General features: G+C 54.0%; 43 protein-coding genes (1 of these 43 only partly in view). 21 read left to right on the forward strand and 22 right to left on the reverse strand.

Going from position 1 to position 50804, the window contains the following annotated elements:
* From EV680_RS02465 to ychF, 4 genes are all read right to left on the reverse strand, one after another.
* Positions 1 to 545, reverse strand: partial view of a glycosyltransferase family protein gene (locus tag EV680_RS02465; protein WP_207894267.1) — the 5' portion only. The gene continues 277 nt to the left of window position 1, outside the view; 545 of the gene's 822 nt are visible here — the first part of the coding sequence; it begins with the start codon at positions 543 to 545; its stop codon lies beyond the left edge, outside the window.
* Positions 546 to 740: 195 nt separating this feature from the next.
* Complete coding sequence (locus tag EV680_RS02470) at positions 741 to 2645, reverse strand: acyltransferase family protein (protein WP_132952866.1); 1905 nt, start codon at positions 2643 to 2645, stop codon at positions 741 to 743.
* A gap of 632 nt (positions 2646 to 3277) precedes the next feature.
* A complete protein-coding gene (locus EV680_RS02475) occupies positions 3278 to 3757 on the reverse strand; it encodes a glycine zipper 2TM domain-containing protein (RefSeq protein WP_207894268.1) in 480 nt (159 codons plus the stop codon).
* A 395-nt stretch (positions 3758 to 4152) separates the two neighbouring features.
* Entirely contained in the window at positions 4153 to 5244 is a 1092-nt protein-coding gene (gene ychF, locus EV680_RS02480) for a redox-regulated ATPase YchF (protein ID WP_132952868.1), read from the reverse strand.
* Between the two features lie 246 nt (positions 5245 to 5490).
* Here ychF and EV680_RS02485 point away from each other — a divergent pair, with 246 nt between their 5' ends.
* On the forward strand, positions 5491 to 5904 hold the full coding sequence (locus EV680_RS02485; protein ID WP_132952870.1) for a DUF2147 domain-containing protein: 414 nt from the start codon (positions 5491 to 5493) through the stop codon (positions 5902 to 5904).
* 215 nt (positions 5905 to 6119) lie between these two features.
* Here the strand turns inward: EV680_RS02485 and ubiB are convergent, their stop codons facing one another.
* Complete coding sequence (gene ubiB / locus EV680_RS02490; RefSeq protein WP_132952872.1) at positions 6120 to 7631, reverse strand: ubiquinone biosynthesis regulatory protein kinase UbiB; 1512 nt, start codon at positions 7629 to 7631, stop codon at positions 6120 to 6122.
* Positions 7632 to 7978: 347 nt separating this feature from the next.
* Between ubiB and metF the strand changes: the two genes are divergently transcribed.
* From metF to EV680_RS02525, 7 genes are all read left to right on the forward strand, one after another.
* Positions 7979 to 8818 (forward strand): methylenetetrahydrofolate reductase [NAD(P)H], encoded by an 840-nt coding sequence (metF, locus tag EV680_RS02495; protein ID WP_132952874.1) that lies wholly within the window; start codon positions 7979 to 7981, stop codon positions 8816 to 8818.
* 246 nt (positions 8819 to 9064) lie between these two features.
* Positions 9065 to 10042: a PhoH family protein gene (locus EV680_RS02500; RefSeq protein WP_132952876.1), complete on the forward strand. Its 978-nt coding sequence runs from the start codon at positions 9065 to 9067 to the stop codon at positions 10040 to 10042.
* Positions 10039 to 10413, forward strand: coding sequence for a DUF1304 domain-containing protein (locus EV680_RS02505; RefSeq protein WP_132952878.1), 375 nt, complete (start codon positions 10039 to 10041; stop codon positions 10411 to 10413). The genes EV680_RS02500 and EV680_RS02505 overlap by 4 nt, the downstream gene beginning before the upstream one ends.
* A gap of 73 nt (positions 10414 to 10486) precedes the next feature.
* Positions 10487 to 10891 carry a hypothetical protein gene (locus EV680_RS02510; RefSeq protein WP_132952880.1) on the forward strand — a complete coding sequence of 135 codons (405 nt, stop codon included), beginning with the start codon at positions 10487 to 10489 and terminating at the stop codon, positions 10889 to 10891.
* Between the two features lie 421 nt (positions 10892 to 11312).
* On the forward strand, positions 11313 to 11930 hold the full coding sequence (locus EV680_RS02515) for a DUF4126 domain-containing protein (protein ID WP_243650322.1): 618 nt from the start codon (positions 11313 to 11315) through the stop codon (positions 11928 to 11930).
* A 15-nt stretch (positions 11931 to 11945) separates the two neighbouring features.
* Positions 11946 to 12464: an rRNA maturation RNase YbeY gene (gene ybeY, locus EV680_RS02520; protein WP_132952882.1), complete on the forward strand. Its 519-nt coding sequence runs from the start codon at positions 11946 to 11948 to the stop codon at positions 12462 to 12464.
* A gap of 1 nt (position 12465) precedes the next feature.
* Entirely contained in the window at positions 12466 to 13302 is an 837-nt protein-coding gene (locus EV680_RS02525; protein ID WP_132952884.1) for an HlyC/CorC family transporter, read from the forward strand.
* 347 nt (positions 13303 to 13649) lie between these two features.
* Here EV680_RS02525 and EV680_RS02530 read toward each other — a convergent pair whose 3' ends face one another.
* The 10 genes from EV680_RS02530 to EV680_RS02575 all read right to left on the reverse strand — a co-directional run bounded on the left by EV680_RS02530 (position 13650) and on the right by EV680_RS02575 (position 27404).
* Complete coding sequence (locus tag EV680_RS02530; RefSeq protein WP_132952886.1) at positions 13650 to 14669, reverse strand: FAD:protein FMN transferase; 1020 nt, start codon at positions 14667 to 14669, stop codon at positions 13650 to 13652.
* Positions 14670 to 14795: 126 nt separating this feature from the next.
* Positions 14796 to 15293 (reverse strand): nitrous oxide reductase accessory protein NosL, encoded by a 498-nt coding sequence (locus EV680_RS02535; protein ID WP_132952888.1) that lies wholly within the window; start codon positions 15291 to 15293, stop codon positions 14796 to 14798.
* Positions 15290 to 16120, reverse strand: coding sequence for an ABC transporter permease (locus EV680_RS02540; protein WP_132952890.1), 831 nt, complete (start codon positions 16118 to 16120; stop codon positions 15290 to 15292). The genes EV680_RS02535 and EV680_RS02540 overlap by 4 nt, the downstream gene beginning before the upstream one ends.
* On the reverse strand, positions 16117 to 17016 hold the full coding sequence (locus tag EV680_RS02545) for an ABC transporter ATP-binding protein (RefSeq protein WP_132952892.1): 900 nt from the start codon (positions 17014 to 17016) through the stop codon (positions 16117 to 16119). Before EV680_RS02545 ends, EV680_RS02540 begins: the two co-directional genes overlap by 4 nt.
* On the reverse strand, positions 17013 to 18302 hold the full coding sequence (locus tag EV680_RS02550) for a nitrous oxide reductase family maturation protein NosD (RefSeq protein ID WP_243650323.1): 1290 nt from the start codon (positions 18300 to 18302) through the stop codon (positions 17013 to 17015). The genes EV680_RS02545 and EV680_RS02550 overlap by 4 nt, the downstream gene beginning before the upstream one ends.
* Positions 18303 to 18483: 181 nt before the next feature.
* Complete coding sequence (gene nosZ, locus EV680_RS02555) at positions 18484 to 20424, reverse strand: TAT-dependent nitrous-oxide reductase (RefSeq protein WP_132952896.1); 1941 nt, start codon at positions 20422 to 20424, stop codon at positions 18484 to 18486.
* 207 nt (positions 20425 to 20631) lie between these two features.
* Positions 20632 to 22938 (reverse strand): 4Fe-4S binding protein, encoded by a 2307-nt coding sequence (locus EV680_RS02560; protein WP_424580107.1) that lies wholly within the window; start codon positions 22936 to 22938, stop codon positions 20632 to 20634.
* A 310-nt stretch (positions 22939 to 23248) separates the two neighbouring features.
* A complete protein-coding gene (trpB, locus tag EV680_RS02565; protein WP_132952898.1) occupies positions 23249 to 24457 on the reverse strand; it encodes a tryptophan synthase subunit beta in 1209 nt (402 codons plus the stop codon).
* A gap of 96 nt (positions 24458 to 24553) precedes the next feature.
* Positions 24554 to 25150: a class I SAM-dependent methyltransferase gene (locus tag EV680_RS02570; protein ID WP_132952900.1), complete on the reverse strand. Its 597-nt coding sequence runs from the start codon at positions 25148 to 25150 to the stop codon at positions 24554 to 24556.
* Between the two features lie 241 nt (positions 25151 to 25391).
* Entirely contained in the window at positions 25392 to 27404 is a 2013-nt protein-coding gene (locus EV680_RS02575; protein WP_132952902.1) for an NADPH-dependent 2,4-dienoyl-CoA reductase, read from the reverse strand.
* A 182-nt stretch (positions 27405 to 27586) separates the two neighbouring features.
* Here EV680_RS02575 and EV680_RS02580 point away from each other — a divergent pair, with 182 nt between their 5' ends.
* Positions 27587 to 28012: an acyl-CoA thioesterase gene (locus EV680_RS02580; RefSeq protein WP_132952904.1), complete on the forward strand. Its 426-nt coding sequence runs from the start codon at positions 27587 to 27589 to the stop codon at positions 28010 to 28012.
* A gap of 56 nt (positions 28013 to 28068) precedes the next feature.
* On the opposite strand, the gene EV680_RS02585 is transcribed toward EV680_RS02580, so the two are convergent.
* Positions 28069 to 28944, reverse strand: a complete 876-nt coding sequence (locus EV680_RS02585; RefSeq protein WP_243650324.1) for a YicC/YloC family endoribonuclease — start codon at positions 28942 to 28944, stop codon at positions 28069 to 28071.
* A gap of 100 nt (positions 28945 to 29044) precedes the next feature.
* On the opposite strand from EV680_RS02585, the gene rph reads away from it, so the two are divergent.
* The 10 genes from rph (at position 29045) to EV680_RS02635 (ending at position 41763) form a co-directional block, all read left to right on the forward strand.
* Positions 29045 to 29788: a ribonuclease PH gene (gene rph, locus EV680_RS02590; protein WP_132952906.1), complete on the forward strand. Its 744-nt coding sequence runs from the start codon at positions 29045 to 29047 to the stop codon at positions 29786 to 29788.
* A gap of 699 nt (positions 29789 to 30487) precedes the next feature.
* Complete coding sequence (locus EV680_RS02595; RefSeq protein WP_132952908.1) at positions 30488 to 31705, forward strand: aspartate kinase; 1218 nt, start codon at positions 30488 to 30490, stop codon at positions 31703 to 31705.
* Between the two features lie 482 nt (positions 31706 to 32187).
* On the forward strand, positions 32188 to 33588 hold the full coding sequence (uhpT, locus tag EV680_RS02600; protein WP_243650325.1) for a hexose-6-phosphate:phosphate antiporter: 1401 nt from the start codon (positions 32188 to 32190) through the stop codon (positions 33586 to 33588).
* A gap of 128 nt (positions 33589 to 33716) precedes the next feature.
* Complete coding sequence (locus EV680_RS02605; RefSeq protein WP_132952910.1) at positions 33717 to 34430, forward strand: phosphoglycolate phosphatase; 714 nt, start codon at positions 33717 to 33719, stop codon at positions 34428 to 34430.
* Between the two features lie 287 nt (positions 34431 to 34717).
* The gene (gene recX / locus EV680_RS02610) at positions 34718 to 35173 is read left to right on the forward strand and encodes a recombination regulator RecX (RefSeq protein ID WP_132952912.1); all 456 of its coding nucleotides are present in this window, start codon (positions 34718 to 34720) and stop codon (positions 35171 to 35173) included.
* A 540-nt stretch (positions 35174 to 35713) separates the two neighbouring features.
* The gene (gene prpB / locus EV680_RS02615; protein ID WP_132952914.1) at positions 35714 to 36595 is read left to right on the forward strand and encodes a methylisocitrate lyase; all 882 of its coding nucleotides are present in this window, start codon (positions 35714 to 35716) and stop codon (positions 36593 to 36595) included.
* A gap of 127 nt (positions 36596 to 36722) precedes the next feature.
* Complete coding sequence (gene prpC, locus EV680_RS02620) at positions 36723 to 37877, forward strand: bifunctional 2-methylcitrate synthase/citrate synthase (RefSeq protein ID WP_132952916.1); 1155 nt, start codon at positions 36723 to 36725, stop codon at positions 37875 to 37877.
* Positions 37878 to 38188: 311 nt separating this feature from the next.
* Positions 38189 to 40795 carry a Fe/S-dependent 2-methylisocitrate dehydratase AcnD gene (gene acnD, locus EV680_RS02625; RefSeq protein WP_132952918.1) on the forward strand — a complete coding sequence of 869 codons (2607 nt, stop codon included), beginning with the start codon at positions 38189 to 38191 and terminating at the stop codon, positions 40793 to 40795.
* A 348-nt stretch (positions 40796 to 41143) separates the two neighbouring features.
* The gene (locus EV680_RS02630; RefSeq protein WP_132952920.1) at positions 41144 to 41464 is read left to right on the forward strand and encodes a DUF4288 domain-containing protein; all 321 of its coding nucleotides are present in this window, start codon (positions 41144 to 41146) and stop codon (positions 41462 to 41464) included.
* Between the two features lie 11 nt (positions 41465 to 41475).
* Positions 41476 to 41763, forward strand: coding sequence for a hypothetical protein (locus EV680_RS02635; protein ID WP_132952922.1), 288 nt, complete (start codon positions 41476 to 41478; stop codon positions 41761 to 41763).
* Positions 41764 to 41856: 93 nt separating this feature from the next.
* Here EV680_RS02635 and EV680_RS02640 read toward each other — a convergent pair whose 3' ends face one another.
* Complete coding sequence (locus EV680_RS02640) at positions 41857 to 43500, reverse strand: vWA domain-containing protein (protein ID WP_132952924.1); 1644 nt, start codon at positions 43498 to 43500, stop codon at positions 41857 to 41859.
* Positions 43501 to 43647: 147 nt separating this feature from the next.
* On the opposite strand from EV680_RS02640, the gene EV680_RS02645 reads away from it, so the two are divergent.
* Both EV680_RS02645 and EV680_RS02650 read left to right on the forward strand, forming a co-directional pair.
* Positions 43648 to 44073, forward strand: coding sequence for a DUF4440 domain-containing protein (locus EV680_RS02645; protein ID WP_132952926.1), 426 nt, complete (start codon positions 43648 to 43650; stop codon positions 44071 to 44073).
* A gap of 101 nt (positions 44074 to 44174) precedes the next feature.
* Positions 44175 to 44750, forward strand: a complete 576-nt coding sequence (locus tag EV680_RS02650) for a YagU family protein (protein WP_207894269.1) — start codon at positions 44175 to 44177, stop codon at positions 44748 to 44750.
* A 59-nt stretch (positions 44751 to 44809) separates the two neighbouring features.
* Here EV680_RS02650 and EV680_RS02655 read toward each other — a convergent pair whose 3' ends face one another.
* The 5 genes from EV680_RS02655 to EV680_RS02675 are packed head-to-tail and all read right to left on the reverse strand — an operon-like array spanning position 44810 to position 50641.
* Entirely contained in the window at positions 44810 to 45406 is a 597-nt protein-coding gene (locus EV680_RS02655) for a uracil-DNA glycosylase family protein (RefSeq protein ID WP_132952928.1), read from the reverse strand.
* A 9-nt stretch (positions 45407 to 45415) separates the two neighbouring features.
* Entirely contained in the window at positions 45416 to 45889 is a 474-nt protein-coding gene (locus tag EV680_RS02660) for a hypothetical protein (RefSeq protein ID WP_132952929.1), read from the reverse strand.
* Positions 45886 to 47115, reverse strand: coding sequence for a hypothetical protein (locus tag EV680_RS02665; RefSeq protein WP_132952931.1), 1230 nt, complete (start codon positions 47113 to 47115; stop codon positions 45886 to 45888). The genes EV680_RS02660 and EV680_RS02665 overlap by 4 nt, the downstream gene beginning before the upstream one ends.
* Positions 47112 to 48317, reverse strand: a complete 1206-nt coding sequence (locus EV680_RS02670; protein ID WP_132952933.1) for a DNA cytosine methyltransferase — start codon at positions 48315 to 48317, stop codon at positions 47112 to 47114. The genes EV680_RS02665 and EV680_RS02670 overlap by 4 nt, the downstream gene beginning before the upstream one ends.
* A gap of 35 nt (positions 48318 to 48352) precedes the next feature.
* Positions 48353 to 50641: a Tex family protein gene (locus EV680_RS02675; protein ID WP_132952935.1), complete on the reverse strand. Its 2289-nt coding sequence runs from the start codon at positions 50639 to 50641 to the stop codon at positions 48353 to 48355.
* Between the last annotated feature and the right edge of the window lie 163 nt (positions 50642 to 50804).

Here is a 50804-nt window from a genome sequence, read left to right on the forward strand (position 1 = left end):
AAAATATGCGCCACTTTGGTTTTATCGAGCAACAAGCCCGAAGGCCGCACGAATCCGCCGAAATTTTCTGCATACACCCCTTTATCGGGGCCCACGCTTTCCAACAAATCCACGCACAAGCCCTGGCTTTTATTGCCGTCTGAATAAATACAGTGGGAAAAAGCCCAAGTTCGCCCTTGCAGCGCCTGCACAGTCAAGCGGCAATGCTCGGGCGCAAGCCAGTCGTCATCGTCCAAATACATCACCAAAGGCGAATCAGCCAAAAAAGACAACACCGTGCGCAATGAGCCGCCATAAAAACACCGATGAATACCGCCATGCCTTCTAGAAGTGGAATATCCCGGATCAAACCAGAGCAGTGAGCAATTGGGTGGACATGCTTTTTGCAGCTGCTTCTGCCATTGGCCGCTTTTCCCGCTTAAATCTTTATCCACCCCGATTAAAACTTGGATGCGCCCGGAAAAATCTTGTTGAAACACGGAATTCACTGCACGCAATAATGACTTTCTGCACACCGTTACAACCACCACGGCAAGATCATGCATATCAACCCTTATAACGAATGGCGGTTCTCTTCACCGCCATTTATTTTATCCGTCTGTCCGAAGCCGGTTTGGCATCATCATTATTTCCCCAGCCTTAGCCGCAACCGCATTCAACCGCCGGGAAAGCTTGATATTCTAACATATTTTCAGACGGCCGCCGTTATTGAGCCGCCTGCGTTTCATTTTCAGACGGCATTATCGGGCAGCCTGTGTCTGTTTGGTTTGCAGCCCCGATGGCAGCAAGCTAAACCGTGCACCATAACGCTTTGCCAATTCAGCACCGGCAAACGGATTTATATGATCCAAATCCGCATAAACCGGCTTGCCGTTGAATAAAAAATTGTCCGGCAAAAAAGCTTGGGCATCAACGATATGCACATTGCCGTGCTTTGCTGCTACCGCCCGCATAGCCGCATTGCCCGCATCCACATTGTCATCTTGTTTGTGTAATGTGCGCACAGGCGCCCACATCGGCAGGTTGTGCTGCAATTTATACGCACGCAAGGCCGAATATTGGATAGCCGGATTATCGGTAAACAGATACACCGTTTTATTTTCTGCCGCAAAATGTGTCAATGTGGCATCCAATTTATCGAAAAATTGCTCATCATAGCCCACCGACAGCTTATCGGCTTTGATTTGATTCCCCCAGCGCATGGCCAGCATCACGATAGGATATTCAGCCAAATGCTCATCCGCATATTGATGCACATTCCGGCAAGATGCATTGTTATGTAAAACACGCGCATCATATTTTCGCACAAAGGCGCAAGTATCCGCAGAAACCAATTTGGCCGACCAGCCTTCTTTTTTGCCCATTGCATCAATAAAGGTTTTGTATTGGTCGGCATGGGAATCGCCCAGCATCAACACCCAGGGCGGCTCGCCCTCAGCGCCCCACACACATTTTTTATGCAGCGTGTTGTGGCAGGAAGTGTCGGCGCGCGCCAAACCTTGTTGCCGGTATTCCTGAATCCATGCCGATTGCTGAAAGCCGGCCACCGCCACCGCCACCATTATTGCCGGCAAGGCATAAAAGCCGGCAAAGCTTCTGGCAAAGCCCGGCTTCCATGATTTTATCGGCTGCTCCACACCATAATAAGTAATCAGTGTGCAAATCAGCATCAAAATCGCCAAAGGCAGCAGCCAAGCATCAGGCAGATGCTCAGTGCCGCTGAGATAGCGTGCAAAAGCCAGCACCAAAAAATGCCACAAATAAAGGGAATAAGAAATCAAGCCCACCCACACGAGCGGACGCCATTGAAACAGCTTTTTAAAGCGGTGGTCAAACCCATTGTAATAAATCAATGCCGCCGTGGCCGCACACGGCACCAAACCGGCCCAGCCCGGAAAATACGGCATGCCCGGGTGATAAAACCACAAACAAGCCAGCAATGTCAGGCCGGCCAGCAGGCTGCCGCAAGCAGCTGTTTTTTCGCCCGGCTTTTTACCCGCCAGCGTTTGCTGCTGCACAAAAACCGCCAGCATCGAGCCGGTGAGCATTTCAAAAGCCCGCAAATGCGGCAGATAATATTTATCCAAACCGGTCGGAATATAGGCTGCCAGCAAGCTCATCAACATCAATAGCGCCATAAACAGCATCTGCTCACGGTAGCTGCGGCGGACCACCAACAACAGCAATATCGGAAACACAAAATAATATTGCTCTTCTACCGAAAGCGACCAGATATGCAAAAGCGGTTTTTCTTCCTGCGCCGGGTCGAAATAGCCCTGCCCTCGGGCAAAATAGAAGTTGGCGGCAAAAAGCACAGATGCCAAGGCCGAGCGGCTCAACATCGCAAAATCGTCCGGCGTAAACAGCATCGCGCCCAACACCAGCGCGGTGAGCACCACCACAAAAAACACCGGCAAAATCCGCTTCATCCGCCGCACATAGAAATTTTTAAATGAAAAAACACCGGCATTCATTTCCCGATGCAATATCAGCGTAATCAGAAAGCCGGAAATCACAAAAAAAACATCCACACCCAAAAAACCACCCGGCAACCATGTTTTGCTGAAATGGAAGCACACCACCGACAAAACGGCAACCGCGCGCAATGTATCGATATCTGCACGATAAGTTAAAGCTTTGCTCATTTTATTTATCTTCACCAATAGCCTGACGCAATGATTGATTTTAAAATGAGGCTGCCCGCCCGATGGTTTTATTCTCGCAAACGGTTTTATTTATGTGTTATCTGGTATAGATTAAATGGCTGAACAAAAATACTTTATTCCTTTGCCGGCACCGGCCCAGGCGGTCTGAAGTTTTCAGACGGCCTTTTGCGTGTTTCCTTTTGCGTGTTTATTGATAATGGCTGTTCAAAATATCGCCATACAAAATAAATAATAAGCACCTACCCGGCATTGCACCCAAGGGCGTCCTGACCATTCATCCGTACGTAAGATTTTGAGCGCAAAATCGTGCTTGCAAAGCGAAAAACGCGGCAGGCGCGTTTTGAGCCAAAAATTTGCTGTGTGCTGAAATGTGAACAGACCCTAGGGTCTGCTCACATTTCATCCGCGAGTAAGATTTTGAGCGCAAAAGCGTGGCTGCAAGGCGAAAAGCACAGCAAGGTTGAACACCTTGCGCGCATTTTCAACGCAGCAGGTGCGTTTTTGAGCCAAAATATTGCCGCGTGATGAAATGTGAACAGACCCTAAAGTGATGTCCACAAAAAAGAGCACATTTGCGTGCTCTTTTTTGTGGATACAAACCATTGACCCACTTAACGATGCCCGTGCCCGCGCGCCATGCCGGAGCGGCCGTGGCCGCGTCCGTTTTGCCATTGCTGGTGGCCGTAGCGGCTGTTGCCGCGTGCGTTTACATGTTGGTGGCGGTAGCTGTTGTAGGCTTGATAGCGGCGCGCTTCTTTATCGCGCAGCATATCGCGGCGCACGGCTTCGCGATATGCGTTGTAATCGCGGCGGCTTCTGAATTCGCGCCCGCCGTAGTAATAGCGGTTGTTGTAATAGCCTTCGCGGGTGTAGTTGCTGTTGTTTTTGCTGATTAAGTTGCCCAAAAGGCCGCCGGCAGCGGCGCCGAGCAAGGTGGATTGCATGTCGCCGCCGATCAGGCTGCCGGCCACGCCGCCCACAGCAGCGCCGACAATGGTGCTTTCGGTGCGACCCATTTCGGCCATGGCCAAAGGCGCGGCCGCCATGCTGGTGGCGGCGAATAATGAGATAAACAGTTTGCGCGCGTTCATAATGATTCCTGCGTTGTGTTGAAATGGTTTGCCGCATGCCGCTCTTTCAGACGGCCTTTGGGCATGTGCTCATTATGAACAGAAACCGCCCGGAAAGTGCCGCGCTTTAGCAAATTTTTAATCTCACTTTACCGAAAGCGGCCGCTGCGCCGTTGCGCTTTACCTGCATTAATGCATGTATTTATGCCATTGGTTTTCAGACGGCCTGATCCATAACTCATGCATCAAACAGGCGCAAGCCAATCTGCTCTTTTGCGATTCAATCCGGTTGGCTTCCAACCCAGCGCTTGTGTGCAAGAAAGCATCGAAGCGGGTTTTGCAAAAAGGCCGTCTGAACGATTTTTCAGACGGCCTTTTTGGCTTATTCAATAATGGTTTGTTTATTTAAATCGGTATTACACATTAAATAAGAAGTGCACCACATCGCCATCCTGCACCACATATTCTTTGCCCTCGGCGCGCATTTTGCCGGCTTCTTTGGCTTTGGCTTCGCCGCCCAAGGCCACGAAATCATCATAGGCAATCACTTGCGCGCGGATAAAGCCGCGCTCGAAATCGGTGTGGATTACGCCGGCGGCCTGCGGGGCGGTGTCGCCTTTGTGTATGGTCCAGGCACGCACTTCTTTCACGCCGGCGGTGAAATAGGTTTGCAGGCCGAGCAAATCGTAGCCGGCGCGGATCAGGCGGTTTAAGCCCGGCTCTTCCAAGCCCATTTCTTGCAGAAATTCGGTTTTTTCTTCGTCTTCCAGCTCGGCGATTTCGCTTTCCATCGCAGCGCACACAGCCACCACGGGCGCGTTTTCTTTGGCGGCCAATGCTTGCAGGCGCGCCAGATGCGGGTTGTTTTCAAAGCCGTCTTCGGCCACATTGCCCACATACATCGCGGGCTTGGCGGTGAGCAAAAACAGCGGCTTGAGCAGCGCCAGCTCGTCGGCATCGAGGCCGGCCGAGCGCGCGGGCAGGCCTTCGTTTAAATGCGGCAGCAGTTTTTCACACAGCGCCACCAGCTTTTGCGCTTCTTTGTCGCCCGATTTGGCGCGCTTGCCTTCGCGGACAATGGCTTTTTCCACGCTGGCCAAATCGGCCAGCGCCAACTCGGTGCCGATGGTTTCGATGTCGGCAATCGGGTCGACTTTGCCGGCCACATGCACGATGTTGTCGTCGTCAAAGCAGCGCACCACGTTTACAATCGCATCGGTTTCGCGGATGTTGGCGAGAAACTGGTTGCCCAAGCCCTCGCCCTTGCTCGCGCCTGCCACCAGGCCGGCAATGTCGACAAATTCCACAATCGCCGGCTGCATTTTTTGCGGGTTTACAATTTTCGCCAGCGCCGCCATGCGCGGGTCGGGCACTTCCACAATGCCCACATTGGGCTCGATGGTGCAGAAAGGATAATTGGCCGCTTCGATGCCCGATTGGGTCAAGGCGTTGAAAAGGGTGGATTTTCCGACGTTGGGCAAGCCGACGATGCCGCATTTTAAGCTCATGATGTTTCCTGAAATCTAAGGATAATTTTTAACGCGCGATTATAGCACAATTCGCCTCTTTGCCCGTGCCGCGCCTGCCCGCAGAGGCCATCTGAAAGCCTGCTTTGCGCTTTCAGACGGCCTTTATTTATTTATCTTTGATTTTTAAACAAATTTAAACCATTAGAGCGCTTTACCTAATCGCCTTTTTTGATTATGCTTTTCCAACCGCACAACACTCAAACAGCGGATAACACAGGAGAAATCATGAATAAATTAATTTTATCAGCCGCACTGCTGCTGGCTGCCCCGCTGGCTTTGGCGCAAGGCATTGAAGGCAAGTGGCGCACCATTGATGATGAAAGCGGCAAGCCCAAGGCTGTGGTGCAAATCAGCCAATCGGGCAACACGTTTAACGGCCGCATCGTGTCGTTGGCCGAAGGGGTGAAAAACGAATGCCCGGCCTGCCAGCCCGCCAAGCCCTTAATCGGCTTAAACGTGCTCACCGGCCTGCAGGAAAAAGACGGCAAATATGAGGGCGGCAAGATTTACGACCCGAAAAGCGGCAAAACCTACAGCGCCAAAGCCGAGCTGGCTAATGGCGGCAAATCATTGAAAGTGCGCGGCTTTATGGGCGTTTCGGTGCTGGGCCGCACGCAAACCTGGCAGCGGGTGGATTGATTTTTCCAAGTTGTATCATCTAAAAAAGGCCGTCTGAAACATTTTTTCAGACGGCCTTTTTGCTGCACACTTTATTTAAACAGTTTCAGCTTCAGACGGCTTGTGCATTTATTGGATTTACAACCCAACCCGCCGTATCACTTTTTTTATGCATTCCATTATTAAAGAAAAGGCCGTCTGAAAAATATTTTCAGACGGCCTTTTCACCACGCACTTTATTTAAACAGCAAAATCAGCACCAATGCCGCCGCAATCACCGCCAGCCACACATTTTGGCGCTGCTGCGTTTTCACCAGATGAATATAGGCATCGCGCATTTCCTGCTGGCGGGTTTCGTCCACCAGCATATTGAGCTTGCGCGGCAGGCTCGGCAAAATTGTTGCCCAATCGGGGGCTTCGTTTTTCACATTGTGCCACAGGGCTTTCACGCCCACTTGATCGTTCATCCAATTCACCAAAAAAGGCTTGGCCGTGGCCCACAAATCCAAATCAGGGTCGAGCTGGCGGCCCAAACCCTCGATATTCAGCAGCGTTTTTTGCAGCAACACGAGCTGCGGCTGGATTTCCACATTAAAGCGCCGGCTGGTTTCAAACAGGCGCATCAGCACCAAGCCAAACGAAATCTGCGACAAAGGCTTGTTGAAAATCGGCTCACACACGGCGCGCACCGCCGCTTCGAGCTCTTCGGCGCGGGTGTCGGGCGGCACCCAGCCCGACTCGATGTGCGCCGTGGCCACGCGGTGGTAATCGCGGTTGAAAAAGGCCAGAAAGTTAATCGCCAGATAGCGCTTGTCGTAATCGGTGAGGCTGCCGACGATGCCGAAATCGAGCGCAATATAGCGGTTGTCGTCGGCCACCAAAATATTACCCGGGTGCATATCGGCGTGGAAAAAACCGTTTTTAAACACTTGGGTGAAGAAAATTTCCACGCCATAGCGGGCCAGTTTCTTCAAATCGATGCCCTGCGCTTGCAGCGTGGCGATATCGGCAATCGGCGTGCCGTCCATCCATTCGATGGTGAGCACATCGCGGCTGCAATAATCGAAATACACTTTGGGCACAATCAGCATATCGCTGCCGGCAAACTGGCGGCCGAGCTGGCTGGCATTGGCCGCTTCTTTCATCAAATCGAGCTCGTCGTGCAGATATTTGTCGAATTCGGCCACCACTTCGCGCGGCTTCAGGCGCTTGCCGTCGGCAAACAAGCGCTCGATCCAGCCCGCGCCAAAGCGCATCAACGCCAAATCTTGCTCGATAACCGGCAAAATATTGGGGCGCAACACCTTCACCGCCACCGCTTCGCCGCTGTGCAATCGGGCGCGGTGCACTTGTGCCACCGAAGCGCTGGCCACCGGCTCGATATCGAATTCGGCATACAAATCGGCAATCGGCCGCCCTAATGATGCCTCGATTTGTGCGCGCGCCAAAGCCCCGTCAAACGGCGGCACTTTATCTTGCAGACGCGCTAATTCCTGCGCATAAGCCGGCGGCAGAATATCGGGGCGCGTGGAGAGCACTTGGCCGAGCTTCACGAAAATCGGCCCCAGCCCCTCGAGCGCCAAGCGCACCCGCACCGGCAGCGGTTCCTTATCGGCCAGCGGGCTGCGCGGCAGCTTGCGCAACAGCCGGCGAAGCCAGGCGGCGCGCGCATGGCCGGCGAAAATATCGCCCAAGCCGTAGCGGTAAACAGTTTGCATAATTGCGGTGGAGCGTTTGAGCCATTTCATTTGCAGGTCTTTTTTTAAGTAGAGGCCGTCTGAAAGCCGGCGGCGGAATTATGGATGCGGGGATTATAAAGCATGCAGCCGCTGCCGGTTTAAAAACCGGCTATTTGATGTGGAAATGTAAAACAATCGCCCGCTTGGCAAACGCGCAAATATTTCATGGCCGAATCAGAATGATATTCGGCACATCATGGCAAAGCCGCCCAGCGCATGAATCACACTAATGATTCAAAGAATTTTTTTCAGCCAAATCCCCTACAATTCGCTTGATTCGATGGCGGGAAAGCCCTAACCTAATTAAAGAAGAATCAGTTAATCATTAAAGAAACCGTTAAACACAGGCAATCATCATGACCGGCAGTCAAAAAAAGCTCAGCTTCGAATTTTTCCCCACCCGCACGCCCGAGGGGCGCGCCAAGCAAGTGATTACGCGCAAGCAGCTGAGCCAATACAACCCTGAATTTTTCTCCTGCACCTCAGGCGCCGGCGGCTCCACCAAAGAGGGCACGCTGCAAGCCATCACCGACATTCTGAGCGAGGGCGTGGCCGCTGCGCCGCATCTGCCCTGCGTGGGCATGCAGCCGGCTGAAATCATTGAATTATTGCAACAATATAAAGAAATGGGCGTGCGCCACATTGTGGCGCTGCGCGGCGATATTCCTTCCGGCATGGGCTCGGGCATGAGCGGCCTGCGCTATGCCAACGAGCTGGTGGAATTAATCAAAACCGAATTCGGCAGCGATTTTCATGTGGAAGTGGCCGCCTATCCCGAATACCACCCGCAAGCGCGCAGCGCCGAAGACGATTTGAATAATTTCGTGCGCAAAGCCCGCGCCGGCGCCGATTCGGCAATTACGCAATATTTTTACAACGCCGACGCCTATTTCCGTTTTGTGGACGATGCGCGCGGGCGCGGGGTGGAGATTCCGATTGTGCCGGGCATTATGCCGATTGCCAGCTTCAGCAAGCTGGCGCGCTTTTCCGACACTTGCGGCGCCGAAATTCCGCGCTGGCTGCGTCTGAAGCTGCAATCTTACGCCGACGACACCGCCGCCATCAAAGCGCTGGCGCTGGATGTGGTCACCGAAATGTGCGAGCGCCTGCTGCGCGAAGGCGCGCCCAGCCTGCATTTCTACACATTAAACCAGGCCGGCTTGGTCTCCACCATTTGTCAGCGTTTGGGCTATTGATTTTAATGAGCAGTTGCATACATGCCATTTAAATTATGCTAAAATATGTCCATATCATTGCTGCTGCCGATTGGCAGTTTCTGATTTCCTTCTTTTCTTGTTGCTAAACAGAAAAGCTTCGCGGGCGAAAGCCCGCTTTTTTATGCCCTTCATCTTAAAAAATCAAGGCCGTCTGAAACCTTTCAGACGGCCTTGATTTTTTAAGCGCTCACAACCATATATAAAGCATTCAACCCGGAAAATACCATGAGCCACACCACCCATCTGCAATTTGAAGACATCGACAACGCCGTGCTGCAACGCCTGTGCGGTGCGCTCGACAGCAACCTGGCCACGCTGGGCAAAGCGCTCGATATCCAAATCAGCCGCCGCTTCGGCAACTTTACCTTTATGGGCAGCCTCGCACATGCCGGGCGCAACGCCTTACTCTCCTTGGCCGCCGTGGCCGAAAAAGGCGATGTATCCGACAACGATATCCGCCTCGCCGCCGTGGAAGCCAAAACCGCCGATGAGGCCTTTGAAGCGCAAACGCGCGACCAGCAATATTATTTCCGCACCAAGCGCGGCAGCATAGGCGGGCGCACGCCGCGCCAAAACGGCTATATCCGCGCCCTGCTCAACCACGATGTGGTGTTCGGCTTGGGGCCTGCTGGCACCGGCAAAACCTATTTGGCCGTGGCCGCAGCGGTGGATGCGATGGAAAAACACCAAGTCGAACGCATCGTGTTGGTGCGCCCGGCGGTGGAAGCCGGCGAAAAGCTCGGCTTTCTGCCCGGCGACTTGGCGCAAAAAGTCGACCCCTATCTGCGCCCGCTCTATGATGCGCTTTACGATTTGATGGGCTTCGACCGCGTGACCAAACTGCTCGAAAAAGGCCTGATTGAAATCGCGCCCTTGGCCTATATGCGCGGGCGCACGCTCAACGGCGCTTATGTGATTCTCGATGAAGCGCAAAACACCACGCCCGAGCAGATGAAGATGTTTCTCACCCGCATCGGCTTCGGCGCCAAAGCCGTGATCACCGGCGACATCAGCCAAATCGATTTGCCGCGCCACATCAAATCCGGCCTGAAAGATGCCAAAGAAAAGCTCGCCGGCATCGAAGGCCTTTATTTCCACACTTTCACCAGCGAAGACGTGGTGCGCCATCCGCTGGTGCAGAAAATCGTGGAAGCCTATGACGCCGCCGACGAGCAGGCGCAACACACGAAAGAATCATCATGAGCCTTTTGCTTTCCATTTTGGTGCTGATTGTGGCGCTCGAGCACTTATTCATCATGTGGTTGGAAATCACCGTGCCCTCACCCAGAGCCGCGCGCGCGTTCAACATCAGCTTAGAAAAATTGCAGCAGCCCGAAATCCGCACCCTATTTGCCAACCAAGGCCTCTACAACGGCTTTCTCGCCGCCGGCCTGATTTGGAGCCTGATTTGGAGCCTGTTTGCCGCGCCCGATTTGGCGCGCCCTTTGCAAGCCTTTTTCCTTGGCTGCGTAATCAGCGCCGCGCTGTTTGGCGCCTACACATCGAGCAAAAAAATCCTGTGGGTGCAGGGCGCGCCCGCTTTGCTGGCCTTTTTAGTGTGGCTGGTTGTTTGAATAAATATAATGCAGGCCGTCGGAAAACTTTCAGACGGCCTGCAATGATGACGCTTAACGGAAACCATTGATTATGAACACCATTTTGCATATCGCCCCCGAGCACACCACTCTCACCCTGCCCGACGGCAGCCGCCACACACTTGCCATCGGCAGCGCCACCTTGCTGCGCCACAATCCGCCGAGCGAATACGAATGGGAGCGCGCCATCATGATGGTGGAAGACGCCATCTCACCGCTGCAAACGCTTATCAACCCCCAAAGCACGCTTTATCTCGCCCAGCCCGATCTGGCTGTGCTGGCCGATGCGCAAGGATTGCTCAGCCGCGAAACCGTGGAGCAAACGTTTCAACACATCAGCCGCTATCCCACGCCCGACACCCTGCCCGACACCGCACAATTCAAAGCCCTGCTGCTGATTGTGCGCGAATGGCAGCACCATATGGGCTTTACCCAAGCCTTATTGCTTACCGAGTAATGTCCATCCAAAAAATAACCTGACTGCGTTGTCTCGCCTTGCCGTACTATAGTGAAATGCATAATAAAGTGACACAAAAGGTAGGTTGGGCTGAAAACCCAACAAGCTCACAAGCCGTCTGAAACGTTGGGTTTGACAACCCAACCTACCCCTTATAATGCGCAGTTTTGTATCACTTTTTCTTGCATGCCACTATATCTGCACTGTCGCAGGCTTCTGCCTGGTTCGCTTACTTTTTTGAATGGGTATAACAGGCCGTCTGAAAACATCCGCCCCGCCGGCTGCCGCACCAAAACACCACACTTGCCCGAGGCCGTCTGAAAACATCCGCCCCGCCGGCTGCCGCACCAAAACACCACACTTGCCCGAGGCCGTCTGAAAAAACAGGCAAACGCCTTGTTCAGACGGCCTGCGATTCAGTATGATTCAAGCTTCTGCCGACATATTTTCCACACCCATGACATTCACCACCCTTCTGAGCATTGCGCTGGGCATCGGCCTAGCTGCCAGCGCGGGCTTTCGCGTGTTTCTGCCCTTATTTGCCCTGAGCCTTTCGGCCTATTTCGGCTTGTGGCCGGTCAATGAAAACTGGCAATGGCTCGCCTCCACCCCCGCGCTGATTATTCTCGGCGTGGCCACCTTGGCCGAAATCGGCGCTTATCTCGTGCCTTTTATCGACAACCTGCTCGACACCTTGGCCGTGCCTTTGGCCGGCATTGCCGGCACCGCCATCATGGCCTCGACCACCGCCGATTTAAGCCCCGCCATCACCTGGACGCTGGCCATTATCGCCGGCGGCGGCGCCGCAGCCGCGATTAAAGGCGCCACCGCCACCGGCCGCGCCGCCAGCACCGTGACCACCGGCGGGCTGGCCAACCCTGTGGTTTCCGTGGCCGAAACCGGCGCGGCTGTGTTCATGACGCTGCTGAGCCTGTTTATCCCCTTTGCCGCCGTGCTGCTTGCGCTGCTGCTGGCTTTTTGGGCCTGGCGCAAATACCGCGCCTATCAGCGCAACAAACACCCTGTTACCACCGTTTAAGGCCGTCTGAAAGCCATGAAATCCGCCAAACGCTACCCTTTTTTAGCCCTACAGCAACAGCGCTTCACCCTGCATTTCAGCAACCAAAGCAGCGCAGCAAACACACCGGCCGAGCGCGACTTTTACCGCTGGGCCTGGCAAGCCCTGAAAAACGAATACCGCCGCGCCCAAATCAGCATTATTCTGCTTGATGAAACTGAAGCCCGCGCCTACAACCGCGACTATCGCGGCAAAGATTACGCCACCAATGTGCTGAGCTTCGCGCTGAACGAAGGCGAAGATTTGCCCGCACCCCACCTTTCAGACGGCCTTTTCGGCGACCTGATTATCTGCCCGCAAGTGGTGCTGAAAGAAGCCGCCGAGCAAGGCAAAACACCCGCACAGCACTTTGCCCACCTCACCCTTCACGGCGTGTTGCACCTGATGGGCTACGACCACATCGAAGACGATGAAGCCGAAGCCATGGAAACGCTTGAAATCCGCCTGCTGAATCAGTTAGCATACCCCAACCCCTACGCACAGGACGAAATCTGACATGGACGATGCCCCGTCGAAACCGAATTTTTTTGAACGCCTCATCAACCGCCTCACCGGCGACGCCCCCGAAACCGCCGACGAGGTGGTGAATATCTTGCGCCAGGCGCACGAGCAGGAAGTGTTTGATGCCGACACGCTGGTGCGGCTGGAAAAAGTGCTCGATTTTGCCGAATTAGAGGTGCGCGACGCCATGATCACACGCAGCCAGATGGATGTGATCAAAGCCGGCGACAGCATCGAGCGCATCATCGCCTATGTGGTGGAAACCGCCCATTCGCGCTTCCCCGTGATCGGCGAAGACAAAGACGAAGTGTTGGGCATTCTGCACGCCAAAGACCTGCTCAAATACACGCTCAACCCCGAGCAATTCAACCTCAGCGCCGTATTGCGCAGCGCCGTGTTTGTGCCCGAGAGCAAGCCGCTCAACCTTTTGTTGAAAGAATTCCGCGAGCAGCGCAACCACATGGCCATCGTGGTCGACGAATACGGCGGCACCTCCGGCCTCGTAACCTTTGAAGACATCATCGAGCAAATCATCGGCGACATCGAAGACGAATTCGATGAAGACGAAAGCGCCGACAATATCTTTCCCGTATCCGCCGAGCGCTACCGCATCAACGCCACCACCGAAATCGAAGACATCAACCAATATTTCGGCACCGATTACAGCGACGAAGAAGCCGACACCATCGGCGGCTTGGTGATTCAGGAAATCGGCCACCTGCCCGTGCGCGGCGAAAAAGTGATCATCGGCCCCCTGCAATTCACCATCGCCCGCGCCGACAACCGCCGCCTGCACACCTTAATGGCCATGCGCGTGAAAGAAGACGAATAAAGCTTAAACAAAAGCGCAAATAAAACGAGGCCGTCTGAAAACCTTTCAGACGGCCTCAAACCTTTGCAAACTCCCTTTTGTCGCGCCTGCGCAAGCGGTAGATAGGCACGGCAAGAGCCCGTAGGTCGAATTCTCGAATCCGACACTTGTTCGCAGAACAAGGCACGCACATCACTTTGGCCGCCGGCCAAACGTCGGATTCAAGAATCCGACCTACGCAGATGATGCTGCCGAACTGCCTTTATAGTGGAATGCAAGAAAAAGTGACACAACCGGTAGGTTGGGTTGAAAACCCAACAAGCCCACAGGCCGTCTGAAACGTTTTCAGACGGCCTCGTTTTATTTGCTCAACCCAAGGTTTCCACCTGCCCGTCGGGCAGCACCAGCCAGGCTTTCAAGCCGGCCACTTGTGCGGCGGCGCGGTGGATAGCGGCGGGGCTGCTCACAGAAAAAGCGGTGGAGAGCGCATCAGCGGTGGCGGCGGCGGGCGCCATCACGCTCACGCTGCGGTAGCGCGGGCTGCTGCTGCCGTTTTTCGGGTTAAACAAATGGGTGAAGCGCCCCGCTTCGTCCATCACGGTGCCGTAGCCGCCGGAAGTGGCCAGCGCCCGGTTGTGCAGCGGCACCTTGAGCAACACGGTTTCTTCGTTATCCGGATTGCGTATGCCGGCCTGCCACACCGCATCATCTTGTGTGTTGAGGGCGCGGATTTCGCCCATGTCCACCAGCGCGCGCGTTAAGCCGGCTTCTCGCAGCATCTCGGTGATGCGGTCGGTGATGTAGCCTTGGGCGATGCCGTTAAACGATAAGGCCATGCCCGGGCGCGCAAAAGCCACGGCGGCTTGGTCGAAATGCACTTGATTGAAATCCACCAGCCCCAAGGCGCGTTGCAACACAGCATCCGGCGGTGCGCTTTCGCTGTGCGGCTGCTGCGTGAAATGGTTGGCATAAGCCTGCCACAAAGGTTGGATGCTGGGGTCGAACGCGCCTTGCGTGAGCGCGTGGATTTCGCGGCTTTGGCTCAGCAGCGCCAGCAAATCGGCGCTCGGGCGGCTCAAGCGGCCGCTGCGGTTGAGCCGCACAAGCTGGCTGTCGTCGCGATAAAGGCTGAATATTTTTTCCAACCGCGCCACTTCGGCCACGGCGCTTTCAATCAGGCGCAAGGCAAAGCGGCGATCGGGGTGGTAAAGGCGCATTTGGGCATCGGCACCCAGCGCAATGCCGCGCCACGTCACCGGCGCGATGCCCTCGGCGGCGGCATTCAGACGGCCTATGCTGCGTGCCGCCCAAGGCACGGCGGCCACGGCAGCCACGGCGGCGGTGATGCCGATAAAGCGGCGGCGGGTAAAGGGGTTGGCAGCATTCATGATGTGCTCCGTGTTGATGCGGTTATCGTTCAGACGGCCATTGATAAGGTCTGTTCACATTTCATCATATGGCAATCTTTTGGCTCAAAATCTTACGCACGGATGAATTGTGAGCAGACCCTAGAATCAACGGAAAATATATTCTTCCGGCATTTCATTAAAAGCCACCACTTTGCCGCCGTTTTTCGCGGCAAAAGCTTCGGCCTGCGCTTTATCGGCAAAGGGCAGCGCATCTTCCGCGCCCATGCCGCCGATAAAGCGGCTCTCGATCACATAATAAGCCTGATAGGCATCCACCCAGGCCTGATCGGCGTTGGGCGTGTTCCAGTCGGTCACTTTGCCCATATCGGTTACATAAATCGCGGCGATGCCTTTGGGCTCTTCGGGCAATTTGGTGTAGCCGAACATTTGGTTGATGGTGGAAAACCACACCGGTTTATCGGGCTTTCCGTTGATGAAAAGCTGCGCTTTGGGGCCGGTGTGCTCGGAAAGGTTCATGGTGCAATAATGGCCCACGGCCGCATCGGTGATCGGTTGCGGCGCGGGCGGCGGCGCGGTTTCGCTGTTGCCGCCGCAAGCGGCCAGCCACAGGGCGGCGGCCAGCGTGATGCAGATATTTTTCATATTTGTCGCTTTCGGAAAATCCAGGCGGCCAGCGCAAAAGGCAGGGCAATCCACAATAATTGCGCCGCCACCAACACGGGCATGCCGAGGGTGAGCTGCCCGCTCAGCCCGGCCATGCCGGCATACATGGCGGTATTTTCATAGCCGGTGAGGTTGAGCAGGCGGTAAACATCGGCGGGGTTAAACAATAAAATGGTTTCCAGCATCGGCGCGGTGATGGCCTGCTTGCTGTCGGCCACCAAAATGCCCAACAGCGCCATATCGAAAATCACCACGAAAAACAACCACACGCCGATGGCGATGCCCGCTGCCGTGCCGCGCTCTTTCACTTTGGCGCTGATTAAATAGCCCATCGCCAAAAAAGCCGCGCCCAGCAGCACGCTGGCCACGATCAGCAGCGCAAACGGCTTCCAGGCGGCAAAATCCAGCCCGCCGTGCGCCAGCTGCAAAGCAATACCTGCCAAGCCGTAGCCCGCTGTGGTGGCCAGCGTGAGAATAATCAGATGGCCGATAAATTTGCCCACCAGCACCTGCCAGCGCGACACCGGATAACTCAAAAGCAGCGCCATGGTGCCGCGCTCGATTTCACCGATCACGGCATCGTAAGCGAGCAGCATGGCAATCAGCGGAATCAGAAAAATCGACAGGCTCGATAGGCTCACCACGGTGATGGTGAGCGGGTCTGCTTTCACCGATCCTGTGGGCGAGCTGCCCAAAAAGCCCAGCGACAAAGCCAGCGCGGCCAGCAGCAAAGTGGCCGCCAGCACCCAGCGGTTGCGCAGGCTGTCGCGCACTTCTTTGCCGGTGATAATCCAAATGGGGCTCATACATCCTCCCGCTTTAAAAATTGTGCATACATTTCATCCAGCGTGGGCGTGTGGATATCGAGCTGGGCGATATTGTCCATGCCGCCCAATTCGCGCAACCGCGCCATTTTGTCTTCGGCGCTGCATTGCGTGGCAAACATGAGGCCGTCTGAAAGCTGCCAATGGGCGGGCAAATCGGCGGCCTGCTTCAATTGCGCGCGGATATGCACCGGCAAGCCGCTTTGCGCCTGCAATTGGCCAAGGCTGCCATCGGCCACTTTGCTGCCGTTTTTCATCACCACAATGCGGTCGGCGTGGCCGTCGAGCTCGGCCAGCGCGTGTGTGCTCAGCAACACGGTGGCGCCTTCGCGGCTCAATTCTTTCACAATGCCGTAAAACATCTGCCGCGAAGCCGGATCCAGCCCGGTGGTGGGCTCGTCAAACAGCAACACTTTGGGCGTGCCCAAGAGCGCCTGCGCCAAGGCCAGCCGCTGGCGCATGCCTTTTGAATAAGTAGCCACGCGCTGGCCGGCCGCCTGCGCAATGCCCACGCGGGCGAGCAAATCGGCATTTTTAGCGGTGGGCTGCTTTTTCAGCTTGGCATAAAAATCAAGCGTTTCTTTGCCGGTGAGCGAGGGGTGCAGCGCGGCGGTTTCGGGCAGATAGCCGATTTGGCTGCGCAATTCGGCGCCTGAGCCTGCGGCAATATTTTTGCCCAACAAATCCACTTCGCCCTCGCTGGGCGTAATCAGGCCGAGCATCAGCTTGATGATGGTGGATTTGCCCGCGCCGTTGTGGCCGGCCAAGCCCACGCATTCACCGGCGCTCAGGCTCAAATCAATGTTTTTCACGGCATAGCGGCTGCCGTAGCGCTTGCTCACGCCGCGCAAAACAACATGGGGTGTGGGCGCGTTCATGGGTGTTCCTTATGTTGATTTTGGTAGTAGCGGTTGAGGGTGGGGTTGGCCGGCGGCTTCATCAGCGGCTTGCTGTCGGCCACGCCGCCGGGCAAAATGGCGGGAAATTGCGATTGCGCCCATTTCACAATGCTCACAGCCGGGCTGTTGAGCAGCAGCCGCGCCACCGGCGCGCGCCACACGATTTGGTCGATGATGCCGTTGGGGCGGTAGGCGGTGTCGGCGATGCCGTCGCCATTGAGGTCGAAAGCGCTGTTGTCGCTCCAATAATTGCCGCGCTGCCCGTCGCTCCATTCAATATAGCGCGTGCCCACATATTTCACTTGGCTTTGGTTATTGATAAAAGCATTGTTGAAAATGCGGTTGCCCTCGGCCGCGGCGGTGAAATGAATGCCCATTTCGCAGTTTTCAAAATGGTTGCCGCTGATGGTGTTGTGGTTGGCATTATAGATAAACACGCATTTTTCGGCTTTGTCGATCACATTGCCGGTGATGCTCGAATGGTTGGCATAATTGAGCATCAGGCCTTGATCGCGGCTATTGAGGGCGATATTGTCGGCCACTTTCAAGCGCTCGGAAAACATAATCGCATAGCCGATGTTGTTGCCGTCTGAAACATTGCCGCTCACTTCGCTGTCGTTGGTATACATATAGTGCACGGCATAGCGCAGGCGGGTGAAGCGGTTGTTTCGATAAAGATTGCGGGTGCTGGTGTTGGAAAAAATGCCGTCGCGGCCTTCGGAAATGTCGTTATCCGTCACTTGCGCACCGGGCGCGTTCCACACGGTTACGCCGTTGCCGCGCTCATTCACGCGCAGCTTGGCATCGCCCACGATGCGGTTGCCGCTCACGCGCGAGTCGGCCGCGCCGTGGATATACACGCCCACGGAATTTTCCAGAATCTGATTGTTTGCCACTTGCGCGCGCAGGGCGGTTTGGGCGAGAAACACGCCCGCATCCATGGCCGGCAGGCTCAAGCCCGAGCGGGTGATGGTGAGGCGGCGCAAAACCACATCGGGCGCGCTCACTTCAATGGTGCGCCCCGTGCGCGTGCCCTCGATTTTGGCAACACCGCCTTCGGGGCCTTCGATGGTGAGCGGCTTATCGACGATGATTTGCCCCCGATACTGCCCCGCCGCCAAGCGCAAAGTGTCGCCCGCGTTTGCGCGTGCAATTGCTTGCTGCAAATCGCTGCCTGCGGCCACATCAATCGCGGCGGCATAAGCGCTTTGCATGCCGGCAAAGCAGCCGGCCAAACACAAGGCTTTTTTCAGGTGCGTAAACATATTTAAGTGTGGTGTTTCTGTGTGGATCATCCCGATTCAAAAAAATAGGCTTACTGCATTTTTCTGCCCGTCAAACTTACTTTTTTGAATGGGGATAAATCATTAATCAATTTTTATTATTTATTGGATATAAAGGCCGTCTGAAAGCTTTGCAGCGCTTTCAGACGGCCTATTCACTACTTTAGGCCTTCACAATCATTTGGCCGCCCATTTCCATGTGCAGCGCGTGGCAGAACCATTGGCAATAAAACCAATGCACACCCGGGCGGCTGGCGGTGAACGTTACCGAAGCCGTGGCCTGCGGGCCCACTTCCAGCGCGATGCCGTAGTTGTCGAGCGTGAAGCCGTGGGTGAGGTCTTCGATGGTTTCCATATTGGTCACATACACGGTTACCTCGTCGCCCTGATTCACTTCAAACTGCGGCACGCTGAACACGGGCGCCACGGCCGTCATGTAAACGCGCACTTTTTTGCCGTCGCGAATCACATTGGCGGCACGCTCGAGAATCACGCCGTCTTTTTTGGCCTGATCTACCGCAGCTTGCCACATCCACGGGTCGTTGCGATCCCACGTTTGCTTCGGATGCACTTTCGATGCAGCCACCAGCAGCATATCGTGCGGCTCGGCAAAGCTCGGGCCGTCGTGCACCAAGCGCATTTCATCGCCCGAAATATCGATGAGCTGATCGTTTTCCGGCTTCAAAGGGCCCACGTTCAAGAAGCGGTCTTTCGAGAATTTATTCAGCGACACCAGCCATTTGCCGTCGGCTTCTTTGGTTTCGCCCATGGTGGTGTGGTTGTGGCCGGGCTGGTAATGCACATCGAGCTTCTGAATAATCGGGTCGACTTTCTCGCCTTTGTAGGCTTGAATCGCTTTGTCGATATTCCATTTCACCATTTGGCTGTCGATAAACAGCGTGGTGTAGGCATTGCCGCGGCCGTCGAATGCGGTGTGCAAAGGCCCCAAGCCCAATTGCGGCTCGGCCACCACCACATCGCGCGGTTGGATTTTGCCGGCAAACAAATCATCCAGCTTGTGCACATCGAGCACGGTAACGGTGGGCGACAATTTGCCGTTGAGCATGATGTAGTTGCCGTCGGGCGAGGCGTTGCAGCCGTGCGGTGAGTTGGGCACGGGAATATAGCGGGTGTAGTTCGATTGTGCAGCGGCGCGGCCGTCTACCACTTTCACGCCGTTGATTTCTTTGAAATCGCCTTTTTTGATGCCCTCTTCAATCGCGGCGATGTTAAACACCACCACCCAGTCTTGCTCGTTGCCGGAAGCGCCCTGCACATCGAGCGCGCGCTCTGAGTTGTAGCAGGTAGAGAAAGAATATTTGCCCTGATAATCGGCGTCGCCGTTATCGAGGTTGCCGTCCACCTGCACCTGCCAGGCGATTTCCATGGTTTCGCCGTCAACAGCGGTGTAGATCGCCCACCAGTCTTTCGGGTCGGTTTGGCTGTCGGTTTTGGTGATGGGGATAATGTGCTCGCCATTGGCAAACACATAGCCGGTTTTCGGATAGCGCTGCGGGCGCAGGCCGTGCACGCCCGACACATTGGGAATTTCCACCACTTTGTCGGTTTTCATCACATCGCAGCGGATGCGCGCCACGCGGTTATTCGCTTTATCCTGCACATACACATAGCGGCCGTCGTAAGTTTGGTCGGTAAACGACATATGCGGGTGGTGCAAATCGCCGTTGGGCATGCAGCGCATATGGTTATCCTGCAAAAATTTGCGCGTTTCGGGGGTGATGTTGCCGTTGAGGATATTCAGGCTCTCGTTGCTGCGGCCCCAGCCGGTGGCGCTGTCCATATTAAACACGGGAATGCGCATCAGCTCGCGCATCGAGGGCACGCCCAACACGCGCACTTCGCCCGATTGGCCGCCCGAGTTAAACGCATAATATTGGTCTAATTCGCCCGGGCCCACATAATCGCTGTGATCGGCAGCAGCGCTTGAGCCGGCTGTGCCGCTGGCGGCGCCACCTTCACTTTTGTTTGAACAACCGGCCAAGCCCAAAAGGCCGGCACCGGCAATGCCCGCGCCCGAAACGGCAGCCGTGCCCAAAAACGAGCGGCGGCTCAAACCGGTTTGGTTTAATTTATCGTCTGACATACAACTCTCCTTGATTAAAGCGGTGTCACGTCTGCCTTTCAGACGGCCTTCCGTAACGGGTTAAACAATATCGGTTTCATTTCAATCTGCGTTATTTCATTTAACAGCATCGCGCCGGCTTTCATACCAATTCAAAAAAGTAAGCTAACAAGGCGGCGAGCCGCAGACAGTACAACTAGTACGGCAAGGCGAGACAACGAAGTTAGGTTATTTTTTTGGATTGGTATCAGACGGCCTTTCCACAAAATGCACCACCTGCCCCTGCGCGGCGCGCTGCGCATCCAGCTCGGCTTTGGCCGCAGCCTGCTTTTGCTTTTTGCGGTTGACCTGCACCACATGCGGGCAGTCGGTTTGGTGGTGGTAGAGCATTTGGCAGTTGAGGCACTGAATGCATTCGTTCGGGTCGATATCGCCCTCGGGGTGAATCGCCTGCACCGGGCAATCGTGGGCGCAACGCTGGCAGGGGTTGCCGCACATCGGATAGCGGCGCAGCCAGTCAAACACCCGCAAGCGCGCCGGAATGGCCAAGGCCGCGCCCAGCGGGCACAAATAGCGGCAATAAAAGCGCTCGACAAACAAACCGGCCAAAAGCAGCACCAGCGCAAACGCCACAAACCACCATTCACGCATAAATTTCAAAATCATCGCGGTTTTAAACGGCTCCACTTCCGCCAATTTTTCCGCCAAGCCCAATTCATAAAGCGACACACCGAAAAGCAGCATAAAAATCACATATTTCAACGCTGCCAACCGCGTGTGCATGCCGTGCGGCACATTAATCTGGCGCACACCCAGCTTTTTGGCGATGCGGTTGAGCAATTCCTGCAAAGCGCCAAACGGGCACAGCCAGCCGCAAAATGCGCCGCGGTTCCAAAACAAAATCGAAATCGCCGTGGCGCACCACAAAATAAACACCAAAGGATCCATCAGGAAATATTCCCATGAAAATCCGGTGCGCAAAGCCGTGGTGAAGGTGAGCACATTCACCACCGACAATTGCGCCTGTGCATACCAGCCGATGTAAAACAGGCTGAAGGTAAGGAAAACCAAGCGGAAGCGGTCGTAAAATTTCGGGTGTTTTGTGAGCGTGTCTTGAAAGAAAAACACCGCCACCAAAATCAGCAAAGAGAGCGACACCACGCCGATTTGCCAGCGTTTGCCCTGCCAAATCTGCTTCCACAGCGCCGAATCGGCTTCTTCAACAACACCCGCAGCCGCATCAATCGCCGCCGGCGCGGCGGCTTCCAGTGGCACCGGTGTGCCTTCGGGGTCGTCCACCGTGTAGGCTTGCGGCAATTGGTAATTCAAATCAGCTGTGGCAAAGGCTTTATCGTTCACGCTCAACACACGCTGAATCATCAATTGCAGCCGCCACGGCTCGGCGGCATCAAAATGCGCATCTTCCGGCACGGTAAACAGCGCGATTTCTTTGAAATGCGGCGCGCCCTCGGCAGCAAAAGCAGGCAGGCGCTGATGGTTGAGGTCGGTAAAGCGGAAGCTCTCATCGCCCTGAATCACCTCGATGCGGTCGAAAATGCCGCCGCGCACATAGCCCGAGCCTTTAAACGAATAACGCCCTTCGCCCGCCACCACGATTGCCTGCTGCCCGCTTTTCAGACGGCCTTGCAAATCATTCCAGTCCGCTTCACCGAGCAGGCTTTTGCCGATGGCAGGCTGGCTTACCAAAGCGGTGTAAAGGTTCACAAAAGTATCGTCGCCCGGGCCTTTTTCAGGGTGCTCGGCCGCGGCGGCTTTGTCACCGGTTTCAAACGCTTTGTTCACCTCATCCACCGTCATGTGCAGGCGCGCAATCGCGCCTTGATCGAGCAGCGCCTGCCACGATTGCACATCGGCTTTTTGCATATTCACCAAGCGGTGCGGGCGGGTTTGCACCGGTGCAGCCACAGGCGCCGTGCCGCCGGCCGGTGCGGTAGGCGCGGCCGCAGCCGCTGTGCCGATGCCGTATTGGTGCGCCAGCGCGCGCACCGAGCGCTGGATGCTGTCGTTAATCACCATCAGCGTCACCGTGGCGCCGCTGATGATGTCGGAAGGCGCTTTATTGCCGGGGGTGGGCGATTTAATCAGATTGAGGCCGATATAATCGTTGATGAATTTATCGACCTTGGATTGCGGAATGCCGATCAACACAATCGGCTCGTGGTGCTCCACCAGCTTGGCGCCCACAATGGTGCCGTCGTTGGCGATGCCCACCAAAATATCAATCGGCTTGCTCGAATAGCCGCGCGTGTTCACCACATCGGTGGTGAGATACACATAGCCCAGCGGCTCGCCGCCTTTGAGCGCACGCGCCACCACAGGCTTACCCTCGGGCGCACCATAAGCATCAGCGCCCGGAAAAATTTCCGCCACCGGCGTTTTGGCCAAAAATTCAGGCAAACGCTCGGCCCACGCCTGCGGCACCACCGCCACCAGCACGGCCAACCACACCAGCATGGCCGCCAGCCAAGGCCGGCCGCACAGCGCGAGAAACTTTTGGGCGCGCAACATCGCCATTCCCTTACACAAGCATTTTAATATTCCTATTATATGAACTTAAAATTCACTCACCTTGACTTAAATCAAATTCACATCCACTAACACTACAAAACACTACACGGCATCACCATAAAAATCCTATTTTATTTTAAACAAATAAGTCAGCCCTAAAATCAAGAGTGTTTCCGCCTTTTCGATATCGGGCAAAAATTCCACTCATATAATAAATAATTTAAATGAATCTTTTATAAACGCTAGCCACCCATCGGCGCATACAAAAAGGCCGCCTGAAACGTTTCAGACGGCCTTTGCCAAGCTTGCCCGGCTTTTATTCAAGCCCGATTTTCTCCAACACATAATCGATGTCTTTATCGCCCCTGCCCGACAAATTCACCAGCAGGCGTTTGTCGGCCGGCAAGCGCTCGGCGCGGCGCAGCGCATAGGCGAGCGCGTGGGCGGATTCGAGCGCAGGAATAATGCCTTCTTCGCGCGACAAAGCCAGAAAAGCGGCCAGGCATTCTTCATCGGTGGCGCTTTCATAGCGGGCGCGGCCGATGTCTTTCAAATGGCAGTGCTGCGGCCCCACACCGGGATAATCCAAGCCCGAAGCAATCGAATGCACGGCGGCGGGATTGCCCGCTTCGTCTTGCAGAAAATAGCAGTGAAAGCCCTGAATCACGCCGGGTTTGCCCAAGGTCATGGTGGCGGCATGGCGGCCGGGCTTGTCGAGCCCTTCGCCGGCCGGCTCCACGCCCACCAAGGCCACGGCTTCATCATCGAGAAACGCGTTAAACAAGCCTAAGGCATTAGAGCCGCCGCCGATACAGGCCACCACTTCATCGGGCAGGCCGCCATAAGCCGCTTGAAACTGCGCCCGTGCTTCGTGGCCGACGATGCTTTGAAAATAAGCCACCATTTCGGGATAAGGCGCGGGCCCCACCACCGAGCCGATGGCAAACATGGTGTTTTTAAAATCGGCCATATAGGCGCGAAAAGCGCTGTCTACCGCCTCTTTGAGCGTGCCCGCCCCTTCCGACACCGGCACGAGCTTGGCACCGAGAATTTTCATGCGCGACACATTCGGATGCTCTTTGGCCATGTCCACCACGCCCATGTGGATTTCGCATTCCAACCCCAACAGCGCAGCCGCCGTGGCCAACGCCACGCCATGCTGGCCGGCGCCGGTTTCAGCCACCACTTTTTTCTTGCCGAGTTTTTTCGCCAGCAGCACTTCGCCGATGCAGTGGTTGATTTTGTGCGCACCGGTGTGGTTGAGGTCTTCGCGCTTGAGGTAAATCTGCGCGCCGCGCTGCGACAGCGTGCGGGCATGGTAAATCGGGCTGGGGCGGCCGACATAAGTGGCCTGAAGCCGCTTCATTTCAGCGATAAATGCCGCATCGCCGATAATGCTGCGAAAGCCTGCTTCGATTTCGGCCAGCGCCACCGCCAAATCGGGATGGCCGATTTTGCCGCCGTGCATGCCGAAAAAGCCTTGTGCATCGGGCAGCACCAAAGCGTTTAATTGCTCTTGAGCCATGGAGTTTTCCTTGTATTATCTGTTCTTTTATTTATCCGCCGAGGCCGTCTGAAACGTTTCAGACGGCCTCGTATCATTATATCGCAATATGATGTTTTACGGCTTGCGCCCGAGCAAATGCAACACCGAGCTTTCACCCTGATGGCGGCTGCCCTCGCCCAAGGTGATCACTTCGTGTTCCGCAATCAGCCATTCCAGCCCCGCCAAAGCCTGCTGCATTTCATTTAAAGTGCCGAGCATGGCCGCATCTTTGGGGCCGCCCGTGCCCAACGCGATTTGGTCGGGGTGGTAAAACACGCCGGCAAACATACCGCCCGGCTGCAAAGCATCTATCATGCGCTGCAACACCTGTGTGCGCACCGGCTCGGCAAAATGGCAAAACACGCTGGCAATCAGCGCATAATGTTCGGGCGGCAACACCATTTCGGCGATGTTTTCCTGCCGTGTGGCAAAGCGCACACCTTTTTCAGCCGCCAGTTTTTGCGCTTTCTCCAGCCCCACCGCCGACATATCCACCCCTTCGGCCTCGAAACCGTGTTCGGCCAAAAAAATGCCGTTGCGCCCCTCGCCCGTGGCCAAATCCAGCGCCCGCCCGCCTTTGGGCAGCAAGGGCAGAATACGGGCGATAAATTGATTCGGCTCGGTGCCGAACACATAATCATCGGTGAGGTAGCGCTCATCCCATTTGCTCATGGTTTTCCTTTGCGGTAAATGTTTTCAGACGGCCTTTAATATAGCATTGAAAAAAGAAAAAAGGCCGTCTGAATGCTCGGTTTGCTTTCAGACGGCCTTTTATCACAGCTCAAATATGGTGCACAAAATGTTGCCTATATTGCCAACCAAGCACCCTGATAACCCGTGTTTGAGCGGCGGCATAAATTATTGGGCACGCAAACATGGCGCAACCGCAAGCCGGCTTTGCGGCTCTCAACACTCACACCGCCAGCCCCAATTCCGTGCCGGCTTTGATGGCGCGTTTGGCATCCAATTCCGCCGCCACATCGGCGCCGCCGATAATGTGCACCGGTTTGCCCAGCGCTTCGCATTCGGCCTGTAAGGCGCGGTTGGGCTCTTGCCCCGCGCAAATCACCACATTGTCCACAGGCAGGATTTCTTCTGCGCCGTTGCGGCGGATGTGCAGGCCGTCTGAATCGATTTTGAGGTATTCCACGCCGCCGAGCATGTTCACGCCTTTGTATTTCAACACGGTGCGGTGTATCCAGCCGGTGGTTTTGCCCAAATTGCGCCCCACCATGCCTTCTTTGCGCTGCAACAGCCAAATTTCGCGCTCAGAGGGCGGCAGCTGCGGCTCGTTCGACAACAAAGCGCCACGCCGTGCCATGCTCGCATCGATTTGCCATTCTTCGCGAAACAAATCGGGCGACAAGGCGCTGTCTTCGCCGTGTTGGCTGAGGTATTCGGCGGTGTCGAAGCCGATGCCGCCCGCGCCGATAATCGCCACGCGCCTGCCCACGGGCTTTTTGTCGCGCAACACATCCAAATAGCTCAGCACTTCGGCCCGCTCGCTGCCGGGCAGGCCGATTTGGCGCGGCACAATGCCGCTGGCGAGCACGATTTCATCAAAGCCCTGCAAATCAGCCGCGGCCGCTTTTTTGCCCAAAACTCGCACCACGCCCACATCTTCCAACACTTGGTCGAAATAGCGCAGCGTTTCCGCAAATTCGGGCTTGCCGGGGATTTGTTTGGCGATATTAAGCTGGCCGCCGATTTGGTTTTGCGCGTCAAACAGCGTCACCTTGTGGCCGCGCGATGCGGCGGTGTGGGCAAACGCCATGCCCGCAGGGCCCGCGCCCACCACGGCAATGTTTTTGGCTTTTTCAGCCGCGTGCACCGGCATTTGCAATTCGTGGCAGGCAAACGGGTTCACCAGGCAAGAGGTGAGCCTGCCGGCGAAAATATGGTCGAGGCAGGCTTGGTTGCAGGCGATGCAGGTGTTGATGCGCGCATCGTCGCCTTTTTCCGCTTTAATCACCCATGCGGCATCGGCCAAAAAGGGGCGCGCCATGCAAACAGCATCAGCCAAGCCTTGCTGCAAAATATTTTCGGCGGTTTGCGGCATATTGATGCGGTTGGTGGCCACCACGGGAATGCGGCTGATTTGCTTGAGCTTACCGGTGAATTCGGCAAAAGCCGCGCGCGGCACGGAAGTGGCGATGGTGGGAATGCGCGCTTCGTGCCAGCCGATGCCGGTGTTGAACATATCTGCGCCTGCCGCTTCGATTTCGGCGGCCAAGGCCACGTTTTCATCCCAAGTGGAGCCGTTTTCCACCAAGTCGAGCAAAGAGATGCGGTAAATCATCAGAAAATCATCACCGCAGGCGGCGCGGATGCCGGCCACGATTTCGCGGGCGAAGCGGCGGCGGTTTTCGGCGCTGCCGCCGTATTCGTCGTCGCGCGTGTTGGTGCAGGGCGCGAGAAACTGGTTAATCAGATAGCCTTCGCTGCCCATCACTTCCACGCCGTCGTAGCCCGCTTCTTTGGCCAGGCGGGCGCAGGCGATATAGTCGGCCACGGTTTGGCGCACTTCTTCGGTGGAAAGCGCGCGCGGCTTGGCCGGATTGATCGGCGCTTGAATGGCGCTGGGTGCCACCGGCTCGCGGCTCATGGCATAGCGGCCGGTGTGCAGAATCTGCATGCAGATTTTCGCGCCGTGTGTGTGCACGGCTTCGGTAACAATGCGGTGCCACGCCACTTCTTCAGCATTGGTGAGCTTGGCGCCGCCATCGGTCACCGCGCCCGCCTCATTGGGGCCGATGCCGCCGGTGATAATCAGCGCCACGCCGTTTTTGGCACGCTCGGCGTAAAAAGCCGCCAAATGTTCCGCACCCTCGGGGTGCTCTTCAAAGCCGGTGTGCATCGAGCCCATAATCACGCGGTTGCGCAAAGTGTGGTGCGGCAGCACCAGCTCGCTGGCAAGTGTTCTCATTTATTGCTCCTGATTTATTATTTTGTGCGGGCTAAATGTAGCATGCCGTCTTAAAAAAAACACCTGTTTGAATGATTTTAAATAAAGCAAATGCTCGAAAGGCCGTCTGAAAACATTGGGTTTTCAGACGGCCTTTCTTTATGCTAACGTGGCCGCACACAATCCCCATCAGGAGCCGGCACATGAATAAACGCACCCCCGGGCATTATCCCGTGCTCACCACCGACACCATCCGCTATGGCGACACCGATTGCCAAGGCCATGTCAACAATGCCGTGTTTTCCACTTTTATCGAAACAGGCCGCTCGGAAATACTCTACCGCCAACAGCCGCCCGTTTATCCCGAGGGCACGCAATTTGTGATTGCGCGGCTGGAAATCGATTATCTGCGCGAAATTTTGTGGCCGGGCGAAGTGGTGTGCGGCACGGCGGTGGCCAAAGTGGGCAACAGCAGCGTGCGGCTGGTGCAAAGCCTGTTTTGCCAAAATATCGAAGTGGCCTATGCCCAAAGCGTGATTGTGCTCACCGATAAAACCAGCCGCCAATCCTGCCCGATTGATGCGCCATCGCGGGCTAGGCTTTTAGCATTCGGTTTGCGCGAAGCATGATCAACAAAGGCCGTCTGAAAACATTTTCAGACGGCCTTTAATAACATCACCGCGCTTTATTCGATATTCTGCACTTGCTCGCGCATCTGCTCGATCAGCACTTTCAATTCCACCGAAGCCTGCGTGCATTCTGCGGCAATGGCTTTGCTGCCCAGCGTGTTGGCTTCGCGGTTGAGCTCCTGCATCAAAAAGTCGAGTCGCTTGCCCACGCTGCCTTTGCTCTCGGTTACGATGCGGCGCACTTCGGCAATATGCGTGCGCAGGCGGCTGAATTCTTCATCCACATCGGCTTTTTGCATAAAGAGCGCAAATTCCTGCTGCAAACGGCCATCGTCAATATTGCCCACCGCCTCTTGCAGGCGCGTGCGCACTTTTTCCAGATGCGCGCTGAGCAAATGCGGGAAAAGTTGGCTGAGCGAATCCACAATTTCTTCCATCGCCGCCAAGCGCTCGAGCAGGTGTTGCTGCAATTTTTCACCTTCGCGCGCGCGCGCGGCGGCAAAGTCTTTCAGCGCTTTATCGAGCAGCTTTTGCACCGCTTTGGCAAACGCTTCTTCATCTTCGCTCTGGCTCGTGAGCACGCCGGGAAATTTCAAAATATCGGCCACGCCGAGCTTGGCCAAATCTTCATGCTGCTTGCGCCATTTGCGGTTGAACCAAGCCAATTGGTGCACCAATTCCTGATTCACCGCCAGCTTGCCGCCCGCGCCCGCTTCCAGCGACTGCACTTGGATGCGGCATTCGATTTTGCCGCGCGCGGCCTTGCCGGCCACAGCTTCGCGCAAAGCGCTTTCCAAATGGCGCAAATCATCGGGCATTTTGAATTGCACGTCCAAATAGCGGTGGTTGACCGCGCGGATATCCAGATTGATGCGGCGGCCGCCGCTCTCGCCTGCCGCATTGGCAAAGCCGGTCATGCTGTGGATGCTCATGGTGTTTGACTCCGTTTGTAGAATAATGAGTGAAAGCCCGCTCAATATACCATAAGGCCGCATGTTATAATCCGCGTCATCAATATTTAAAGGAAGCCACATGAGCCACTATACCCGCAGTGGTCGCGCCGCCGATGCGCTGCGCGAAATCCGCATCACGCCTGATTTTCTGCCCCACACCGACGGCTCCTGCCTGATTGAAGCGGGCAACACCAAGGTGATTTGCACCGCCAGCATTGATGAAAACGTGCCGCCGTTTCTGCGCGGCAAAGGGCAAGGCTGGGTAACGGCGGAATACGGCATGCTGCCCGCTTCCACCGCCTCGCGCATGCGCCGCGAAGCCGCCGCCGGCAAACAAAGCGGCCGCACGCAGGAAATCCAGCGCCTGATCGGCCGCTCGCTGCGCGCAGTGGTGGATTTGGCGCAATTGGGCGAGCGCCAGATTTTAATCGATTGCGATGTAATCCAAGCCGACGGCGGCACGCGCACCGCGGCCATCACCGGCGCTTTTGTGGCGCTGCAAATGGCGGTAAACAAGCTCGTGGCCGCCGGCATGCTGCTACACAACCCCATCCGCGAAGCCGTGGCCGCCGTGTCTGCCGGCGTGGTGGGTGGCGTGCCGCTGTTGGATTTGGATTATCCCGAAGATTCGGGCTGCGACAGCGATGTGAATATGGTGCTCACGGCTTCGGGCAACATCATCGAAATTCAGGGCACCGCCGAGGGCGCGCCCTTCAGCCCGCAAGAATTGAATGCCTTGATGCTGCTGGGCCAAAAAGGCGTGGCTGAATTGGTGCAACACCAGCAGCAGGCTTTGCAGCAAGTGCAGCCACAAAACCGCTGATTGCGCGGGAAATTGGCGTGAATCGGCATGCCAATGCGAGGCCGTCTGAAACCTTTCAGACGGCCTCAGGTTTGAATATCACCCAGCTACGCATTTTCGCCACAAGCTGTAGGTCGGATACTTGTATCCGACATTTGGCCGTTCAGAGCAAAGTACACACCTTATTTATTCTTCAAAAATCCGGCCTACACATCCACTCAAACCGAATATTTGCAGCAGCCCGTAGGTCGGATTCTTGAATCCGACACTTGTTCGTAGAACAAGGTGTTCACATCGCTTTGGCCGCCGGCCAAACGCCGGATTCAAGAATCCGACCTGCGCAGATGGTGCAGTCGAACGGCTTTTATTTTGTTAGGTTATCTTTTTGGAGTGGTATGAAACATTCAGGCGGCCTCAGTTTATCCACCACGCATTTGCGCCACAGTTTCAGACGGCCTGCCGCCATCCTGCCATCTTCTACTTCAATTGCGGCGGTTTGTCTTATTTGTTGACAATCCATCTGCACACCAAAGCAGAAAATGGCAAATCATTTTAAGCATTGGCACAGCATTGCGCCGCACCCGCCGCCAAATTCAATTTAAAACCAAACGAGCCTTGTCATCACCATCAAAAATAGTAATAATGTTTCAAATTTTCGCAGATAACAGCGATTTGGTTTAACTTTCCCATTTTTCAGTTCAGCAAGAAAGCATAAGCAACATGGCGTTAATCGTACAAAAATACGGCGGCACCTCAGTGGGCTCGGCCGAGCGCATCAAAAACGTCGCCAAACGCATTGCCCAAGCCCGCGAAGCCGGCCACGATGTGGTGGTGGTGGTGTCGGCCATGAGCGGCGAAACCAACCGCTTGGTGGCATTGGCGCACGAAATGCAGGATTTTCCCGACCCGCGCGAAATGGATGTGGTGCTCTCCACCGGCGAGCAAGTCACCATCGGCTTGCTGGCCATGGCGCTCAAAAGCATAGGCGTGCCGGCCAAGAGCTACACCGGCTGGCAAGTGGCGGTGAAAACCGACACCGCCCACACCAAAGCACGCATCGAAGAAATCGACGACGCCAATATGCGCGCCGATTTGCAGGCCGGCACCGTGGTGATTGTGGCAGGCTTCCAGGGCGTATCGCCCAACGGCGACATCGCCACCCTCGGCCGCGGCGGCTCCGACACCTCAGCCGTGGCGCTGGCCGCCGCGCTCAAAGCGGATGAATGCCAGATCTACACCGACGTCGACGGCGTGTACACCACCGACCCGCGCGTAGTGCCCGAAGCGCGCCGCCTCGACACCATCACGTTTGAAGAAATGCTCGAGCTCGCCAGCTTGGGCTCGAAAGTTTTGCAAATCCGCTCGGTGGAATTCGCCGGCAAATACAAAGTGCGCCTGCGCGTGTTGAGCAGCCTGCAAGATGGCGGCGAAGGCACTTTAATCACCTTTGAAGAGGACAACAACATGGAACGAGCTGCCGTATCCGGTATCGCATTCGACAAAAACCAGGCGCGCGTGAATGTGCGCGGCGTGCCCGACAAACCGGGTGTGGCCTATCAGATTCTCGGCACCGTGGCCGATGCCAATATCGAAGTGGACATGATTATCCAAAATGTGGGCGAAAACGGCACCACCGATTTTTCATTCACCGTGCCGCGCGCCGATTACAAGCCCACGCTCGAATTGATGGAAAAGCTCAAAGACAGCCTGGATGCCGCCGATATCGACGGCGACGATGCCGTGTGCAAAGTGTCTATCGTCGGCCTGGGCATGCGCTCGCATGTGGGCGTGGCCTCGAAAATGTTCCGCACGCTGGCCGAAGAAGGCATCAACATCGAAATGATTTCCACCTCTGAAATCAAAGTGTCGGTGCTGATTGACGAAAAATACATGGAATTGGCCACCCGCGTGCTGCATAAGGCATTCGAGCTGGCTTAACCCTGCGCTTGATAGAAAGGCCGTCTGAACGCTTTCAGACGGCCTGTTTCTTTTTCCTGTTTCTTTTTATAGTGCAGCTGCACAGGCCATTACCACAAGCATACGGAAAGGTCGTCTGAAAACTTCATGCCCGGATTTGCTGCCACTTGGCCGAAGGCGGCTGATTATGGACCATCTTGATGTGTTTATGCTTGATGTATTTATGTGTGCCGCCAAGGTTCTTCATACCTATGGCATTTCCTACGCTGTGTATTTATTAAATCATCACCGCCTACTGTCTCTATTTTTTATTATCTTACTATTGAATTTTATAACGCCTTTTTGAAAAACTTATTAAAATTAATATATTATTCAGACATTTAAAATTATTAACAATACAATATTTTGATTGTTTGACACAGCTCAAGCACCCAGCCTGCTCATCTCCATCATAAAGGCGTAATATCCGCGTCACACAATATTCCGTATTGCAGGAGACGATTATGATGTCCAACTTTCTCGCCATCAAAAAAATTCCCAATAAAGGCATTCCCATTGCCGAGCAACGGCGCATGTGGCTGCGCCAGTTTTTAAAAGCCTTTATGGTGGTATTTCTCACCTATATGTGCATGTATTTGATTCGCAACAACTTCAAAGCCGCCCAGCCGATGATGAAAGAGCAGCTCGGCCTCAGCACACTGGAATTGGGCTATATCGGATTGGCTTTCAGCGTAACCTACGGGCTCGGAAAAACGGCTGTCGGCTATTACATCAGCGACAAAAACACCAAGAAATCTATTTCAGTGATGCTGATCGGTTCCGCGCTTACTGTGCTGGCAATGGGCTTGCTCTTGAGCGCTTATGGTTCGGTTATCGGTATTTTCGTGGTGTTGTGGGGCTTAAACGGCGTATTTCAGGCCGCAGGCGGCCCGGCATCTTATTCCACCATTTCCCGTTGGGCACCGCGCACCGAGCGCGGCCGCTATTTGGGCTTTTGGAATATGTCGCACAATATTGGCGGTGCGCTCGCGGGCATGCTGGCTTTATGGGGTGCAAACACGTTTTTCGGCGGCAATGTGCTGGGCATGTTTATTTTCCCTGCGTTGATTGCGCTGGTTATCGGGGTGGCCGGCCTTTTTATCGGCAAAGATGACCCGGAAGAGCTCGGCTGGAACCGCTGCGAAGAAATTTTCGGCGAACCGGTGGAAGCAGAAAATGCCGAAGCCGATGAAATGCCGATGTGGCAGGCATTCAAGCAGTTTGTGCTGCGCAATCCGTGGATTTGGATTTTGTGTATTGCCAACGTGTTTGTGTATATCGTGCGCATCGGCATCGACAACTGGGCACCGCTTTATGTTACCGAAGCGCTCGGTTTCGACAAGCTTGATGCGGTGAATACCATTTTTTATTTTGAAGTGGGCGCCATTCTCGCCAGCATGAGCTGGGGCTATATTTCCGACAAGCTCAACGGCCGCCGCGCGGCTGTGGCCGTGGCCTGTATGGTGGCGATTATTTTCGTGGTGATGCTTTACCGCAATGCCACCAGCGTGATGATGGTGAACATATCCTTATTTTTGCTCGGCGCACTGATTTTCGGCCCGCAATTGCTGATCGGCATTTCTTTGGTGGGCTTTGTGCCTAAAAAAGGCATCAGCGTGGCCAACGGCATGACCGGCACATTCGGTTATCTTTTCGGCGACTCCGTTGCCAAAGTGGGGCTCGCCGCCATTGCCGACCCCGAACGCAACGGCCTTACCGTGTTCGGCCACACGCTGCACGGCTGGTCGGATGTGTTTATCGTGTTTTACGTTGCGCTGTTTATCGGCATCGCACTGCTCACGCTGGTGGCTTTCGGCGAAGAGCGGCGCATCCGCCAAGTGAGCAAACAGCTTAGCCAATCTTAAAACAATCGAGCAAATAATCCAGGCCGTCTGAAAACCTGCATGCAGCAGCGTTTCAGACGGCCTGCTGCCGAATCATCAGCAAAAAAATGCTACAATCGGGCATTGCCAACCTTTTATGCCCACTCATCATGACTGCTCCCGCTATCGAACATGTACAAGCCGTTGCCTTTGATCTGGACGGCACGCTCTGCGATTCTGTGCCCGACCTGGCCGCCGCCGCCAACGCCACCCGTGCCCATATGGGCTTGCCGCCCCTGCCGGCGCACATTGTGGAAAGCTATGTGGGCGACGGGCTGGCCAATCTCGTGCACCGAGTGCTCACCGACAAGCGCGATGAAGCAGCCCCGCAAAACGAATGGGAGCAAGGCTTCAGCTTTTTTATCCGCTATTACCGCGACCACCTGAGCGACTTCACTCGCCCCTACCCCGAAACCGAAGCCGGCCTGATTCTGCTCAAAACCTTGGGCATTCCACTGGTGGTCATCACCAATAAAAACGAAATGCTGGCCGTCGAATTATTAAAGCAATTGGGCTTGGCCGATTATTTCAGCCTGATTCTCGGCGGCGACAGCCTGGCTGAGAAAAAGCCCAGCCCGCTGCCGCTCTTGCACGCGGCCGAAGTGCTCAATATCAACCCGGCCGACATGCTGATGGTGGGCGATTCGGCCAACGATATTCTCGCCGCCAAAGCCGCCGGCTGCCTTTCCGTGGGCGTAACCTTCGGCTACGGCGATATGCAGGAACTGGTGCACAACCCCGCCACCAAGCCCGACTGGCTGATCGGCAGCCTGCCGGAAATCTACGAAAACCTGCGCCCGCAAAAAACGCCGGACAACGAATAAACCCAAGGCCGTCTGAAACCTATCGTGAAATCAAAGAAAAACGGATACAAAAATAAGAAATCCCCAATCGTGTGCAGGGTGTATGGCGCAGCCACACACGCGGTTTAAACGGCTTCTGCGTATATGGCTTGCTGTACACCTGTATTAGTTTTTCATTCATTCCACTATATTTTCTGTTTCAGACGGCCTGATTTGTATCGGCATTTCCTGATTTTTATTGCCATTTAAAGCTTACCCAGCGCATTGCGCCGCAAGCCCGCTGCTTCCAAGCCTCAATCCACGCTCATATGAAACCCGAAAAATCCCTGCGCACACGCGCCATGGAAATTTTATCCCGCCGCGAAATCAGCCGCGCCGAGCTCAAACGCAAGCTCGCCCCTCATGCCGATAGCGAAGAAGAAATCGAAAAAGTGCTGGCCGAATTTGCCGAGCGCCAATGGCAATCGGATGCACGCTATGCCGAAGCCTATGTGCACAGCAAAAGCCGCCAACACGGCGCACTCAGGCTCAAGCAGGCGCTCTTAGCCAAAGGCGTGTCCGGCGAGCTTATCCAGCCACTGCTGCCTGCGCCCGATGCCGAACGGCAAGCCGCCATTGCCGTGCTGCGCAAAAAATTCAAACAACCGGCCGCCGATTTGGCCGGCAAGCAAAAGCAGATGCGTTTTCTCGCTTATCGCGGCTTCGACATGGAAATTATCCATGCCGCCATCAAAAGCGATTGGGCAGAAGCGCCGGAAGAATGATGTCGAACCTAAAACACGGACAACCAAACGGCAAAACGAGTCCTCGCTTTTGGTTATTTTTCAGGCTTGGCATGATGCCCCCAAAACCCCCGCAACCCCACCACAAAACCGGCCGTCTGAAACCCATTTCCACCACCCACCGCCACCTTTCATTACCACCCCGCCCAAGCCGTTGCAAACACCGCCTCCTCATCTTGATAACATATAAACTAACAGCCAGCCGCCGCACGCTTTCCACCAAGCGCGCACGCATTTCACCTGCCCGTTATTTTCCCATTCAGCATTATAATCATTACTATTGAAATTAAATTTTCACCTTATGATTCAATAAAATCATTCAAAAAAATTTGTTTCAAACATATATTATTAATATTTCAGACGGCCACTTCAGCCTGCAAAAAAGCAAAGTCCTTAATCCATAAACCTTGCGGCCTTCATCATCATGTTTTCTGATGGCATCCATAAAAAATTAGAGCTTTACAGCAACAGCAAAAATTACTACATTCGGCTACACAAGAAAAACACCAACGGAGCCCCAATATGACCATCCAATCTGCCGGCGCCAAATTCCGCCAAGCAGTCAAAGAAGAAACCCCGCTGGCCGTTGTCGGTTGCGTGAATGCCTATTTTGCGCGCTTGGCCACACAAAGCGGTTTCAAAGCCATTTATCTCTCCGGCGGCGGCGTGGCCGCTTGCTCACGCGGCATTCCCGATTTGGGCATCACCAGCCTGGAAGACGTATTAATCGACGCGCAACGCATCACCGATAATGTAGACACCCCGCTTTTGGTCGATATCGACACCGGCTGGGGCGGCGCATTCAATATCGCCCGCACCATCAAAGCCATGGAAAAAGCCGGCGTGGCTGCTGTGCATCTCGAAGACCAAGTGGCACAAAAACGCTGCGGCCACCGCCCGAATAAAGCCATTGTTTCTCTTGAAGAAATGGTCGACCGCGTGAAAGCCGCCGTCGATGCCCGCGTGAATCCCGATTTCGTGATTATGGCCCGCACCGATGCGCTGGCGGTTGAAGGCCTGCAATCGGCCATCGAGCGTGCCCAAGCCTGCGTGGAAGCCGGCGCCGACATGATTTTCCCTGAAGCCATCACCGAATTGGGCATGTACCGCCAATTTGCCGATGCCGTAAACGTGCCGATTCTGGCCAACATCACCGAATTCGGCGCCACCCCGCTTTATTCGCAGCAAGAATTGGGCGAAGCCGGCGTGTCGCTGGTGCTCTATCCGCTCTCATCATTCCGCGCCGCCAGCAAAGCCGCTTTGGGCGTGTATGAAGCCATCCGCCACGACGGCCATCAGCAAAACGTGGTCGACACCATGCAAACCCGTATGGAATTGTATGATTTCCTCGGCTACCACGATTACGAGCAAAAGCTCGATCAATTGTTCAACCAAAACAAATAAGCCCGTTTTGCCGCCTGCCGTTTTCTTTTCCGACAACGGCAGGTCGGTTGCAGCCTTTCAAACGGCCGGGCATTTGCATCAGGCCGTCTGAAAAAATAAAAAAAGCAAGTCTACTTAGGAGAAACCCATGACCGAAGCAAACACCCCTGTTACCCCCAAGCCGAAAAAATCCGTGGCCTTGTCGGGCATCGCCGCCGGCAACACCGCCCTGTGCACCGTGGGCAAACACGGCAACGACTTGAGCTACCGCGGCTACGACATTCTCGATTTGGCCAAACATTGCGAATTTGAAGAAGTGGCGCACTTGCTGGTGCACGGCCACCTGCCCAACAAATTCGAGCTGGCCGCCTACAAGAAAAAGCTGCAATCGCTGCGCAACCTGCCCGCCAACGTGCTCACCGTGCTCGAAAGCCTGCCGGCCAACGCCCACCCGATGGACGTGATGCGTACCGGCGTGTCTGCCTTGGGCTGCACCACGCCCGAGCGCGAAACCCACCCCGTGAGCGAAGCGCGCGACATCGCCGACAAATTGATGGCTTCTTTGGGCAGCATGCTGCTTTACTGGTATCAATATTCGCACAACGGCAAAGTGATTTCCCTCGACAGCGAAGAAGACAGCATCGGCGGCCATTTCCTGCACCTTTTGCACGGCAAACGCCCGAGCGCCGAACATGTAAAAGCCATGCACATTTCACTGATTCTTTATGCAGAGCATGAGTTCAACGCCTCCACCTTCACCTCGCGCGTGATTGCCGGCACCGGCTCCGATATGTATGCCGCCATCACCGGCGCCATCGGCGCACTCAAAGGCCCCAAACACGGCGGCGCCAACGAAGTGGCTTACGACATTCAAAAACGTTATCGCAACGCCGACGAAGCCGAGGCCGACATCCGCGAACGCATCGGCCGCAAAGAAATCGTGATCGGCTTCGGCCACCCGGTGTACACCGTGTCCGACCCGCGCAACGTGGTGATTAAAGAAGTGGCACGTGAATTGAGCGCCGAAACCGGCGACATGCTGCTCTTTGATGTGGCCGAGCGCTTGGAAACGCTGATGTGGAACGAGAAAAAAATGTTCCCCAACTTGGATTGGTTCAGCGCCGTGAGCTATCAAAAGCTGGGCGTGCCCACCGCCATGTTTACCCCGCTCTTCGTGATTTCGCGCACCTCAGGCTGGGCCGCGCATGTGATTGAGCAGCGCCAAGACGGCAAAATCATCCGCCCGAGCGCGAATTACACCGGCCCCGATGATTTGGCTTTTGTGCCGATTGACGAGCGATAAGCAAAAAGTTTTCAGACGGCCTCTTAATTACCAAGGCCGTCTGAAAGCCGAAAACCCAACACGGCAGCATGATGTGCCGGACAACAAGCGCATCATGTGTGAAGCAGATGCGCTTTTTTTATTGCAGGCCGTCTGAAAAAGCGGCCGCAACAAACCGTAGGTCGGATTCTCGAATCCGACACTTGGCCGCAAGGCCAAGATAAAGCATTCATCCTGATAAACAGTTTATCAACCAATCTTTCAGACGGCCTCAAACACCAACAGGCCGTCTGAAACCCCGCCCACAAGAAAAACACGAAACGGAAACCACCATGAGCACCAACGCCCAATACCTCAAACCGCTGCCCGGCACCGACCTCAAATACTACGACGCCCGCGCCGCTTGCGAAGCCATCGCCCCCGGCAGCTACGACACCCTGCCCTACACCAGCCGCATTCTGGCGGAAAACCTGGTCAACCGCGCCGACAATGTCGACCAAGCCACGCTCGATTCTTGGCTCACGCAATTGATTGAGCGCAAGCAGGAAATCGACTTTCCGTGGTTTCCCGCTCGCGTGGTGTGCCACGATATTCTCGGCCAAACCGCGCTGGTGGACTTGGCCGGCTTGCGCGATGCGATTGCCGACAAAGGCGGCGACCCGTCTAAAGTAAACCCCGTGGTGCAAACCCAGCTCATCGTCGACCACTCGTTGGCCGTAGAATGTGGCGGCTTCGACCCCGATGCCTTCCAAAAAAACCGCGATATTGAAGACCGCCGCAACGAAGACCGTTTCCACTTTATCAACTGGACCAAAACCGCATTTGAAAATGTGGACGTGATTCCGGCGGGCAACGGCATCATGCACCAAATCAACTTGGAAAAAATGTCGCCCGTTATCCAAGTGAAAAACGGCGTCGCCTTCCCCGATACCTGCGTGGGCACGGATTCGCACACCCCGCACGTTGATGCGCTGGGCGTGATTTCCGTGGGCGTGGGCGGCTTGGAAGCCGAAACCGTGATGCTCGGCCGCGCTTCAATGATGCGTCTGCCCGACATTGTGGGCGTAGAACTCACCGGCAAACGCCAAAGCGGCATCACCGCCACCGACATCGTGCTCGCGTTAACCGAATTTTTGCGCAAAGAGCGCGTGGTGGGCGCATTTGTGGAATTCTACGGCGAAGGCGCAGAAAGCCTGTCTGTGGGCGACCGCGCCACCATCTCCAACATGACACCCGAATACGGCGCCACCGCCGGCATGTTCTACATCGACCAGCAAACCATCGATTATCTGAAACTCACCGGCCGCGATGATGCACAAGTGAAACTGGTGGAAACCTACGCCAAAACCGCCGGCCTGTGGGCGAGTGAATTGAAAAACGCCGAATATCCGCGCGTATTGACATTCGACCTTTCCACCGTAGGCCGCAATATGGCCGGCCCTTCCAACCCGCACGCCCGCTTTGCCACCGCCGATTTGGCCGCCAAAGGCTTGGCCGCGCCTTATGAAACCCCTGCCGACGGCAAAATGCCCGATGGCGCGGTGATTATCGCCGCCATCACCTCGTGCACCAACACCAGCAACCCGCGCAACGTGGTGGCCGCCGCCCTGCTGGCGCGCAATGCCAACAAATTGGGCTTAATCCGCAAGCCGTGGGTGAAATCTTCATTCGCACCCGGCTCCAAAGTGGCCGAAATCTACCTGCAAGAAGCAGGCTTGTTGAGCGAATTGGAGCAGCTCGGCTTCGGCATCGTCGCCTTTGCCTGCACCACCTGCAACGGCATGAGCGGCGCACTCGACCCGCAGATCCAGCAAGAAATCATCGACCGCGATTTGTATGCCACCGCCGTATTGAGCGGCAACCGCAACTTCGACGGCCGCATCCACCCCTATGCCAAACAGGCTTTCTTGGCTTCGCCGCCTTTGGTGGTGGCCTACGCCATTGCCGGCAGCATCCGCTTCGATATTGAAAACGATGTTTTGGGCGTGGCCGATGGCAAAGAAATCCGCCTGAAAGACATCTGGCCGACCGATGAAGAAATCGACGCCATCGTGGCCGAACATGTGAAACCGCAGCAATTCCGCGATATTTATATCCCCATGTTCGACACCGGCGCCGCCGAAAAAGCCCCCAGCCCGCTCTACGACTGGCGCCCCATGTCCACCTATATCCGCCGCCCGCCCTATTGGGAAGGCGCATTGGCGGGCAAGCGCACCCTCAAAGGCATGCGCCCGCTGGCGATTTTGCCCGACAACATCACCACCGACCACCTGTCGCCTTCCAACGCCATTTTGATGAACAGCGCCGCCGGCGAATACCTGCACAAAATGGGGCTACCTGAAGAAGACTTTAACTCCTACGCCACCCACCGCGGCGACCACCTCACCGCCCAACGCGCCACCTTCGCTAACCCCAAATTGTTTAACGAAATGGTGAAAAACGAAGACGGCACCGTGAAACAAGGTTCACTCGCCCGCGTGGAGCCCGAAGGCCAAACCATGCGCATGTGGGAAGCCATCGAAACCTATATGAACCGCAAACAGCCGCTGATTATCGTGGCCGGCGCCGACTACGGCCAAGGCTCCAGCCGCGACTGGGCCGCCAAAGGCGTGCGCCTAGCCGGTGTGGAAGCCATTGTGGCCGAAGGCTTCGAGCGTATCCACCGCACCAACCTCATCGGCATGGGCGTGTTGCCGCTGCAATTTTTGCCCGGCACCAACCGCAAAACGCTTGAATTGGACGGCACCGAAACCTACGACGTGATCGGCGAACGCATCCCGCGCGGCGAGCTCACTTTGGTGATTCACCGCAAAAACGGCGAAACCGTAGAAGTGCCCGTCACCAGCCGTTTGGACACCGCCGAAGAAGTGCTGATCTACGAAGCCGGCGGCGTGCTGCAACGCTTTGCGCAGGATTTCTTGGAAGGCAACGCCGCTTGAGTTGATGGTTGTTGATTTGAAGTAACGATAATGCCGTCTGAAAAATCCTTTTCAGACGGCATTTTAGTAACCGTCAGTTGGGTTAGCCGCAGATGCAACCCAACAAAATCCTGAATTTTCCATACGTAACCAACCTAACCCTACATCGCCCCCGCCAAGAAGGCCATAATAAAATTAGCACAAGTTAAGTGTAGCCTAATATCATAACGTACCGGATCGATGTGCATACGATAACTATCTATCGTTAAATTTTATTACAACCATGAAGCAATATAGATTAACTCAAACATTTGTTCGTTATTTCGTTATTATGAGCAATAAGTTCATTAACTAAATTTGGAGTTGACCATGAGCACAGAATACTACGTAGCCATCATCGTGTATAAATCAGCATCCGACTCTGCTGGCTACACCCCACTTTATGAAGAATGTATCACCTTAGTAAAAGCAAATACCATGGATGAGGCCAGATCAAAGGTTGAAGATCTAACCAAGCATCGAAACACGACATACAAGAATGCAGAAGGGCAGGAAATATCTTGGTCTCTTTACAGTATCGTTGATATCAATCCAATGCTAGAGAATTCTTTTGATGAGGTCACCGAAATCTATGCACGCCACTTCAGAGATATTGAAGCATATAGAAAATTTGAAACTTTTTCAAAATAAGGGGGTTTCATATGAAAATATTAAAACTTGCGCTTATTTTATGCTTTGTTGGCGGTATCGACTATAAAGTGGGCAATGATTCATTATTCTTGTCTAACGCATACGCTGCAGATTGCGTGGCTACCAACAATCTTTCGGAGACGGCTCAAAGCTATATCAGTCGTTGCAGGAAAGGAAGTATAAATAGTGAATTTCCCGGAGAAATGTACTCAAAAACGCTGAAAGAAATCAAAAGCGGCATCAGTGCGGTTTATAAAAAAGCGTGGAAACTTCTTAATGACGGTAGATTTGCCAAATAATTTAACAACGCCATAATTAAAAAGATGCCGTCTGAAAGGTTTCAGACGGCATCTGCATGCTGCACAATAATGGCTTATTCATTCAAGTCGATATTATTCGCCGCTTGCTGCGCCTGCGCTCAAGCTTTGGGCGATTTTGGCCAGCTCGATAAATTCGCTACGCAAGCCGTAGGGGTCGGGCTTATCGGCTTGCCGGGCGAGGCGGATGATGTCGCCCCAGCCCATTTTGCCGTTGTATTGGCCGCCGCGCAATTGCTGGCCGTAGGCGGCTACGGCGATGGCAAAGCGGGTGTCGGCATTGGCTTGTGCCAAGGGTTTGCTGCTGGCGGCCACGGGCTGGCTGATGAGGATGCTGGCGCTTTTGCCGGGCAATTTGTAGCGCAAGTTCACATGGGCGTATTCACCGGCTTTGCTGTCGGCGGCAGGTGCGGCGGGCCGGTAGCGTGATTCGCCCAGCCAGCCGGGCTGCCCAGCAGGGATGATTTCATACAGGGCGGTGACGCTGTGGCCGGCACCGATATCGCCGGCGTCTACATTATCGTTGTTGAAATCTTCTTGCTTGAGCAGGCGGTTTTCATAGCCGACCAAACGATACTCTTTTACGGTGGCGGGATTGAATTCCACTTGGATTTTCACGTCTTGTGCCACGGTGGCCAGGGTGGACGACAATTGGCGTTGCAGCACTTTTTTGGCTTCGTTTGGGTTGTCGATATAGCTGTAGTTGCCATCGCCCGCATCGGCCAGCTGCTCCATCAGGCGCTCATTGTAGTTGCCGGTGCCAAAGCCCAAGGTGGTGAGGGAAATGCCCGCTTTGCGCTTTTCGGCCACCATGCCTTTGAGGGTGTCGAAATCGGTGATGCCCACGTTGAAATCGCCATCGGTGGCCAGCAAAATGCGGTTGATGCCGTTTTTAATGTGGGCTTTTTCGGCTTCTTGATAGGCCAGCTGAATGGCTTGCTCGCCGGCCGTGGCGCCGCCGGCCTGCAAGCCGTTAATCGCGCGCAAAATGCTTTGCTTTTGGCTGCCGGAAGTGGGCGGCAGCACCAGCTTTTCTCCGCTGGCATAGGTGATTAGCGTTACCTTATCTTGCGCACGCAATTGCTCGGTGAGCAGGCGCAGGGTTTGTTTTACCAGCGGCAGCTTGTCGGGCGCGTTCATGCTGCCGGACACATCCACCAAAAACACCAAATTGGCCGGCGGCAATTCTTTGAGCGCCAAATCTTGCGCTTTAATGCCGATTTTGATGATCTTGGCGTGTGGCTGCCACGGCGAATCGACAGTATCGGTGTGCACCGCAAAAGGCGCGCGGCCTTGCGGCAGCGGATAGCTGTAGTCGAAATAATTGATTAATTCTTCCACCCGCACCGCATTCACCGGCGGCAGGCGGCCATTATTGAGGAAGCGGCGGCTGTTGGCATAGCTGCCGGTGTCTACATCAATGCTGAAGGTAGACACCGGCTGCTGCGCCACGGCATGCACGGGGTTGGTGCTGATTTGGCCGTATTGCTCGGTGTTTTGCAGCGGCAGCGCGATTTCAGCGCTGACGGGCGGCGAGGGCATCACCGCCATGCGCACACGAGCTGTGCCGGCATAAGCAGCGTCCATGGCTTGGCTTTTGGAGGCTTGGGCGGTTTCTTGTGCGGGCGCGGTATAGCTGGGTGTGGCCGGCCGGCTGCAAGCCGCCAGCACAGCAGCGGCGATAACGGTAACAGCAATAGCGGAGCGGATGGCAGCCATAATTTTCTCCTTGTGGTGATGGGCGGCTTGCGGCATAGTGTCGGTGAATTATCTTGATTTGACAAGCCTTTATCTTCTGGGAAATGCACACGGGCGCAAAAGAAACACCGCCTGCATTTTTTGGATCGCATTCAAAAGGAGCGCAAAATGAGCAGCCACACCGAGATTATGAAATTAGAGGCCGAATTCTGGCAGGCAATGGCCGACCAACGCCCCGAGCAAGCGGCTGCGCTGCTGGCTGCCGAAGCGGTGAGCGTGGCCATGTTCGGCATTCATCATTTCAGCCCGGGCGAATATCTATCCATGGCCCAAACCGGCCCGGCAAAACTCACGTTTTTTGAATTTTCAAATGAAAAAGTGATTTTTCCGATTGCCGATGTGGCGGTGGCCACTGATGAGGTGAAGCAAATTTTTGAAATGGATGGCCAAAGCCACGAAATGATCTGCTTCGACACCACCACATGGGTGAGAAACAACGGCCGCTGGCTGGCAGCGGCGCACACCGAAACGCAAAAGCCAAACCAGGCCGTCAGAAAGCATGAAAAGCAAGCTTTCAGACGGCCTGGTTTGTAATTAAATTACAAATTTAGCCCATAGTTGATTTGTCTCAATATCATCTTATTCAAAATTCATAATAATCATCATATTGAATTTACTACACCCACAAGGCATTTATGATGAGTATGCTTAATTCCACCCCCGCCGCTTGGCAAATCAACAAAAAAATCATCCTCTGGACCACGCTGATTGGCGGCTTTTTCAGCTCATTGGTCAAATGGGGCTCCGAAGTGAATATGCCGCCGCGCATGCCGGGCGAAATTTCACCGCCAGGCGCCAATATTGATGCTTGGCTCGGCTGGCTCGGCTTCAATTCGCATTCGCTCGATTACGTTTATCAAGGCGTTACCGTGCCCGGCGCTGTTACTTTATATCACTGGCTGTTTAGCTTCGTATTCGCTTTCGTTTATGTTGTGGGCTCTGCTTATTGGCCGAAAATCCGCTTGTGGTATGGCGCTTTCTACGGCTTGCTGATCACCATTGTGATGCACGGCTTTTTGATTCCCCTCTTCGGCTTTCGCAATCCCGTCTATGCCGATGGCGCCACCGGCTGGCTGTGGAACCTGAATGCCGCCGAATTGTGGAGTGAAATTTTAGGCCATGTTTATTGGTCGGTGTCGATTGAAGTGTGCATGATTGCCGTCCTCGCTTATTTTGTCCGCCCGATAAAAGGCAACTGGGTAGCCAAATAGCACATTACCCTGCCAAAACAAAAGCGCACCATGGAGTGCGCTTTTTTGTTGCCGTTTAATTAAAAAGCCTCAAGCAAACCGATTTCTCTAAAAAACCGCGCATACGCTGCCGCCTTTTGCGCCAGCGGCAAGGGATAAGCCCGCGACGACGACGGCAGCCGATAAAGCCGCAAGCGCCGCCCCGCAAATTCCGCCTCGCTATAAGCGCCGATGGCAGGCTTGGCTGTTTCAGACGGCATCAAGGATACCAAAGTATCCGTGGCCAGCTCACCCGTGGTCATCACCACATCGCAATGCGGCATTTGCGCGAGCAGCGCCGCCAAATCCAGCGGCGTTACAATCTGCAAAAACTTATCCGACGCATTGCCCTGCAAACGCACCACTTGATGCGCCGTATCGCTGATGGCAATGCCTTTTTCCTGCAGAAAATCCCGAATCAAGCCTTCCTTAAACGCCTTGCCGCCCGCCTCAACGAAATAATCTTTATCTGCAAAAAACACCAGCCCGAAAATCCGCCACATATCGTTTTGAAAATTCGGATAATAAAAATCCATCTTCCACCGCGCCCGCGGCGGCGGAAAGCTGCCCAACATCAGCAATTTGGCGTTGGGCGGGGCGAAAGGCGGTAAGGGGTGGGTTTCGATGGGAGTGTGCATAGAGATTATTTAGACATGCATCTGTTGGAAAACAAAATGTTTGTCATATTCAACACATATCACACCATCTTCTGAGGTGCTGATAATAAAATCAACTTTATCCAAATGGTTCATACTTTTTCCAACATACTTATCAGCTTGTGGTATTCCTATCCCATAAAAAATATTGAAATCATCTGGGGAGTTAATTAATTTTCCCAAACTAACTGAATATTTATTTAATGATTTAATTTCCCATATTTTTTCAAAATCGGATAAAACAAATCTATTCTTATTTTCAAAAAAAACAACTTTTCTATTTTTTACAGCAATAATATCAGGGATGATACCGTCTTGATTTTTACTTTTCGAACTATCCCGATTATTTGGGTGCAACATAACTCCTGTTCCACTCTGAGGAAAATCGTAGCAAATAATCTCCCAGCCCTCTTTTTCTAACCAGTTAAGGATATTGACTGTAACTTTGGCCTCTTCCAGCATCAAGCATCTCTCCATAATGAGCCATCAGGAAACAATATCGCATCCGCAAAATATGAAAAGACTCGAATATGTTTCGCTTTTGAATAAGTGGAACCATAACGCACTTGCATATAATAACGAGGTATTTCTCCTTTTCGCTTCAATTCATTATAATCTTTATTTAAGATATTTTTGTTCTCGCTATTTTGTACTGCGTGAATAAAATCATCAATTTTTCCCTTTGTACCAATTAACTTAATCGTCTCAGCATTATCATCTATTTCAACATCAGACCAAACCAAGACTAAGTTGTACTTACGTTCTTCAAAGGATACTCCTTCTCTGCAACACAAATAATCAATGGCTGCCAATGCGCCAGGATAAGGGTCTCCACGAAATTTAGCATTCACTTTATATAAAATAGTCTCTTCCCTACTACGTAATAACTCTCCAATTGAATAACTCTTACATTCAAGATAGTTTAGTAAATAAACTGTAGGTATTTTTATAGTAGCAGAGAGTGGAGACATATCCTGATGCCCATCTTTTTTATAATATTCTTCACTCATCCAGTTTTTATGTTCTTTGATATTATATTTTCCTAATAATTTTTTGCGACCCTCAATAATCCCTGTTTTCTCGAACACCTCAATCACTTCATTTATAGCGCAAAACATTTTCCGCATTTCCGTATCCACCGACAATGGCGAACCTGCATATTTTCTATTAGGCTCATATAGCAATCCTCCTGTATTCTGATTTCCAGACAAAATTGCATTATCGGGACATGATTTGAAATCACTAGGAAAATAATAAAATAGCGCTGGAATATGATAAATTGACATCACATTCTCTAATGCTTTAAATATCAATGGATTGATTTTATCCCACTTTGTACTCCCGCGTTCTCGACTGATAATGACTGCTTCAGGATAAATATAGAATGCGGGAACATTGTTTTCTACGGATGCTGCCAATCGGGCAAATCTTTGAAAAACATTATGTCCAGTACCTGCTTCGGTAGAGACTTCCACAGAAAAAATTGGTTCTTGATCAATCTCTACAATCAAATCAGGTGCATCTAAATACAATATTTTTTTAATATGGTCAGGCATTGCATGAAAGTTTTTCGCATTATTTGCATCACTTTCATACATCTTTTTCTTTACGCATTCTTTATCTTTTAGATCAGTATGATCAATAATGAAATCTGCAAACTCTTCCGTGCTATACCAAATTCTATATTTCATAAATATTCCTTGATTGCTAACGCAACGGCCTTTGCTAACAATGGTGGAACAGCATTTCCTGTCTGCACTCTACCCTGAACAATCCCACCATGCACAAAAAAATTATCAGGAAAACTCTGAATTCTGCATCTTTCCCGAATGGTTAATCCCCGATTATCTTCAGGATGTCCAAATTGAAATTGTGGACGAATCCCTCCCGATACTTGCGTAGGGCTTTGAATATCCCAAGCCAACCGAATTCTTTGTTTAAATTTCGGATACATTGGCTCTCCTGGTAGTGTATTTTTAATTTTCTCAATTGTACTAACTGGATGATTAGGCGCAACATGGCAAGTTAATACATTGCCATTATCACTTCTCATTAATTTTTGGTATTCTGAAGTAGGCGGGCTTGCATAGTTATTTTTAGATTCTTTAGGATTGAGTGGCGGTAAATCTCCAATTGCATCACGAACAGTCACATATGACTTACCTGTCTCTTCTCCATGCGTTTTACGAATCTTATTAAAGTCAAAACTAGTTCCTTGAACACCGACAAATAACAAGCGGTTCCGTTTTTGAGGAACACCATAATCAGCTGCAGATAACAATCTACTTTTGACTATCATTTTTCCAGCTCGAGATAAGTCTTGTTCAATATCCTTAACAAATGTTCCCGTACTTCTCATCCCTGAAACATTTTCCAGCACAATTGACTTCGGCTCCAATACCTCTACAAATTTCACAAATTCTTTATAGAGCAAATTACGATCGTCATCCTCATGACGTTTACGATTATTTAAAGAAAAACCCTGGCAAGGCACACCCGCAATCAATACATCCACTTGCCTGCCATGTAAAATTCTTTTCACTTCCAAAGGGTCTACTTTTTTTACGTCTCCTAAGATAGTCCATGCCCTTGGATGATTATGTTTAAAAGTTTTTATAGCAAAGGCATGGATATCACAACCTAGAGCAATTTCGTATCCAGCCATTTCAAACCCCAAAGATGTCCCCCCGCACCCACAAAAAAGTTCGATAACGATAGGGTTAGTAGAAAATTCATTTACGCCACGCGTAACAATGGGATCCTTTTTCCAATAATATCCATTCTCCTCAGCTTTAACAGATTTGTCCCAGATATTTTTTTCAGAAACATCTGGTTCGTACTCTCCATAAATATTCATTTGTGGTTCTTGCAATGTATTAATGCTTTTTTTCATAATTTAGTGTCAATCTTTTTAAGTTGAGCAACATTTTACCGTTTCAACTTCGCAAACGCATCCGCCATCGCCGAATTGCCCTGTGCTTGTTCGCGGGGTGCGCTGCGTTGGGGGCGGGTGTCTTTGCGGGTGTTGTTTTCAGACGGCCTATCGCGTTTGACGGTGCTGCCGGGTTCGTCGTCTAGGCGCATGGTGAGGGCGATGCGTTTGCGCGCTGCGTCGATTTCCATCACTTTGACTTTCACCACATCGCCCGCCTTCACCACTTCGCGCGGGTCTTGTACGAATTTATTGGCCAGCGCGGAGATGTGTACCAGGCCGTCTTGGTGTACGCCGATGTCGACAAAGGCGCCGAAGTTGGCCACGTTGCTCACCACGCCTTCCAGAATCATGCCCAGTTGCAAATCTTTGATTTCGTTCACGCCTTCGGTGAAGGTGGCGGTTTGAAACTCACCGCGCGGGTCGCGGCCGGGTTTTTCCAGTTCGGCGAGGATGTCTAAAATCGTGGGCAGGCCGAATTGTTCGTTGGTGTATTGGGTGGGCTTGATTTGTTTGATTTTGTCGCGGTTGCCGATTAAGTCGGCAGCTTTGATGTGGTTGTCGGCCAGCATTTGCGCCACGATGGGGTAGGCTTCGGGGTGCACGGCGCTGGCGTCGAGCGGCTCTTTGCCGCCCTGAATGCGCAAGAATCCGGCGGCTTGTTCGTAGGTTTTGTCGCCCAGGCGCGGCACTTTGAGCAGGGCTTTGCGGCTGAGGAAGGCGCCGTTGTCGTTGCGGTATTGCACGATGTTGTGCGCCAGCGTTTGGTTGAGGCCGGAGATGCGCGCCAGCAGCGGCGCGGAGGCGGTGTTTACGTCTACGCCCACGGCATTCACGCAATCTTCCACCACGGCATCGAGCGATTTGGCGAGCTGGCTTTGGTTCACATCGTGCTGATATTGGCCGACGCCGATGGATTTGGGGTCGATTTTCACCAATTCGGCCAGCGGGTCTTGCAGGCGGCGGGCGATGGAAACCGCGCCGCGCAGGGATACATCGAGCTCGGGAAACTCTTTGGCCGCCAATTCGGAAGCGGAATAAATCGAGGCACCGGCTTCGCTTACCACAATTTTGTGCAGCTTCATTTCAGGTAGCCCTTTCACCAATTCACCGGCGAGTTTGTCGGTTTCTCGGCTGCCGGTGCCGTTGCCGATGGCAATCAGTTTAACGCTGTGTTTTTTGATGATGCCGGCCAAAGCGGCCAACATATTGTTTTCTTGATGCAAATACACAATCACGGTGTCGAGCAGTTTGCCGGTGTCGTCCACCACGGCGCATTTCACGCCGTTGCGGTAGCCGGGGTCGAGGCCCAGCGTGGTGAGGCGGCCGGCGGGCGCGGCGAGCAATAAGTCTTTGAGGTTGCGGGCGAACACGGTAATCGCGTCGGTGTCGGCGGCTTCTTTCAGGCGGTTGAAGGCGTCTAATTCCAGCGACAAGAAGATTTTGGCGCGCCAGGTAAGGCGCACGGTGTCGCGCAGCCATTTATCGGCGGCGCGGCCTTGGTCGGCAATGTTGAATTGTTTGGCAATGGCTTGTTCGTATTCGCTTTGCTCGGTAATCGGGGTGTCGTCGGGCTGGTATTTTAAGGCTGCCTGAAGAATGTTTTCGTTGCGCCCGCGCAAAACGGCCAAGGCGCGGTGGCTGGGCATAGTGCGCACGGGCTCGCGGTGGTCGAAATAATCTTTGAATTTTTCGCCCGCGGCTTCCTGCCCGGCAATCACTTGGGCGTGAATTTCGGCTTCGCGCCACAGTTTTTCACGCAGGCGGCCGATGAGCTCGGCATCTTCGGCGAATTGCTCCATCAAAATTGCGCGTGCGCCGTCGAGCGCGGCTTTTGTGTCGGCCACGTTTTCGTTCAGGTAGCCTTGCGCGGCGGTGTCGGGGTTTTCAGACGGCGTGCTCAGCAATAATTCGGCCAAGGGCTGCAAGCCGTTTTCGCGCGCAATTTGCGCTTTGGTGCGGCGTTTGGGTTTGTAGGGCAGGTATAAATCTTCGAGTGTGGTTTTGTTGTCGGCGGCGTCGATTTGCGCTTTTAATTCATCGGTGAGCTTGCCTTGTTCTTCAATGCTTTTGAGCACGGTGGCCTTGCGCTCCAGCAATTCGCGCAGGTATTGCAGGCGCTCGGCCAGGGTGCGCAATTGGCTGTCGTCCAGAGCGCCGGTGGCTTCTTTGCGGTAGCGGGCGATAAAGGGCACGGTGGCGCCCTCATCCAGCAAAGCCACGGCGGCTTCTACTTGGGCGGCGGTGGCGTTTAATTCGGCGGCAATGGTTTGGGTGATGTTCATGAATCGTCTTTAATCGGGAAAACACAAAGGTGAAAGCATAGCGGCCTTGGGCTTTTTTGTCATCCGCCTTAGGGTCTGTTCACAATTACTTGTCATAACATTGAATAAAAAGGAAAGCAGGTGTAAAAAGGGAGCTCTCACACAACCCTAATACACCTGCCAT

The organism is Uruburuella suis, assembly GCF_004341385.1.
GTDB lineage: Bacteria > Pseudomonadota > Gammaproteobacteria > Burkholderiales > Neisseriaceae > Neisseria > Neisseria suis.

Coding starts and splice junctions, on each gene's coding strand:
- EV680_RS02635 (WP_132952922.1), top strand. CDS start 41,476: ATGAAAATATTAAAACTTGCGCTTATTTTATGCTTTGTTGGCGGTATC.
- ybeY (WP_132952882.1), top strand. CDS start 11,946: ATGAAATCCGCCAAACGCTACCCTTTTTTAGCCCTACAGCAACAGCGC.
- EV680_RS02475 (WP_207894268.1), bottom strand. CDS start 3,757: ATGAACGCGCGCAAACTGTTTATCTCATTATTCGCCGCCACCAGCATG.
- ychF (WP_132952868.1), bottom strand. CDS start 5,244: ATGAGCTTAAAATGCGGCATCGTCGGCTTGCCCAACGTCGGAAAATCC.
- EV680_RS02675 (WP_132952935.1), bottom strand. CDS start 50,641: ATGAACATCACCCAAACCATTGCCGCCGAATTAAACGCCACCGCCGCC.
- EV680_RS02550 (WP_243650323.1), bottom strand. CDS start 18,302: ATGTTTACGCACCTGAAAAAAGCCTTGTGTTTGGCCGGCTGCTTTGCC.
- recX (WP_132952912.1), top strand. CDS start 34,718: ATGAAACCCGAAAAATCCCTGCGCACACGCGCCATGGAAATTTTATCC.
- EV680_RS02560 (WP_424580107.1), bottom strand. CDS start 22,938: ATGGCGATGTTGCGCGCCCAAAAGTTTCTCGCGCTGTGCGGCCGGCCT.
- EV680_RS02545 (WP_132952892.1), bottom strand. CDS start 17,016: ATGAACGCGCCCACACCCCATGTTGTTTTGCGCGGCGTGAGCAAGCGC.
- uhpT (WP_243650325.1), top strand. CDS start 32,188: ATGATGTCCAACTTTCTCGCCATCAAAAAAATTCCCAATAAAGGCATT.
- EV680_RS02505 (WP_132952878.1), top strand. CDS start 10,039: ATGAGCCTTTTGCTTTCCATTTTGGTGCTGATTGTGGCGCTCGAGCAC.
- ubiB (WP_132952872.1), bottom strand. CDS start 7,631: ATGAAATGGCTCAAACGCTCCACCGCAATTATGCAAACTGTTTACCGC.
- trpB (WP_132952898.1), bottom strand. CDS start 24,457: ATGGCTCAAGAGCAATTAAACGCTTTGGTGCTGCCCGATGCACAAGGC.
- EV680_RS02595 (WP_132952908.1), top strand. CDS start 30,488: ATGGCGTTAATCGTACAAAAATACGGCGGCACCTCAGTGGGCTCGGCC.
- EV680_RS02645 (WP_132952926.1), top strand. CDS start 43,648: ATGAGCAGCCACACCGAGATTATGAAATTAGAGGCCGAATTCTGGCAG.
- rph (WP_132952906.1), top strand. CDS start 29,045: ATGAGCCACTATACCCGCAGTGGTCGCGCCGCCGATGCGCTGCGCGAA.
- EV680_RS02510 (WP_132952880.1), top strand. CDS start 10,487: ATGAACACCATTTTGCATATCGCCCCCGAGCACACCACTCTCACCCTG.
- EV680_RS02580 (WP_132952904.1), top strand. CDS start 27,587: ATGAATAAACGCACCCCCGGGCATTATCCCGTGCTCACCACCGACACC.
- EV680_RS02530 (WP_132952886.1), bottom strand. CDS start 14,669: ATGAATGCTGCCAACCCCTTTACCCGCCGCCGCTTTATCGGCATCACC.
- acnD (WP_132952918.1), top strand. CDS start 38,189: ATGAGCACCAACGCCCAATACCTCAAACCGCTGCCCGGCACCGACCTC.
- EV680_RS02525 (WP_132952884.1), top strand. CDS start 12,466: ATGGACGATGCCCCGTCGAAACCGAATTTTTTTGAACGCCTCATCAAC.
- EV680_RS02540 (WP_132952890.1), bottom strand. CDS start 16,120: ATGAGCCCCATTTGGATTATCACCGGCAAAGAAGTGCGCGACAGCCTG.
- EV680_RS02515 (WP_243650322.1), top strand. CDS start 11,313: ATGATTCAAGCTTCTGCCGACATATTTTCCACACCCATGACATTCACC.
- EV680_RS02655 (WP_132952928.1), bottom strand. CDS start 45,406: ATGCACACTCCCATCGAAACCCACCCCTTACCGCCTTTCGCCCCGCCC.
- EV680_RS02535 (WP_132952888.1), bottom strand. CDS start 15,293: ATGAAAAATATCTGCATCACGCTGGCCGCCGCCCTGTGGCTGGCCGCT.
- EV680_RS02570 (WP_132952900.1), bottom strand. CDS start 25,150: ATGAGCAAATGGGATGAGCGCTACCTCACCGATGATTATGTGTTCGGC.
- EV680_RS02650 (WP_207894269.1), top strand. CDS start 44,175: ATGATGAGTATGCTTAATTCCACCCCCGCCGCTTGGCAAATCAACAAA.
- EV680_RS02640 (WP_132952924.1), bottom strand. CDS start 43,500: ATGGCTGCCATCCGCTCCGCTATTGCTGTTACCGTTATCGCCGCTGCT.
- EV680_RS02575 (WP_132952902.1), bottom strand. CDS start 27,404: ATGAGAACACTTGCCAGCGAGCTGGTGCTGCCGCACCACACTTTGCGC.
- EV680_RS02470 (WP_132952866.1), bottom strand. CDS start 2,645: ATGAGCAAAGCTTTAACTTATCGTGCAGATATCGATACATTGCGCGCG.
- nosZ (WP_132952896.1), bottom strand. CDS start 20,424: ATGTCAGACGATAAATTAAACCAAACCGGTTTGAGCCGCCGCTCGTTT.
- EV680_RS02500 (WP_132952876.1), top strand. CDS start 9,065: ATGAGCCACACCACCCATCTGCAATTTGAAGACATCGACAACGCCGTG.
- EV680_RS02485 (WP_132952870.1), top strand. CDS start 5,491: ATGAATAAATTAATTTTATCAGCCGCACTGCTGCTGGCTGCCCCGCTG.
- EV680_RS02665 (WP_132952931.1), bottom strand. CDS start 47,115: ATGAAATATAGAATTTGGTATAGCACGGAAGAGTTTGCAGATTTCATT.
- prpC (WP_132952916.1), top strand. CDS start 36,723: ATGACCGAAGCAAACACCCCTGTTACCCCCAAGCCGAAAAAATCCGTG.
- EV680_RS02585 (WP_243650324.1), bottom strand. CDS start 28,944: ATGAGCATCCACAGCATGACCGGCTTTGCCAATGCGGCAGGCGAGAGC.
- prpB (WP_132952914.1), top strand. CDS start 35,714: ATGACCATCCAATCTGCCGGCGCCAAATTCCGCCAAGCAGTCAAAGAA.
- EV680_RS02630 (WP_132952920.1), top strand. CDS start 41,144: ATGAGCACAGAATACTACGTAGCCATCATCGTGTATAAATCAGCATCC.
- EV680_RS02605 (WP_132952910.1), top strand. CDS start 33,717: ATGACTGCTCCCGCTATCGAACATGTACAAGCCGTTGCCTTTGATCTG.
- metF (WP_132952874.1), top strand. CDS start 7,979: ATGACCGGCAGTCAAAAAAAGCTCAGCTTCGAATTTTTCCCCACCCGC.
- EV680_RS02670 (WP_132952933.1), bottom strand. CDS start 48,317: ATGAAAAAAAGCATTAATACATTGCAAGAACCACAAATGAATATTTAT.